Raw genomic sequence first — 52,818 nt, 5'->3', positions numbered from 1 at the left:
AATTTCCCGCTTTGTATCAGGGCATCTTCAACACGCACCACGGTTCGCTGAACCGTGGCCTCATGGACACCCCAGTCCTGGCCGATGTGAAACAACGTGCGGTACTCGCGCCAGAACTCCAGCGTCATCAGGAGTTGCGCTCCCAAAGAGAGTGCAGGTGGCCGTCCAGATTTGACTTTGTTGGCATGGCGTTCTTGCAACACGGTCTCCATCTCTAGAAATGTTTCAGGGTACACACCAGTGCGACGGCGAAAACTCGTGCGATTCAGCTTCAGGGCCTGATGATATTTTAGCGTGCCAACCATCCCCTACCTTAGCGCACGACTTTCGCAAGAGGTCTAATGAAGGTACGGTCTGGCTGGCTGAAGTGGACAAGTTCGCATTGCAACAGTCCCTGCGTGACCTTGAGCGGGCCTATCAGAACTTCTTCCGAACTGCGAAGCAGTCCGGGAAGAAGTTGGTGGGGTTCCCGAAGTTTAAGAAAAAACAATCCAGCGAGACGTACCGCACCCAGTTCACGAACAACAACATCCAGATTGGCGAGGGGCGCATCAAGCTCCCCAAGCTGGGATGGATCAAGACCAGGGGCCAGCCGAACATTCAGGGCAAGATTCTGAATGTGACGGTGCGCCGCGTCCACGAAGGCCATTTTGAGGCGTCCGTTCTGTGCGAGACCGAGATCGCCTACCTGAGCGCTGCCCCAAAGTACGCGGCGGGGGTAGATGTCGGGATCAAAGATTTCGCCATCGTCACCGATGGCGCGAAGTTCAAGCACCATGCCAACCCAAAGTTCTACCGCGCTGCCATGAGACAGCTCCGCAAGGCTCAGAAAACTCTGTCCAGACGTAAAAAGGGCAGCGCTCGTTACGGGAAAGCGAAAACCAAGCTGGCCCGTGTCCACAAGCGTACCGCCAACAAGCGTCAGGACTTCCTCCACAAACTCACCACCTCCCTCGTGCGGAAGTACGAAATCATCTGCACCGAACACCTCAAACCAAGCAATATGGTCAAGAACCACCGTCTCGCGCTGAGCATCAGCGACGCAGGCTGGGGCGAGTTCATCCGGCAACTGGAGTACAAGGCGACGTGGTATGGACGGCTGGTCTCCAAGATCAGCCCCTACTTCCCCTCCAGTCAGATGTGTCATGACTGCGGATTTAAGAATCCCGCAGTGAAGAATCTTGCCGTCCGAGAATGGATTTGCCCAAACTGCGGCGAGACCCATGACCGTGATGAGAACGCCGCACTGAACATCCGGCGTGAGGGACTGGTGGCCGTCGGGATGCCGGACACCCAAAACGCTCATGGAGGCCGTGAAGTCTGCGGTCTGCGAAGTGAGAATCACGCGACTTCAGTCGTGTGAGGTTCAATTTCAGACGATTTGACATTCCCTCTCCTGCCCGCCTTCAGACTCTCATCAACCCGGCCCGCTAAGCTGGGGCGCATGAAGCCCCGCGCCCTGTTGCTGACCGCCCTGCTGACCCTGCCCGTTCTGGCTGCCGCGCAGGACACCGCCCCCGCTACCCTGCCCGAGATTCCCCCGGTGATGACCCCGCTGCCAGTTTCGCCGCCTTCAGTGCCGACACCGCCCGCCCCGGCGATGCTCACCGCGCCGTCTACCCCCGCGCCCGCCGCCGTGGCGCTGCCGGACGTGCAGGCCAACCTGTTCGTGCCGCGCACCGTGACCGGCAAGGTGGCCCTGACCTTCACCGTCCGCAGCAGCCGCGCCACGCCGATCACCTTCAGCGTGCGGCGCGACAACGAGCAGAACTGCTCTACCGCCCCGCAGGTGCGCGTGCTGGAGGTGGGAACGCGCGCCGTGGTATATCCGCTGTCCGGCGTGTCCCCCCGCCTGTGCGCCCAGGATCTGGAGACCAAGACCGCCGCCGCAAAAGGCAACGTGACCTTCACGCGCGAGCTGGAACTGGCCCCCGGCGAGTACATGGTGGAAAGCTGGCTGACGGGTTTTGCGGACGATCTGCTGGTCAAGGTGCCCGCCGCGCCCATGCGAATCACCGTCAAGTAAAGCGAGTGTTTTGCCAGCCGCTGGAGCGCTGATGCTCCGGCGGGTTTCTATGCCGGGCTTCTGAAAAGCTGACGCTGGGGCAAAAGAAACCCCTCTCCTGCGGAGCTGTGCCGGCCAGTCGGCTTCGCCGCCAACTCCCCTCAAAAGGGAGCCAAGAGTTGCAATTGATCTTGCTACGCAGAAAACCCTTGCCTCCCTTTGAGGTGCTCCCGTAGGAGGCAGAGGGGTTAACCGTGGGAGCGTGCCAGCAACCAGACTCCAGCACCCGCATCACAGATAAAGAGATCATCAACGCCACTCGGTTTCAGGAGCGATATTTCCAGATGGCCCTGGCGCGCTAGCCTCCCCGTCATGAGTTTGAGCAATCCAGAAAAAAGCAGCGCCGCAAAGCCCGTCACCCTGATCACCGGGGCGTCCGGCGGCATCGGCAGCGCCCTGGCCCGCGCGCTGGCGGGCACCCACGAACTGATCCTGGGCGGGCGCGGTGGCGCGGCCTTGAACGCCCTGTGTGCCGAAGTCGGTGGGCACCCGCTGGTCCTCGATCTGACGCGCCCGGAAACGTTTGCGGGTGTGCTGGCCGGACTGGGCCGGGTGTCCAACGTCGTCCACAACGCTGGAGTGGTGGAGCTGGGCGCGGTGGCCGAACAGGACTACGCGGTCTGGACCCATACGCTGGCGGTGAACACGGTTGCGCCTGCCGAGCTGACCCGTCTGCTGCTGCCCACGGTGCGCCAGGAGCGCGGAACCTTCGTCTTCGTCAACAGCGGCGCGGGCCTCAGCGCCAATGCGGGCTGGGGCAGCTACGCGGCCAGCAAGTTTGCCCTGAAGGCTCTGGCCGATGCCCTGCGCGGCGAGGAAGAGGCGAACGGCGTGCGCGTCACCTCGCTGTATCCAGGGCGCACCGCCACCGAGATGCAGCGCAAGGTGCGCTCCCAGGAGGGGGCCGAGTACACGCCGGAAGCTTTTATCGATCCGCAGACGCTGGCGGCCACCATCGCCTTCGTCCTGAACGCCCCGCGTGACGCCACCCTCACGGACCTGACCGTCCGGCCCGGCCCCCAGTGACGCGAGATTATGATGTGGTCATCGTCGGCGCTGGCCCCGCTGGACTGACGGCGGCCCTGACCCTGGGCGGCGCGGAACGGCGCGTGCTGCTGCTGGACGGCGGCCCCCCACGCAACGCCCGTGCCACGGCAGCCCACAACGTCTTCACCCGCGACGGCTGCGCGCCCACGGACCTCAAAACCCTGGGTTTACACGATCTGAAGCCGTATGACGTGACCGTGCTGCACACACCTGCCCGTGAGGCCAAACCTTTCGAGGATGGATTTGCCGTCCGTCACGATGGCGGCTGGGCCAGGGCGAGGCGGCTGCTGTTTGCCAGCGGCGTGCGCGACAAACTGCCGCATATTCCCGGTCTGCGCGAACGCTGGGGCCTGAGTGTCCACCACTGCCCGTACTGCGACGGCTGGCCCAACCGCGACGCGAAGCTGGGCGTGCTGGGCAGCCATCAGGAGGGCCATCATCTGGCGCTGAATGTGCGTGCCTGGGTCGAGGAAGTCAGTCTGCTCGCCGACGGCCCCGACGAACTGACTGAAGAGCAGCGCGAGGATTTGCAGCGTATCGATGTGCCCCTCTACACCCAGCCCGTCGTGCGGATCAGCGGGAAAGACGGCGTGACCGTGCATTTCCGCAATGGCAAGTGTCTGGACCTGGAAGGGCTGTTCCTCAATCCCACCCAGGTGCAGAACAGTGGCCTGCCCGCTACGCTGGGCTGTGAGCTGGACGCCAAGAGCCGCGTGACGGTCAGCGAGAATGGCATGACCAGCGTGCGTGGCATCTGGGCCGCCGGGGACATGGCCGGAGCGCCGCAGTACGTCACCAACGCCGCCGCCAGCGGAATGACGGCGGCAGTCAGCCTGAATACCACCCTGATCCACGAGGACGTGCGGGCGCGGGGTGCGGCCTTCCACAAATCGCCGCACGAGGACCCGCAGGTGGGCGTGGCTTGAGGGCCAGATGTTGAAGGCGGTGCTGTTCGATCTGGACGGCACGCTGCATGACCGCAACGCCACCATTTTCCAGTGGCTCAAGGGCCACACCCGGCGGTTTGATCTGCCCGCAGCTTACGCCGCCCGCTTTCTGAAACTGGACGATTTCGGCTACCGCCCCAAGTCCGAGGTGATGCCTCTGCTGGTGCGGGAATTTGGGCTGGCGCATCCGGCACAGGCGTTGCTGGACGATTTTTCCGATCACGCCTTCGGCCAGCCCGTCCCCGTGCCGCACACCCACGCTGTTCTGGCTGAGCTGCGACAGCGCGGCGTCCTGCTGGGCATCGTGACCAACGGCTGGGAGCTTAAGCAGCGGCAGACGCTGCACGGGCTGGACCTGACCCGGCGGGTGGACGATGTGGTGATCAGCAAAGCCGTGGGCCTCAGTAAGCCCGATCCGGCGATCTACCGGCTGGCGCTGGAGCGGCTGGGTGTAGATGCCGCCGACGCCTGGTTCGTGGGCGACTCGCCGCGCAACGACATCACGGGGCCGCAGGCGGTGGGGCTGCGGGCGGCCTTCCTTTGCACCGGACACGCGCTGGCAGGGGAGAGGCCGGACGCCGTTCTGGGCGATCTGCGGGATGTGCTGGCGCTGGCCTGAGTTTTCCCGCTGGTCAGGCGGATTCCGGCAAACCACTGGCGTCGGCCAGCACGTCCAGCAGCGCGGCCACTACCTGCGGATCGAAATGCTGGCCGCTGGCAGCCTGAATATGGGTCAGGGTTTCGGTGACCGTCCAGGCCCGCTTGTAGGGCCGCACGTTGGTCAGGGCGTCGAATACGTCGCAGACGGCAAAAATCCGGGACAGCAGGGGAATCTGCTCGCCGCAGAGCTGTTGCGGGTAGCCTGCGCCGTCCCAGCGTTCGTGGTGTCCGGCGATCACGTCCAGGGTGGCGGCGGGCAGGAAGGGCAGGTGCCGCGCCAGGGTCACGCCGTCGGTGACGTGCATTTCCATACGGGCGCGCATGGGCGGGGTCAGTGGACCACCGTGCAGCAGGATCGAGTCGGGCACCGCCACCTTGCCGATGTCGTGCAGGTACGCGCCCCAGCGCAGCGCCCGCAACGCGCTCGCCTCCAGCCCGAAATGCTGGCCCAGCCGCAAGGCCAGCGCCGTGACCCGGTCCGTGTGGCCCTGCGTCTCGGCGTCGCGGGCCTCCAGCGACAGGCCCATCGCGCGCAGGGCACCCTCGTGGGCGGCGTGTTCGCGTTCCTCAGCGTCCAGGCGGGCAGCCAGCAGGGTCAGCAGGCCGGTCACACTGTCGATCAGATGCCGCTCGGGTCCAGACCAGTCGTGGGGCTGAAAGACGTGGGCCAGCAGCGCGCCGACCAGTCGCCCGGCGCGGTCATGGATCGGCGCGGCAATCAACGCGCACACGCCCAGTTCCGGGAATCCGCTGGCGGCAGGTTCGCCGTCCGTGTCCTGAAAATACAGGATGTCTGGCGAGGCTTCCAGCGCGCCGATCAGCGGCAGATGGCGCGGCAGACCGTGCGCCAGCAGCGCGTCCATCGCCGGTCCCTCGGGCATCACGCCGCTGGCCGCGCGGGCATGGTAGGCCAGCGTCTGATCCGCGAGCTGAAAATACCCCGCCCCCACCGCCGAGGTCTGGGCCACCAGCGCGTCCAGCACCGGGGTCATGGCGCTGCCCAGGTCGGGCGCGTTCAGGCCCAGCCGTGTGAGCTGCAAGGTCAGTTCCAGCACTCCGGGTTCGTGTGGGCCTTGGAACCCTGTCGGCGCTGGGACGGAAGCGAGACTCATGACAGCAAGCCTAGTCCCGCCAAACTGACAGTGTTCTCACAGAACTTGAGAATGAGGCGAGAGTGGCACGGCATTCCGTCTCCAGGCCAGCAAAAACCCCTCCGTGAAGAGGGGAATGGGCCTGAAAAATCCTGCTGGAACTTCAGGGCAGCGGGAAGCCCCCGGCGAAGGCATGGACCTCGTCCTTCACGTTCTCGCCTTTCAGCGCCCGGTCGATCAGGTCGGCAATTTTTGGCATGTCGCTTTCCACCATGCCGCGCGTGGTCACGGCGGGCGTGCCGATGCGGATGCCGCCGCCGTGCAGGATCTTCTCGGTGTCGTAGGGCAGCGTGGACTTGCTGATGGTGATGTGGTTGGCGTCCAGCGCCTTGGTGGCCTTGGTGCCGTTCAGCCCCTGTGGGCGCAGGTCCAGCAGGAACAGGTGGTTGTCGGTGCCGCCGGACACGACGCGGTAGCCCTTGGCCTGAAACGCGGCGGCCAGCGCCTGAGCGTTCTTGATGATCTGAGCGGCATACGCCTTGAATTCCGGTTGTAACGCCTCGCCAAAAGCAATCGCCTTGGCCGCGATGATGTGTTCCAGTGGCCCACCCTGATGACCGGGGAAGACCGAGCGGTCCATCTTGGCCGCAATGTCGGGGTCACTGCTCAGCAGCAGACCGCTGCGGGGGCCGCGCAGGGTCTTGTGCGTGGTGGTGGCGACGATGTGTGCGTGCGGCAGTGGGCTGGGATGCACCCCGGCGGCCACTAGGCCGGCAATGTGCGCGATATCGGCGAACAGGATTGCACCCACTTCATCGGCGATGGTGCGGAATGCCTCAAAGTCGATGATGCGGCTGTAGGCGCTGGCCCCGGCGATGATCATCTGCGGCTTGTGTTCGTGCGCCAGGCGGCGAACCTCATCCATGTTGATCAGTTCAGTTTCGGGGCTGACTTTGTAGCTGACCACCGTGTAATTCTTGCCGCTGAAGTTGACCGGGCTGCCGTGCGTCAGGTGCCCGCCGTGCGACAGGTCCATGCCCAGCACGATGTCGCCGGGCTTGAGGAGTGCGCCGTACACCGCAATATTGGCGCTGCTGCCGCTGTGGGGCTGCACGTTGGCCCAGGTTGCTCCAAACAGTTCCTTGGCCCGCTCGATGGCCAGCAGTTCCACCTGATCCACCACTTCGCAGCCGCCGTACCAGCGCTTGCCGGGGTAGCCCTCGGCGTATTTGTTGGTCAGCACGCTACCCGCCGCCTCGCGCACGGCGGCGCTGGTGAAGTTCTCGGAGGCGATCAGTTCCAGCCCGGTGCGCTGGCGCTCGCCCTCCTGCGCGATCAGGTCAAAGATGGCCGTGTCACGCGGGGCGGACGGGATCTGGGGGCGCTCGGCAGTCGTCATGACCTCACGGTAACACTGCCGCCAGTGCGAATATGGGCGTCTGTCTTGGCAGCACAGACGGGGGGAGGGGCGGATCTGAGGAGCTGAACGTCTGAAGGCTGGGGAAGAGATTTTGGCTGGCGGTTTTGCGGGTGGCTGCTTGCGGTTTAACCCCTCAGTCTGCTTCGCAGCCAGCTCCCCTCAAGGTGAGCCAAGAGTGGTCATTCATCGTGCCACGCAGCAATCTCCTTGCCTCCCTTCTAAGGGGAGGTGGCGCGGAGGGCCGGAGGGGTTAAGCCGTGGCACCCACCGCAGCATCCCAATTCTGCTACCCTAAACCGCATGACGCCCTACGCCGGTACACTTTCGCCGTTTACCCGCGCTGGGGTTTCGCTGACTTAACAGAGTCCAGCGCGTCACCCCGCCTACTGCATGTATGGCGGGGCTTTTTTGTGTCCAAAGGAGAAGAATGACAGACGATCATCATCAGGAAGCCCAGCAAGCAGAAGCACTGGCAGCCATCGCGCAGGCGGATACGTTGGAGGGTTTGCAGGCCGTCAAAACGAAGTACGTGGGCAAGAGTGGACTGGTCACCAAGGAACTGGGCGCGCTGGGCAAGCTGCCGCCCGAGGAACGCAAGGCGCGTGGCGCGCAGATCAACGCCGTGCGGCAGGCCATTGACGGTGCATTGACTGAACGCGAGACCACCCTCAAACGCGCCGCGCTGGATGCCCGCCTCGCCTCCGAGGCCATCGACGTGACCCTCCCCGGCCTGCCGCTGCCCGCTGGCGGTCTGCATCCCATCAACCGCGTGTACGACGACTTGACCCGCATTTACGAGCGGCTGGGCTATGCGGTGATCGAGGGGCCGGAAGTGGAGGACGAACACCACAACTTCGAGGCCCTGAACGTGCCATGGTATCACCCCGCGCGTGACCTCCAGGACACCTTCTGGCTGGAGGATGGCCGCCTGCTGCGGACGCACACCAGCCCCATGCAGATTCGCTACATGGTGGACCACGAACCCGCCCTGAAGATCGTGGTGCGCGGCAAGGTCTACCGCTACGAGGCCACCGACGCCACCCACGAGGCTATGTTTCATCAACTGGAGGGCCTGGTGGTGGGCGACGGCATCAGCATGGCCGACCTGAAAGGCACGATTGCCGAGATGGCGCGTGGGTTGTACGGGCCGTCTGCGAAGGTGCGCTTTCAGCCCAGCTATTACCCCTTCACCGAACCCGGCGCGGATTTTGCGGTGTGGTGGGAGAACCCGCGCGGCGAGAGCAAATGGCTGGAGCTGGGCGGCTGCGGCATGGTTCACCCCAACGTCTTCAAGTCCGTGGACGACTTGCGCGAGGCCGAGGGCAAACCGCGTGTGTACGAGGGCAAAACGGGCTTCGCCTTCGGGCTGGGGCCAGAGCGGATCGCCATGCTCAAGTACGGCATCCCCGATATTCGCTACTTCTACGCCAACGATCCGCGCGTGCTGGGGCAGTTCCGGGGGGAATTGGGGTGAATGAAAGGGTTGAGGAGGCTTGCGAGGCTATTCTGGAGCAAAAAAACAGAGGTTCAGAGATGGACGTCTCTCAGGTCATTCAATACCTTGGCAGCCACGCGTATTCCAAAATGGAATGCATTATTGCGGTCACGAAACTCTTCGCCCTGCGTCTGCCTGAAGCGAAAGAAATTGTTCATTCTAGTCCAACTTTCGCCTATAGGAAGGAAGCCGATGAGGCCACTCAAGCCATCTTCATTGAGGGAATACAGAAAGTGGCAAAACTGCATGAGCCTCTCAGCGTTCAGTTATTGCTAGAGATTTGGGAGGGGGAGCCTGTCCCTGAATTTTCTGGGCGTGTCTCTCTCATTGGAGAGGCTAGTGAACTTAAGCCCAATGAAATCGTCAACGATCAATTTCTAGTTCTAGAGATTCCTACCGCTCTGGTCTCGGCCCCTGTATTTATTGTGATCTTGCCCGACGGAGGAATGATTTCTATTCTTCGACCAGATGGCTCGTTTGTGCATGAATTGAGCGATTTAGAGGACTTTGACTGTGCTGCGGCACGACTCAATCTGTCTGCAAGTGAGATCAGAAGAATGCAAGTTGCTGCCTATGCGAAAGCGATGGCTGGGACAGATCAAGACCTTGATTCAGCATGGGTAGAGGCTGGACTTGAATCACTCCGCAAAATGTATGACGAGGAAGAAAAGGTATGAGCGGGAGATTGTCTGAAACCTTCGCCATTCCCTGCGTCGGGGCCATCATTGCCCGCGAAGTCGGCGGCGTGCGCTGCCTGCTGATTCAGGAGCGTCGCAAGCCGGGCGCGGGTATCGAGAACGGAATGATGGAAGTGGCGGCGGGCAAGGTGCGCGAATACGAAAACGTATTTGACGCCCTGCGCCGCGAGGTGGCCGAGGAAACGGGCCTGCGCCTGACCCGAATTGAGGGCGAGGACACCGCCATCACTCGCACCGTGAACGGCTACACCGTTATGAGCTATACGCCGTTTTGCACCACCCAGAACCTGTCGGGTGGCTATTCGATCATTCTCCACAGCTTTCTCTGCGAGGCCGAGGGTGAGCCGCTGACGCGGACGGACGAAACGAGAAATCTGCGCTGGATGCCACTGGCCGAGTGCTGGAGCTATCTGCAAAATCGTCCCGAAGACTTCTATCCTCTCCACATCAACGCGCTCAGCCTGTATCTGGGCCAGGAGAATCCATGAGACCCCGCGCCGTCGGCATCCTGCTTAACGATCAATCTCAAGTCCTCCTTATGCTGCGGCAGAAGGCGGGCCGCGCCTACGCCACTCTGCCCGGCGGCGGCATTGAATCTGGCGAAACCCCTGCCGAAGCCTGCGCCCGCGAACTGCTGGAGGAAGTCAATCTGGTGGTCACGGTGGGCCAGGAAGTGCTGGTGCTGGACAATCTGGACAACCACGAACACTACTTCCGCGTAGCCCTCGTGTCCGGCGAAATGCGCCTGGGCGACGGTCCCGAAGGCATCCGCAACAGCGCCGAGAACTCGTATACGCCCCAGTGGGTGAATGTGTCGGAACTGGACACCGTGAATCTGGTGCCGGAACAGGTACGCGGGGTGGTTCGAACCCTCGCCCAAAACGCTGGCTGATACTGCTTTTCCCCTCTCCATCCCCATCAAGAGGTTCCACCATGAAACTCCCTTATTCCTGGCTCCAAGAATTGATTCCCAACCTTCCGCCCGTCACCGAGCTGGAACCCATCTTCGCCAATCTGGGCCTCCCGCTGGAAGGCATAGAGGACACGCCCACACCGCCGGGGGGCGTGCTGCTCTCCGTCATCACGCGGGCCGAGGCGATGGAAGGCACGCAACTGGCGAGGCTCACGCTGGACACCGGGCCGCACGGTGAGCGCGTGATCGCTACGGGTGCGCCGGGTGCGGCGAGTCTGCCTGCCGGAACGGTGGTGGCGCTGGTCACGCCCGGAACGGCGCTGGGCGACACCGAATACGGCGTCCGCATGTTGCAGGGCGTCGAATCCTGGGGCATGGCCGCCAGCGCCAAGGAGCTGGGCATCGGCGAGAGCAGCGCCGGAATCCTGACCTTCCCGGCTGGTACGGCGAAACCCGGCACGCCCATGCATGAACTGTGGCCCACCGACCACGTCCTGGATATCGAGGTCACGCCCAACCGCGCCGACGCCCTGAGCGCGCTGGGGGTGGCGCGCGATCTGGCCGCCTTCCTCAAGCTGGGGCTGAAGTTGCCCCCCGCTGGCCCCGCCGCGCACGGCGATGGCGAAATCCGGGTCAGCCTGCCGCCGAAAGGATTGACCATCGAACGCGATCCATCCAAAAAGCTGCGCTTCGGCTGCGATCACTTCGCGGCGCGGACGGTGGGCGGCGTGCAGAACGGCCCCTCGCCGCTGTGGATGCAACGCCGCCTGTCTCTGGCGGGAATGCGCCCGATTGACCTGATCGTGGACACCAGCAATTATGTGATGCTGGAACTGGGCCAGCCCACCGCGCTGTATGACCGCCGCGACGTGACCGGCGATGGGATTCTGGTGGCCTTCGGGCTGCGGCAGGGCGAGGAAGTCGCTGATCTGATGGGCGGCACCCATACCGTTGGCCCCGAGGACCTGCTGATTCTGGACGGACGCGAACGTGGCGTTTCCACGGTGGCCGAGGCCTTCGCCAACGCCGGACAGCCCCAGCCGGGGGCGGGGGTGCTGGGCATCGCCGGGATCATGGGCGGCGATCACGGACGGGTGCGGGCCGACACGACGGACGTGGTGATCGAGTCCGCGCACTTTGACCCGGTATTGCTGCGGCGCACCAGCACAAGATTGGGCCTCAAGACCGACGCCGTTTACCGTTACGAACGCGGCGTCGATCCACTGCTCTCGCCAAAAGCTGCGGACCGCGTGGCTGGACTGCTGGCCGAATACGGCGGCGGCCAGATCGAGCCGGGCGCGACGGTGGTGGGGGAACCGGAAATCCCCGGCGAGATCACCGCCTCTGCCGACGCCATTCGTGCGCTGCTGGGCATGCAGATCGACACGGCGGAGATGCGCGCCATCCTCGTCCGCCTGGGCTGCGAGGTGGCAGGCGAGGGCGACACGCTGCTCGTCACGCCGCCGTCCTGGCACATCGACATGATCATCTGGCAGGACGTGGCCGAGGAAGTCGCCCGCCTGCACGGGTACGCCGAACTGCCCGAAACGCTGCCCACGCTGCGAATCCATGCCAGTAACATCGGCGCATCTGCCGACAACGACAGCCGCCAGAACCTGCGCCGCACGCTGGCCGGGCTGGGCTTTCAGGAGGTGGTGACCTACACCTTCACCAGCGACGATGAAGCGCAGAAAGCGCGGGCGGAAGCTCCCGGCGTGCGTCTGCGGAATCCAATGACGGTAGACCGCACGGCGTTGCGGACGGCGCTGTACCCCAGCCTGCTGCGCGCCGCGTTGGCCCACCCCAAGGGCGAACGCGTGCTGCTGTCCGAACAGGGCCGTATTTTCCCCAAGAGTGGCGAGGCCGAGCGTCTGGGCCTGCTGATGCGCGGGCCACTCGCGCCGAACACCCATCAGGGCGGCGTGGCGGGCGGCTACAGCGCCTTCCGGGGCCTGCTGGAAACGCTGGCCGCCAGTCAGGGTGCGGCGCTGGAGATTCGTCAGTTGCGCGGCGAGGCGGTTCCCAGCGCCCTCCATCCCGGCATCGCGGGCGAGGTGGTCTGGAATGGGCAGGCCATCGGCTGGATCGGCGCGGTGCATCCCGAAATTGCCCAGGAATTCGGGCTGAAGGGCGAGACGTTCCTGCTGGAAGTCGCCCTGCCGCTGCCAGGCCGGGCCTGGGGCTTCCGCGATCCCAGCCGCGCCCCTGTCGCGTGGCGCGATCTGGCTGTCATTGCCCCGCAGGACGTGGCTTACGGCGAGGTGGCCGCGCTGCTCCGGGCGGAGGCGGGCGAGGGGCTGGAAAGCGTGGAGCCGTTCGACGTGTACACCGGGGATCAGATCGGGGAGGGCAACCGCAGTGTGGCCGTGCGGCTGGTCTTCCGGGGCGCAAAGACCCTGACCGACGCGGAAGTCGATCCTGTGATGGACCGTCTGATGGGCGCGGTGCGGGCGCAGGGCTGGAGCATTCGGGAGAAGTAGACGAGAGGGTGGATAGGGGGCCGGGGCTAGATGTCCTGGCCCCTCTTCCATACCTTCAAGTTGTCCTGAATCAACGTTCCGCTCAGTTCCTCATCTTCTGGTAGCTCATCTACCTCAAACCAGCCGACTTCCAGTACCTCGCCGTCCTGTAGGGTCAGTCGGCCTGTCACGCCCTCTGCCCGGTACAGCACCGAAACATTGTCCACCACATCTCCGTGCAGATACATGAAGCGGTATTCCGGTCCGCAGAACATGTCCAGCGGTTCCAGTGTTTCGGCAGTGAGTCCGGTTTCCTCTAACAGCTCCCTCCGCGCGCAGTCCTCAAAGCTCTCGCTGGGTTCCAGGCTGCCCCCTGGGACCGTCCACTTTCCCGTTCCGCCATGCCGCAGCAACAGCAACCTGTTCTGAGCATCTGTCACCAGCACGTTCGCGCCAGGGGCAAACAGGGGACGGGCACCCACCAGCTTCCGCAGTTCCATCAGGTAGTTTCCGACAGGCGGTGGGGGCGGTGTGGGTTCCAACGGCAGCGGTGGCAACCCCACGCGTGCCCGCAACACGCTCAGGCTCTGGCGGTTGGCGTTGTTGCTCAGCGGGGGCAGGTCATCCAGCGCGAACCAGCGCAACTCCAGCGTCTCGCCGCTGTCGTCGGGCTGGGCATCCAGCAGCGCGGAGGCCGGAAGCGTGCCCTGCGCCCGCATTCCCACGATGTAGATTTCGTGGCCGTTGGGGTAGCGGTGAAATAGTTCAGGGCCGCTCTGGAGGCCGTCGGGCAGCGGCATCAAGGCCAGATCGGGGCAGACCAGCCCGGTTTCCTCCAGCAGTTCGCGGCGTGCCCCGGTCAGAAAGTCCTCGCCGGGTTCCAGTGCGCCGCCGGGTTCGCCCCACAGACCGTCGTCGCCCCGGCGCTGAAGCAGCACGCGGCCCGTTTCGTCCTGAATCAGCACGCCGACAGCCGCCGCAATCAACGGCTGATTGCCCCAGAGTTTGCGGAGTTCGAGGATGGACACGCCGGAAAGCCTAGCGTCTCAGCGCGTCTTCCAGCGCTTCGGCAAACCCGTCCTCGTCGTCCAGCCAGGGGTAATGGCCGGTGTCCAGCACGGTCACGTCGGCGTCGGCCAGATCAGCCAGATACTGCACCTGTTCGGGGTAACTGGTGCGGTCCTGCACGCCCGCGATCACGTAGACCGGGCGGCGAACCTCGGCCAGAAAGGGCAGGTATTCAAACTCCCACATGCCCTGGTTGACCAGCGCCTCCTGCACCTCGCCGCCGCCCACCAGTTGGCTTTCCACGTCCACGAATTCCAGTCTCATGCGGCTGGGAGCGTCCACGAATTCCAGGGCGTTCAGCAGATCGCGGGCGTTCAGCAGGGTAAAGGCCGCCTCCACCCGCGCGTCGCCCACCTGTGGGTGCTGGCCTTCAGGGGTGCTGGCGCGGATCGCCCCGGCGGGGTCTTCCAGTTCCACGCCGCGTAGGGCGCTGGCCTCCGTGAGCAGGGTCAGAGCCAGCGCCGGAAAGTGAATCCAGGGGCCGACGACGATCACCCGCTCGGTCTGGGCCGGGTGGCGGCGGGCATATTCCAGCGCCACGAGTGCGCCAAAGCCGTGGCCCAGCGGCACGATTTTGTCCAGTTCCAGATAATCGCGCACCGCTTCCAGGTCGGCCACCAGGGTATCCAGATCCAGCGTGTCATGGCCCTGTTCGGTGTCCTCCAGCGGGCCACTCCGCCCACTGCCGCGCCCGTCCAGATAGATCACCGGGCGCTCCAGCGATTCCCCGAACAGTTCCCGGAACGAGTAACTGTTGTAGCCGGGGCCGCCGTGCAGAAAGACCAGTGGGGTCTCGCCGGATTCCAGATCGCCCGAGACCTCGAAATACAGGTCGGCCCCGTTCAGGCGCTCGGTGTACGCGCCCTCGTCCAGTCCGTCCGTATCCAGTTCATCCAGGGGAAAATCGTCTTGTGGGAGGTCGCCGGTCATGGGGGCAGTGTAAAGCAGCCGCGTTACCCTGACTGGAAATGGACATCCCATCCAACCCCACCCCAAACCCTGGCGACGTGCAGGGCATCGCCTTCACGCTGGACGGCGTGGACGAACTGACCTTTGCGCGCATTCTGCGGGACGTGATGAGTGACGCCGCCTTTGGCAAGCCGCTGCAAATCCAGGCGCAGGAGCCGCGCCCCGGCCTCAGCGCCCGGCTGACCGTGGCCTTTCGGCGGCAGGACCGGACACGGGCGGTGGCGGCCATGCAGCGCCTGAAAACGCTGCTGCTGCGCCACGGCGTGCAGGTGGACTCGGTCAGGGTGCCCGGCCCGGATGAGGCGGTGTGAGGGCTTTGCTTCTTTCCATAGGCACTGTTTCTGTTTCTGAAGATGGCCTGTTCCTGAAGGTGGCTGCTGTTCCTGAAGAAAGTGCAAGGGGCCGTTAAGAACGCGTAAACCGTTTTTGCGCGCCCAGCGCTGCCCTTCCCCCTACCATGTTGCTAAGCAGAGGAAACCTCTAACCCACGGCGCGGAGTCTTGAGGACAGAAAGGGATTTCCCTCTCGCTGAGGACGTGCTTTTCTCGGGGCCAACCAGAGAGGGCTGTACAAGAGGGTGACTATGGAGCAACGCATTTTACTGATCGAAGACAATCCCGACATCACCCGCGTCGTGGAATATGAGCTGGAGCAGGCGGGCTACCGGGTTCTCAGCGCCTCGGACGGTGTGAGCGGCCTGACCTCGGCCCGTGAGAGCAATCCCGATCTGGTAATTTTGGACCTGGGCCTGCCCGATTTCGATGGCGCAGAGATCGCCCGCCGCCTGCGCAAGACCAGCAGCGTGCCGATCATCATCCTGACCGCGATGGACGCCGTGGACCGCAAGGTCAACCTGCTGGAAGCGGGCGCGGACGACTACATGACCAAGCCCTTTCACCCCGAGGAACTGGTGGCCCGCGTCAAGGTGCAACTGCGCCACCAGCAGCACGGCGAGGTCATTACCATCGGGGCGCTGGAGATTCACCCGCAAAAACGCCTGTGCCACTACAACGGTCATGAAGTCCGTCTGTCGCCCAAGGAATTCGATCTGCTGACCTTCCTGTCCCGCCAGCCGGGCCGGGTGTACTCCCGCCAGGAAATCGAGCGCGAGGTCTGGAACGGTGAGCTGCCCAGCAACAGCAACGTGGTGGACGTGCATATGGCCAACATGCGCGCCAAACTGCGCGATCTGGACGGCTACGGCATCATCCGCACCGTGCGCGGTATCGGTTACGCGTTGAAAACGGCATAAGCCCGCGCAACCGTTCTTAAATTCTTATCCTTACAGACTTAAAGGCTCCCACTTTGCCAGAGGGGGCCTTTTCTACTGTCTCCACTGCTGCTGCCCTCCAGGGAAAATGAGACGCGGTCTCTATCGCCTGACCTCTCCAGAGGCTTACGCTGTCGGCATGCAACGGTGGCTGTGTCTGTGGGTTCTGGCGGTGGCCGCTTCGGCGGGGGCGCAGGCGGTGGGAACGCAGGACTCACAAAAATGCGGCGGCGTCCTGAATCCCCCGGAGTGGACGCGTTCCGGGGTGTATTCGGGCTTGCTGGGCACCAGGGCGATCACGCTGGGGCTGGACATCCAGGACACCGATTCCAGCCGTTATTTCTACGTGGGCCGTCCCCTGGACCTGCAACTGACGGCCTTCCACTCCGGCGAGACCCTGATCTTTCAGGAAGAGGTTCGCAGGTCGCTGGGATCGGCCCCCGTCGTCACCGGCTGTTTCACGCTGACCCGCACCGACGGCGGTCTGCGTGGAAGCTGGAAAGCACCGGGCGCGGTGAAAGCGCTCAAGGTCAGTCTGGAGCCGCTCAACGTGGCCAAGCTGCCCCTGAAACTGCCCCCCTCACCCGGACTGCAAAAGCTCCGCATCAGCGATCCGCTGGCCTTCGTCAAGCTGAACCGTGCCTGGGTCGTGGCCGCCGATGGCCAGAGCGTGCGGGAACCGCTGTCTGGCCTGGAGTATCCCCGCCTGCCGGATGCCAGCGCTGCGCTTGGGGCCGCGTTGCAGGACCGCCTGTTGTTCAACGCCGTGAACGCGCTTGAATGCGCCTCAAGCCTGCCCGAGGACAGCCAGGGAGACGGCTACAACCTGCATGCAGACGTGACCCTGCTGACGCCCCGGCTGATCAGCCTGCGCGAGAACACCGACTATTACTGCGGCGGCGCGCACCCCGACAATTCCACGGTGGGCCTGATCCTGGACCGCGTCAAGGGCCGTCCGGTGCCCCTGCTGAATCTGTGGCCCAGCCTGACGTCTGCCCGCCTGAAAGCGCTGTATCTGGCCGCCTCGGCGTCTGATCCGGCCTCCGAGTGCGACGACGTGCTGCGTGACATGGATAACAGTTTCGCCGTGTCGCTGAGCAGCGGCGGGCTGACCCTGACGCCCGATACGCTGCCTCACGTCGTGTCGGCCTGTGCAGAGAGCGTGGTCATTCCCTACGGGCAGCTCAGGCGTGGGGCAAACGTCGGATCACCGTATTTCGCGGACCTGTATTCTAAATAACCGTTTTTTGGTGCAGACTGCTGGATGAACACTTAAAACGCTGCCGGGAAGATCAGTTCCGGGCAGCGCTTCTAGATTGACGGCCCAGGAATTTATCTTCGGGGCTGTCAGAGTTTTTTAAGAACTTGTAAGAACTTACTTGCGCTTGTTCTTGGAGCGGGTCTGTCCCAGAGCCTGACCCTTCTCGTAGCTGGCCTGCATCTTCTTGCGGGTTTCGGCGGCCATCTGCTTGAAATCCACCAGTCCGGCTTCGATGGCCTCGACGGAAGGCTTGATGGTCCCGCCCTTGCGCGCGGCGGCCAGTTCGCGGTTGACTTCATCGAACCACTTATCGAACTTGGGCGTGGTCTCAAAGAGCATTTCCTTGGTGTCGCGCTGATAGGTGCCTTCGCTGCCCCGGCGCGTGAACTGTTTGGGCATGGTGAAGCGTTCGGGCATGTAAGCGGCCTCGAATTTACCGTCACGCACCGCGTCGCGGAACATCTTGACGAAAGTATCGCTGCGCTGGGGATTGCTGAGTTCGTGAACCTGCTCACTGAGTTTCTTATAGGTCATGTTGTTGCCTCCAATTCGGGAGTATGGAGGAAATAGACAAGCTTTGTAAAGCCCCCCATGATTGACCCATCCTATTCCACCACTTCATGAAACGGAATGAATTGCTGTGGTCTGGACCATTCGCATGCCGAGTCTTCTGAGAGAGATGGCGTTTCTGAAGTTGTGAGGAGAGTCTGATAAAATGTGGGCCGACGAATGATGTGAGGTTCTATCGCCAGACCATTCTTCTCGCCCCTAAAACCAGAGTCGGCCCCTGAATTGTCTTATTTCTGCCGATCAGCCATACCAGCAGCCATACAGACCCAGCGGCTATGCTCAGCAGCATGGACGATCTGCGTGGCTGGCTGGGCCTGCTGTGTCTGTTGCTGGCAGGCGCGGGCTGGGGCTTTCAGGTGTCGCGCCACGGGGTGACATGGGCGGCGCTGGCCGTGATCCTGATCGCCAGTGTCACGGGGCTGGCCCTGACCACCGACGCTTTCCTGCGCGGCCACGATCTGCCGCTGGGGCTGGGCCTGACCGGGGCACTGGGCGCGGCCACCCTGGCAGTCTTCAGCAAACGGGATGGGCCGTGAGCTGGGCTGGGTGATGGACCGCCCGCCTCCGAACAAGTTGACCCATACCTCTGTCTTCCTCCCGTCCGTCTGGTAAAACAGACAGCACTATGACCGGGCAAACGACTCCCACCTGGACCCCTGCCGAGGCGCGCGTGTATCCGCTGCGCCTGTACGGCGATCCGATCCTGCGCCGCAAGGCCAAACCCCTGACCCTGACCGACACGTTCAATGTGCCGGGGGTGGGGCCGCAGAATGTGCGGCAGGTGGCCCAGACCATGCTGGAAACCATGTTCGAGGCGCGTGGGGTGGGCCTCGCCGCGCCGCAGGTGGGCTTGCCAGTACGCATGTTCGTGGCCGTGGAGTATGAGGACGACGAGGAGGAGAACGAGGGCCAGGACTCGCCGCTGCGCTCGCGGGTGCTGCGCGACTTCGTGATGATCAACCCGGTGGTCAGCGTGTTGAATAAGAAAAAGGACAGGTCCTATCAGGAGGGCTGCCTGAGCATCCCCGGCATCTACGAGGAAGGTGTGCCTCGTGCCCGCGCCGTATCGGTCAAATACACCGATCTGGAGGGGCATCAGCAGATTCTGGAGGCCGAGGATTATCTGGCCCGCGTTTTTCAGCACGAGCTGGATCACCTGGACGGCGTGCTGTTTCTGGACCGTCTGCCCCCCGAGGTGACCGACGATTACCGCAAGGAACTGCTGGCGTTGCAGCAGAAGTCTAGGACATTGATTGGTGATCTGGCTCAGGCAGACCGCCTGCGCCGCGAGCGTGGCGGTGCGTGATTTGCAGGATATGAAGGTGGCCTTCTTCGGCTCTCCGGCCTTCGCGCTGCCCGTGTTGGAGGCCATTCGCGCACAGTTTGAAGTCGTGCTGGTGGTGGCCCAGCCGGATAAGCCCGTGGGACGCGGCCTGAAGCTGACGCCGCCACCCATTGCCGCGCGGGCCGCTGAGTTGGGGGTGCCGCTGGCCCAGCCCACTAAACTCCGGCGCAACGCCGGGTTTGAGACCGTTCTAGGAGATTCCGGTGCGGATGTGGCCGTCACCTGCGCCTACGGCAAGATTCTGCCCGCCTCTGTTCTGGACATTCCCAGATACGGTTTCCTGAACACCCACACCAGCCTGCTGCCCGCTTACCGGGGGGCCGCGCCGATCCAGTGGGCGCTGATCGGCGGCGAGGGCGTCACGGGGACCACCATCATGCAGACCGATCCTGGCATGGACACGGGGCCGATTCTGCTTCAGGAGGAACTGCCGATTGCCCCGCAGTGGACCAGTCTGGACCTCTCGGACGCGCTGGCGGAGCAGGCGTCGCGGCTGATCGTGACGGCGCTGGAGCGGCTGGGCAGGGGAGACCTCGTGCCCACACCGCAGGACGATGCGGCGGCCACCCACGCGCCCATGCTGGTCAAGGAGGACGGCTTCGTGCGCTGGATGGACCTCGCACAGGCCGTGGTCAACCGTTACCGGGGTGTGGCGGCCTGGCCGCAGACCACCGCGTTTCTGGGCGGCGCACGCCTCAAGCTGGGTGGCCTGAGCGTGGAGGAGGGTGAGGGCCAGCCCGGTGAGATTCTGGGCCTGGACGCCAGCGGACTGTTGATCGCCTGTGGAAACGGTGCGGTACGTGTGCAGACGGTTCAGCCCGAAGCCCGCCGCGCCCAACCTGCTCAGACCTGGGCCACCTCAGCGGGTATCAGGGCGGGGATGGGGTTCGATCTGTGGACCCCAGCCTCAGCCCAGGCCCAATAGAAAGACCCAGATAAAGAAAAACGGTTCTTGTCCCTTACCTTCTGGGACGGCATCATACCGGGATGACTGCATCAAACTGGACTGTGCCGCCCTTCGGACTGGGAACCTTTCGCCTGAAAGATCAGGTGGTCCGGGATTCCGTGCGGAACGCGCTGGAACTGGGCTACCGCGTGATCGACACCGCGCAGGGCTACGACAACGAGGGCGAGATCGGGAAGACCATCGCCGACAGCGGCGTGAAGCGTGACGAGCTGTTTATCACCACCAAGATCAAGCCCGACAACTACAGTGCCGATAAGCTGGTGCCCAGCCTGCGCGAGAGCCTGGACAAGCTGGGGGTGGACGCCGTCGACCTGACCCTGATCCACTGGCCTGCCCCGCGTGGCCCGGTCAGTGCCGAGGAGTACTTGGGTGCGTTGGCCGACGCCCACTCGCAGGGCCTGACCCGCCAGATCGGCGTCTCCAACTTCACCATCGCCCTGTTGAAGCAGGCCCGCGAAGTGCTGGGCGATCTGCCCATCGCCACCAATCAGGTGGAAATTCACCCCTACCTGCAAAACCGCAAGCTGGCCGACTTTGCCCGCCAGGAAGGCATCCACCTGACCTCGTACATGACGCTGTCGGTGGGCAAGGTCATGGAGGACGACGTGATGAAGGACATCGCCGGGGCGCACGACGCCACGCCCGCGCAGGTGGCGCTGGCCTGGGCGATGGGGCTGGGCTACTCGGTCATTCCGTCTTCCACCAAACGCGAACACCTGGAAAGCAACATGAAGGCGCTGGACCTCAAGCTCTCGGAAGAGGACATGCAGAGAATCGCCGCGCTGGACGGCCAGGGCGAACGCCTTGCCAATCCGGCCAGCGTCGCGCCCGACTGGGACTGAGCGTTCTCGGGGTAAGGCGATCGCACGCCGCCCCGGCTTCAGGCGCTCAGTTAAATATTGGAGTTGAGAATGCTGCTTCTACGCTCCTGATCTTTCGGCTCATACCCTGAGAGTCTGGATAGTTCGCTGTACAGAAGTCGCATTCGTGACACCTTGTCATGGCTTGGCCCAACGCCCATAGCCGCTTCTGCTGTCTTGGATGTGGACTTCTGACCAGCCAACGGGGCCAGGGTTGAACGTCAATTTTATAGACATGAAAAAACCTCCCACATGGGGAGGCTTTCTTTTTGCTGTGACTCAGGTGTTGCGCTTGGTGTCGTTGGCCGCGTTCTTCACGTCGTTGGCGGTCTTCTGCGCGCCGTCCTTAACATCCTGGGCGGTATTCTGCATATTGGTCTTGACGCCCTGTGCGGCATTGCGGGCGCTGCTGCTCAGATCGCTGCCCTGGTGGTGGGTGGCGTCATCGGCGGCCTTGGCAGCCTGCTTCTCGGCCTGTGCGCGGGCTTCGGCAATGAAGTCGCGTGTGCCGCCCTGGGCCTCGGCAGCCTTGTTCTGCACGGCAGCACCGGCATTCTGTGCCGTGGCCTTTGCCTGCTCTGCGGCATCCGACACCTTGCTCTTTGCCTGATCGGCAGTGGCCTGGGCCTTATCTTTCGCATCGGCTGCGGCGTCCTGGGCCTTGTCCTGTGCCTGATTACCCAGATCCTTGGCCTTCTCCTGCGCCTGCGCGGCCACATCTTGCGCCTTGTCTTTGGCACCGTCTACGGCGTCCGAAGCTTTGGCTTTTAACTGCTCGGCTTTGTCTTGGGCCTGTGCAGCGGCGTCCTGGCCTTCCTTTTTAGCTTCCTTGCCTACGTCCTGAGCATTGGCCTGGGCCGTCTTCCCCACATCGCTCGCCGCTTCGCCCACCTGTCCGGCGGCCTGACCCACTGCCGATTTCACGTCTCCAGCGACTTCCTTCGCCTTGTCCAGGGCGGCCCCGGCTCCACCCTCGGCAGCGGCGTCCTTGACCTCGCCTGCCTTGTCGGCGATCACGGTTCCAGCCTGGGCGGCGGCGTCCTTGGTCTTCTCCCAGCCCTTGGTCACACTGTTGCCCACATCCTGGGCGGCGTCTTTCAGGCCCAGTTCGGCGAGTTTGGCGTCCAGCGCCTTGCGGTTTTGCTCGCGGCTGAAGTAGTACGCGCCCGCACCGATCAGCGCGCCCACGGCCAGCAGACGTTTGATGGGGAAATGAGGTTTGTTGTTAGACATGAGAGGCAGCTTACGCGTCCCTCATCTGTGCGGGATGAGCCACACTTCAGAACAGGTTTATACGGATTCCGATTGGAAGGTTTGCATAAATCCTGAAATCCGAGCGGACGCGAGAAGGAGCAAATACGGGTCTCGCGTATGGACTAACATTCCGGCACTTTCCCGCAATGTTAAGGAATGAAGCGGAATCCGTCTTACCCCTGTGCCGCTCCGTCCATCAGGCCCAGGCGACGGGCCAGTTCCTCGGTGAAGATCCACTCTTCCGGCTCGTCCAGACCCGTGACGCGCACCAGCACGCCGCCCCGGCCCAGGTAGAAGGCCGTGATCTTTTCCCACGCTTCCTGCTCATCGGTGGCGCTCTCGTCAATGTCTTCCAGCGTGCCCCACACGTCGCCTTCCACCTCGCCGCTTTGCAGGGCCTCGGCGTGGGCGCTCAGGACATAGGGGTCCACGGTCTCGTCGCGCCGCACCACGGTCTCGGGCGTGCGGAGTTCCAGGCGGTCATCCCGCTCGTACAGGCGGTCCTGAAAGGCTTGCCACTCCTCGGGAGTCAGCGTGATGTTCTGTCGGGGTTCGGAGGTCACAGCCGAGTCTACCCGTCCCCGGGCGGCGGGGGTGTGGGAACGCCTGACGCGTCTGGGCCGTAGACTGCGGGTATGAACGTCCCTGGACCCTCTGCCCGCCGTTCTCAATCGCGTGGCCTGTTGATCTGGCTGGCTGCCCTGGTGCTGTCTCTGGGCGCTCTGGGCCTCTCGGGGGCCGTTATGGCGCAGTCTGGCGGCGGCTTCGGCGGCAGCAGTTCGGGTGGCGGTGGGGGCGGCGGCAGTTTCGGGGGCAGTTCGGGGGGCGGCTTTTCCACGGGCGGCGGCAGCTACCGGGGCGGCGGTTACTCCGGCCCGATCATCATCAACGGCGGCGGTGGCTACGGGTACGGTGGTGGGGGCGGCGGCTCCGGCCTGATCGGAATCATTATCGTGGGCGTGCTGGTGTTCATGGTGGTGGGCTACATGCGAAACAGCCTGAGCGCAGGTGGGACAGGCGGCGCGCGGGGTCTGGGCGGCGCGCTGGGATCGCTGAGCGGCACCGCCCAGGCTGTCAGCGTGCAACTGCTGCTGGCCGAGGGCGACGAGGTCAAGAAGGCGCTGCAAAAGGTGGCGCAGAATGGAGACCCCGACACCAACGCCGGGCTGGCCCGCATGCTTCAGGAAGCCGCGCTGGTGGCCCTGCGCCACCCCGAACGCTGGGTCTACGGCAACGTGGAACGCGCCCAGGGTGCGCCCAACTCTGCCGACAGTCAGGTGGGGGCCTGGGCCACCGAGGCCCGCTCGGCCTTCACCGATCAGACCACCAGCAACTACCAGAACAAGGACCCCAAGACGGGCTTTGCCCAGCAGGACGGCTACAAATACAAGGGCGACGCGGGCGACATGTATCTGGCCGTGACCATCGCCGTGGCCGCCCACGCACTGGGGAACCTGCCCCCCGCCGGGGTCACCAACGCCGCCGAGGCCAGGGCCGCCCTGCAAACCATCAGCAGCGTCAACGCCTCGGACCTGATCCGGGCTGAAGTGGTCTGGAGTCCTGACGTGGAGGGCGAATTTCTGAGCGAGGACGAAGCGATCATGAAGTACCCGAAGCTGACCAAGTTGTAGGAGTGGGGCGGGAATAGGCCGGGCGAGGTGACTCCCCGGTCTTTCTTGCTCTGGACCACACTCGCGCCCGCCCCCGCTGGCTATCCTCCAGTCCCGATGGCCCGCCGCCTGCCCCCATCCCACTGGCCGCCGCCCCCGCAGACTGCGCCCGCCTGCGCGCTGTGCGGGCGGGCCGCCCCGCACCTGACCGAGCATCACCTGATTCCGCGTTCGCAGGGGCGCAGGCGTGGAGCAAAAATCTCCGAATTGCCCACGGTGATGTTGTGCGGGCCGTGCCACAAATTTCTGCACCGTACCTTCAACAACGCCGAACTGGCGCAGGAATACAGCGCCGTGGATGCTCTGCTGGAGCATGAGGACGTGCGCCGTTTCGTGGCCTGGATCAAAAAGCAACCCGCCAGCCGAAGCGTGCGGGTGCGGTAACGATCAATCCTGGGTTTATTTCTGCATGCTGCTGATATAGGTGGCGACGGCCTTGAGGTCATCGTCGTTCATGGGGCGCAGGATGATCCGCATGGCGTCGGGGTGGGGAATGCCGTAGCCGGGCGCATTCTTGAACTCGTGCAGGATTTCCTCTCCGTACTTCGGCGACAGGTTGGTGATGCTCGCCACGCCCAGGCGGTCATCGCCCCGGCCATTGTCGCCGTGGCAGATGGCGCAGGCGATGATGTTGCGCTTGCTGTCGCCCATGTGGAACAGCGCCTCACCCTTGGCACGCACCGCCTCGTCGTCCGCTTTCCAGGCGGGTCCGGGTTGCAGGCCCCCCGCGTAGGCGGCGATATCCGCGATGTCCTGATCCGAGAGGTTGGCGGCCTGCTGCCACATCACCTCGCCGGGGCGTAACTTGGCCCGGAAGGCCGCGAGTTGCAGCCGGGTGTAGCTGGAATGCTGTCCGGCCAGCCCAGGAATGTCCGTGTTGGTACTTGCCAGCCCTACCCCGTGGCACCCCTGGCAGCTCTGCGAGATTTCCTTGCCGTGGGCTGGATCGGGGGTCTTGAAGTTCAGGGCCAGGGGATTTCCGGCAGGCGGCGCAGCCCCTCCACCCGACTGCGCCAGCGCCGAGATGGCGGGGATGAAGAGGGCGAGCGGAACGGCGAGCCACAACGACAATCGGATGGTGCGCTGCATACAGCCTCCTTGAGTCGGAACATCTTTTGATCTGCACTCAAGTGTAGTCCCCGTTACGCTGAAACTGCAATGACACCGACTTCACGTTCAGGCAGGCGTCTGTCAGCGGGGCGGCACAGTTTCGGGGCGAGGCTGGACCACGGTGGGGGGCGTCACATGTGGCAGCCAGCGGCGCAGCACAGCGGGGACCACCTCCACGGCCACCACCACCAGCACGGCGTAACGCAGCGCCCGCACCAGCCCGATGTCTTTGACTGCGCTTGGGAGCGCCCCCAGCCCGAAGAACACCACGAACACGATCAGCAGCCCCACCACGCCCACGATCAGCCGCCCGGCCAGATCACGCGGCGGTGCGAAGTTGGGGCGTGCGTACCAGAATCCGGCGAACAGGCCCAGACCAGTGCCGAACTCACGCGGCGTTCCGGCGGGCAGAAACGTGGCGATCAGCAGCGCCACCACGGGCACTGCCCAGCGCCACGTCCCGGCATCGGGGAAGGCCACGCGTCCGGCCAGCGCCGCCGCGACGCCGCCCAGCAGCAGACCCACGATCACATCTAGCGGGGTATGCACGCCCAGCGCCAGCCGCGAACCCGCGATCAGGGCGATCAGGACGACTGCTGCAATCCACAGGCCGGGCCGACGTACCTGCGCGGCAATGCCCGCCCAGAGCGTGGCCGACATCTGTGCGTGGCCGCTGGGAAGACTCGGCCCGCCCGCCGTGGCCCGCGCGGCCTCCGAGACGAGGCTGGGATCGCTGGCGAAGGGACGCGGCAAATCAAGCCCGTACTTTAAGGCGCTGTTGACCAGATAGCTGCCCGCGAAGACCACGCCCAGATTTCGCCCGCCCCCCGGATTCCACAGCCAGGTGTACAGCGCCAGCACGACGATAAAGACCTCGTCGCGCCCCAGATTGGTGACCGCCAGCCAGAAAGATTCCATGACGGCATTTTGGGGCATGGCTGACATTTGGTGAAAGGGGCTGGCTCCCCAAGCGGCTGCGGCATGACGGCTGGGCAGGCGGCAGAGGCGCCGCGCCTGCATCCATCTTTCAACCCGCCCTCTGCTCTACACTTTGCCCATGACCGCCCCCAACCCGAACGCGCCGGCCCCCGACGTGCTGCAACAGGTCCGGCACCAGTCCGAGAATGCGCTGGAACTGCGCGGCATCACCAAACGCTTTCCGCTGGTGCTGGCCAACGACGACATTTCCATGCAGGTCAAGTGGGGCAGCGTCCACGCACTATGCGGCGAGAACGGCGCGGGCAAGAGTACGCTGATGAAAATCGTCTACGGCATCCAGCCGCCCACCTCCGGGCAGATCGTGGTGGACGGCGAAGTGGTCAACTTCAACGATCCCGCCGACGCCATCAAACGCGGCATCGGCATGGTCTTTCAGCACTTCATGCTGGTGGAAACGCTGACCGTGACCGAGAACGTCATCCTAGGCGCGGAACCGACCAAAGGCGGGGCCATCGACTACGCCACCTCGCGCCGGAAGGTGGCCGAGCTGATCAAGCAGTTCAACTTCGCGCTGGACCCCGACGCCATCGTGGGTGAGTTGCCCGTGGGGTTGCAGCAGAAGGTGGAAATCCTTAAAACGCTGTACCGGGGCGCACGCATCCTGATTCTGGACGAGCCGACGGCGGTGCTGACCCCCAGTGAGACCGACGAACTGTTCGAGTTTCTGGTGGGCCAGTACGCTGCCAGCGGTAACGCAGTGGTTTTCATCTCTCACAAGCTGCATGAGGTCTTGCAGATCAGTGACCGCATCAGCGTGATCCGCGACGGGCGCATGATCGGCACCATTCCCGCCGAGGGGGCCACCACCGAGACGCTGGCGCAGATGATGGTGGGCCGCGAGGTCACGCTGAAGGTGGAAAAGGAAGCCGCCACGCCCGGCGAGGTTGCCCTGGATATTCAGAACGTGGTGGTCAAGGGCGAACACCGCAACGCCGTGGACGGCGTGAGTTTCCAGGTGCGTGCCGGGGAAATCGTGGGCATTGCGGGCGTGGAGGGCAACGGCCAGAGTGAACTGGTGGAGGCCATCACCGGCCTGACGCCGTACAGCGGCACTATCACCTATCTGGGCAAGACGGCCAAGGGTGTGCGCGAGGTGGAGGCGTCGGGCCTGTCGCATGTTCCCGAGGACCGCAATGAGCGCGGGCTGGTGCTGGACATGACCACCGCCGAAAATTACATCCTGGGTGAACAGGACCGTCCGCCCTTCGCCGGGCGTTTCGGTTTTCTCAATCTGGACGTGATCCAGAAGAACGCCCGTGACCTCAGTGAGAAGTACGATGTGCGCCCCCGCAGCGCCAGCCTGCGCGCCGGGCAGTACAGCGGCGGCAATGCCCAGAAGCTGATCGTGGCCCGCGAGATGCGCAAAGGCCCCAAGATTCTGGTGGCCAGCCAGCCCACGCGTGGGGTGGACATCGGCGCAATCGAATTCATCCACGCCCGCATCGTGGAGGCCCGCGATCAGGGTCTGGCCGTGCTGCTGATCAGCGCCGATCTGGGCGAGGTCATGAATCTGGCGGACCGCATCCTGGTGATGTACGAGGGCAAGGTGGTGGGCGAGGTCGAGGCGAGCAAGGCCACCGAGACGGGTCTGGGTCTGTTGATGACGGGCAGCTCCGAACACGGCGGCGCATCCGGCGGGCGCAGCGGCGAGGTCAGCACGACGCTGCGAAAAGGGGAGCGGCAGTAGGGGCAGGGAAACCCCTCAGTCAGCTTCGCTGCCAGCTCCCCTCAAGGGGAGCCAAGAGTGACAGTTGATCGTGCCATGCAGGAATCGCCTTGCCTCCCCTTGAGGGGAGGTGCCCCGGAGGGGCGGACTCGCAGAGCTGCGCAGCAGAGGGGTTAAGCCGTAGGAGCGTGCCAGCAACCACTGGCGTCAGATCCTTTCTCCAACCCCGCCACGGCGTATCCTGCCCCCATGACCCAGACGCAAAATCCGCCCGCGTACCCCACCCTCAGCGCCTTGGAGCTGCGTCACCCGGATTCGCTGAAATGGACACTGTACGGCGAGGACGTGATTCCCATGTGGATCGCCGACATGGATTTCCCGGTGGCCCCCGCGATCCTGTCGGCCCTGCGTGAGCGCCTGGAGCGTGGCCTGGGCTACCACCAGATGATGGGTGACCAGGCGCTGCTCAGTCTGCTGTGCGCCAAGCTGGACACGCATGGTCTGAAGGACTTACCCGAGGGCGGTATTGCCATGCTGCCAGGGGTGGTGCCGGGCATCTACGCGACGGTGGCGGCGCTGACGCAGCCCGGCGAGAAGGTGCTGACCATGACCCCCGTCTATCACCCCTTCCACCTGAGCATCACCACGCAGGGGCGCGAGGTTGCGGCAGTGGCGCTGCTGGACAGTCCCGACGGGTATCAGATCGACTGGGAGGGCATGGAGGCTGCCGCGAAGGACTCGAAGCTGATGCTGCTGTGCCACCCGCACAATCCCACCGGGCGCGTCTGGACACATGACGAACTGGAGAAGTTGCGCGATCTGGCCGTCAGGCATGACCTGTACGTGCTGAGCGACGAATTGCACGCCGATCTGCGTTTCACGGACGGCGCGTTCGAGTCCTTCGCCGCCGATCAACGTGTTCAGGGCCGCACCATCACCGTGACTGGGCCGTGTAAGGCGTTCAACACCGCTGGCCTGGGCATTGGCGTGATGATCGGCCACGACGCCGAACTGGTCAAGCGGGTTCGTGCCGCCGCCGGGGGCCTGATGGGCCATGAGGGTGCCCTGAGCGTGACCATGTGGCAGGCGGCCCTGCGTGATGGCGGCCCCTGGCTGGCCGATACGGTGGCCTACCTGCGCGCCAACCGCGACTTCCTGACCGACTACCTGCGCCAGCATCTGCCTGCCGTCAAGTTTCACCCGGTAGAGAGTACTTATCTGGCGTGGCTGGACCTGCGCGACTGCCCGCACGCCGATGACATCCAGAAATTTCTGCTGGAGGAAGCGAGGGTCGCCTTGCACGACGGTCCCACCTTTGCCCCCGAGGAATTTAAGCCGCAGACGCAGGGCTTCATCCGATTAAATTTTGCCACCAGCCGCGAAATCCTGACCGAAGCGCTGGAGCGGATGCGCCGGGCGCTCGGTTAGGTTTCAGCCTCCTTACTGGGCTAATTCAGTTTCATGCCTTTCAGAACCACGGCGGCCAGAACCTTGGCCAGATCGGTCAGTTCCGGCTGGCCGTCCTCTGCGCCGGTCTGGGCGATTCCGGCGATCAGCGCGCCGGTCATCACCGAGGTCTCGTACATGGCCTGAAGGTCGGCCTGTTTGCCCTTCATGACGCCGGAGTCCACCAGAATGTCATTGAGTCCGCGCTGGAGGGCGTTGGTTTCGGCGTCGCTGAGTTCGCTCCCGGTCTGCGCCTGAAGGCTGATGCTGAGCAGGAGCGTCAGGCCAGCGGCCAGATTGTTCTTGCGGAGGTCGGGAATGGTCTGGGCCGCGTTGAACAGATCGAGGCACAGCTTGGCCATCACCTGCTGATCGGCGGGCTTTTGCACCATTGCGGCGCAGTTCTTTTGCTGGGTGGGCTGGCCCTTGAAGGCGAAATCGCTCCGGGCAAGGTCATACTTGTACTTGACGGGCGTGGCCGGGGGCTTCAGCGCCTGCTGAACTGCCAGGGCCGCGAAGTCAGGTTTGACGGTGGCGGCCACATACCCCACCGAACGCTGCGCGAAGGTCTGATAATTCTGAAACGAGGGCGTGAAAAACTGGGCCTGGCCGCTGCCCATCAGGAGTCCTGCCGCCGTCACCGTCCACAACACTGTCCGCCGCAGATCGTTCATATGCCTCCTCCCTGTGGCCCGGTACGCGCCTCCGGGTCAGGGTGGGGGCGAGAGCCTCTGTTCATGCCGGGCGTGTAAAGACAGTGTACAGATGCGCTGAATTTTGCCAAGAGGCTCAGGAGAGGGGCTGATCTCCCACCAGTTCGCGCAGCCGCTCGATCAATGGCCGCAGCCGCGCCCGCCGCAGCTTCAGCGCCGCGCGGTTGACGATCAGGCGGGCGCTGGACTCGAACAGCACATCCTGTTCCTCCAGGTTGTTGGCCTGCAACGTGCTGCCGGTCTGCACCAGATCGATCACGGCCTCGGCCAGTCCGGTCAGGGCGGCCAGTTCGATGTTGCCGCCCAGCTTGACCACCTCGGCGGGAATGCCGCGCGCGTTCAGGTAGGCGCGGGCGATGCGCGGGTACTTGGTGCCCACGCGCACCAGGGGCGCAGTTGCCCCCACCTCGCGGATCAGCGACAGGCGGCAGGCGGCGAAGCGCAGATCGACGGGTTCGTAGACCTCGCGCCCGGACTCGGTCAGCACGTCCTTGCCCACAATCCCGGCGTCGGCCACGCCCAGATCGACGTACACCGGCACGTCCTGATTTCGCAGTTCCAGCACGGTCACGCCAGGAAATTCATGGCGCAGGGCGCGGGACTTCTCTGGCAGCGTCAGGGGAAGACCTGCCCTGGACAGCAGCGCGATGGCTTCCTCCAGAATGCGGCCCTTGGGCAGCGCCAGTGTCAGGTGATCGGGGGCGCGCTGGGGGGCGGGGGTCATGACTGCACCTCCGCATCAAACAGCTCAGAATCTCGTGCCCAGCGGCGAATGCCCCGTTCTGCCGAATAGCGCCGCAACCCGTCCAGATCGTCGGTCCAGGCCAGTTCGGCGCACAGGCCAGCGTCACGTGCGGCCTCGGCCCCAGCCGCGTCCAGCGCCAGGACCACTTCCGGCTGCGGGGGCAACTGCGGCGCGGCGGCACGCAGCAGGCGTTCCAGGCCCACCGCGAACCCCGCGCCCGGTAACCCACCGTCCAGCGTGTAACGGCCCCCGCCCAGCACCGGCTGATTCAGCCCTGCCGCGTAGGCCCGGAAGGTCAGGCCGGTGTAGTAGTCGTAGCGGCGGCTGGCCCCCAGGTCATACAGCAGCGTGCCGTCATACAGCGCCGAGACCTCTTGCAGGTGTGCCACCGCTGCCCGCGCCCGCGTACCCTGCGCCATCTTCGAGGCGGCGTCCAGCACTTCCGGGCCGCCGTACAGATCGGTCAGGGCGTGCAGGGTGCGTGTGACCTCGCCCGACAGGCCGTGCTGGGATGACAGCAGATCGATGTCCGCGCCGCTCTTGCGGTCCACCGCGCCGTGCAGCGCCTCGCGGGCGGGGCCGTGCAGGGCCGCGTCTTCCAGCACGGCGTCCACGAAGCCGGGAAAGCCGACTTCCAGCTCGGCGCTCACGCCCACCGTTTTCAGCGCTGCCGCCGCCAGATGCAGCAACTCGGCGTCGGCCCGCGCGCCCTCGATCCCGATCAGTTCCACCCCCGTCTGCCCGAATTCACGCAGGCGGCCCAGTTCGCTGGTCAGGGCGCGCAGCCACAGCCGCCCGCTGTAATGCAGCCGCAGTGGAAACGGCCCAGCCACAAAGCGCGAGCGCACCATCCGGCCAATCGCGGTGGTGAACTCGCTACGCAGCGCCAGCACCTGCCCGCCCGAATCGATCAGTTTGAAGGCGCGGGCGTCCTGCGGGTGGCGGGCGTCGGCGTATTCCAGCGCCGGAACTTCCACGCCCCGGTAGCCCCAGCTTCCGAACAACCCCGAAAGGCGGACGCGCAGGGCCTCGCGCTGTTCCCATTCGGGGGGCAGCACGTCGCGTGTGCCCTCGGGAATGGAGGCGGACGGTGGGGCAGACGGCAGGCGGGCAGGCGAACTCACGGGAGGCATTGTAGGGGCTGGGCGGCTGGGATGGGCCGACAGGGGAGAGTGGCGAGGCTGTTTGCCAGGGTTCCACTTTCCAGGTTCCAGGGGAACGGACTGGGTCTCTCCCGCGCCTGCTGTCCGGCCTGTTCGCCAGTCCTGCATCATCTCCAGCGCATTTTCTGCCTCACCCACCCGCTATACTCCGGGCCATGCGCCGTCCGTCTTCCCCGCCTGCCGTGGCGTTCCTGCCCGTGCTGGGGCTGCTGCTCCTGAGTGGCTGCGCCCGCACCACCGATACCTTCAAGCCGCGCATCAGCATCAGCAGCGCCGTGGGAGTCGCGCGCGAGAAGTCGTTTCTGGTGGACGGCTACGCGCTCGACGATATGGGCGTGACCCAGATCACGGTGGACGGCAAGGCCATTCCCATTCTGCCGGGCAGCCGCAAACTGGCGCACTTTCAGTTCAAGACCCTGATCGAGGGAACGCAGGGCAAGTACACCATCAAGGCGTTCGACGCCGCCGGAAATGTGGGCGTGCTGGTGCTGCCGATCAGCGTGGACGCGGTCAAACCCACCATTCAGATCACGCGCTTTGAAAAGAGCGGCAACGCCATCCGGGTGTCGGGGGTGGCCGGAGACAACAGCGGGGTGGCGCAGGTGCTGGTGGACGGCAACCGCCTGAACATCACCCCCGGCCCCCGCGTGGAATTCTTTGCCGAGACCACCGGCATCTGGGCGGACATCACGGTGATCGATACCGCCGGAAACCAGGCGACGTTACGCGCCCGCTGAATGGTCCGCGCCCGATGAAGCTCGGGTGACGGCCTCCGCGCCGCTGGCCCGGCTGGTTCGTCCCTCGCGGCTGGCCCGCTTTGTCCTGCTCCTCACGGGCCTGTTTCTGTACGGCCTGAGCCTGCGGATGATGCTCGACGCCAACGTGGGCACCGCCCCCTGGGAAGTGCTGCATGTCGGCGTGACCCGGCACCTGCCGCTGACGGTGGGCGTGGTCAGTATCCTGACCGGAGCGGTGATCGTGACCTTCACGGCCCTGCGCCTGAAGGAGCGCATTGGCCTGGGCACCGTGCTGAACGTGGTGTTGATCGGCGTCTTTCTGGACCTGCTGGCCCCATTGATTCCCAATCCCGTGGCGTTGGGCTGGCGCTGGGCGCAGTTTCTGCTAGGTGTGGGGTTGCTGGGCTTCGCCACCGGGGCCTACGTGGCGGCGGGTCTGGGCGCTGGCCCGCGCGACGGCCTGACGCTGGCGCTGAACCGCCTGAGCGGCTGGCCCGTGCCGCGCATCCGCAGTGCGGTAGAAGTGGCGGTGCTGCTCGTCGGCTGGGCGCTGGGCGGGCCGCTAGGCTGGGGCACGCTGGTCTTCGCCCTGACGGTGGGTCCGGCGATGGGCTGGGGCCTGGGCCTGTTCGGGGTGGGGAAGAAAGCGTAGAGGTCTTTGCCGGAACCGGACTCCTCGCGCGTCTGTTCGGGCGGGAGTGCCAGGCTTAATGAAGTTTCGCCCCGCCGAGCAACTCATCAGGCACAGCCAGGACTTGGTAACGTGGCACACCATGTCCACGACACCTCTGACCTCAGCCCACCTTCGCGGTGCGGCAGCGTCCATTTCGATCAGCGCAGTTTTCGCGCTGGTCTGGGGCCTGAACGGCAGTCTGGCCCTGACGGCTGGCTGGCGATTCCTGGCGCTGGCGGTGGTGGTGCTGATCAGCGGGGTTCTGGCGTTTCTGGCCCTGAAATTCAGCCGCGAGGCGGCCCACGCCCCGGCCCCGTCAGGCACTGGCGCTCCGCCGCCCAATCCATTCATGACCCCCGCCTACCGAATTTCGCTGATCGCCATGCTCGTGGCCTTTCCCGTGGCGGCCAGACTGCTGACTGCCAGTGGCCGGGAAGACGCCATCATGCCCGTCATCGTGATCATCGTGGGCCTGCATTTTCTCGGTCTCGTCTCGGCGTTCCGCAACGGCATCTTCGCCTGGGTCGCCGGGGCCTTCTGCCTGCTGGGCGGCGTGTCCCTGCTGCTGCCCGCCGAGCTGAGGACGCCCGTGCTGGGCCTGGGCTGCGCCGTGATCCTGTGGCTGGGCGTTCTGCCGCTGGCGTTCCGGTCCCTGGCCCAACTTCGGCGGTGATGGCCGCTGCGCCGCGCTATTTGGCTGGAATGGTAAACATCCCGCCCTCGTCTTTGGTCAGCACGCCGCCCACGAACTCGCCCATGCCCGAGGCGGTGATGGCCTGCCCGTTCAGCGTGCCCGTGCCGTTCACCGGCCCTTCCCAGTACGCCACGGAAGTCGTCTTGCTCAGCAGTTCCTGATCGTCGCGCAGGGGGTTCAGGTCCAGTGCCAGATTCTCGCCGCTCACCTGCCAGCTCAGGGTGTAGTCGCGTCCGCTGGGGCTTTTCCACACGCGGCCCGGCGTCATGGTCACGTCTTTCACTTCACGCGCCACGCCCTCGGGACTGACCAGCGAGGCGGCTACCTGCACCACTTCATCTCTGGCGTTCCTGACCCGGTACAGCATCAGGTCGGAGCCGTCCGAGAGATGCAGGCCGAACCAGTCCCATTTGACTGCCGCGCCGGGCTGCTGATCGCCCCACTGGTGGTCCAGCCATGCCTGCCCGCTGGCCTGCCGGGTGTCCTCGCCCACCTGAATTGTGCCGCCCACGTCCAGGCGGGTAATGCTCTGGTAGTACATCCGGCCTGTCTCGGCGTTGCCGGAGTAGCCGGGCGGATGCACCACCGGGTTTTTGGCGGGCGTCAGGGTCAGGTTCAGCGGACCAGCCGTCAGCTTGAAGGGGCCGTTGTTTCCGGCCTCCTGCACCAGTTTCCAGTCGCCCTGCGACAGACTCAGGGGCGGGAAGCCGAAGGTGGCCGATTGATCGCCGTTCTCCACGAAATACAGTTTGTTGTTCCTCAGATCGGTAATGGCGATGTGCGAGGCGTGATACGGCAGCCCTCTGTAATTCACCTTGAACTGTGCCCAGTGAAAGGCCGGCCCGGAGTCGGGCAGCACGCCGGACACGTACCACCACTCGGTTGCGGCATTTCTGGCCCCCAGATCGCCCGCCGCTGGCATGTTCGCCGGATCGAAGGCCATCGGCGCAGGCACGCAGGCGGTGAACAGTAGGCTGCCCGTGATCAGGGCGGCGGCGAGGCGCAGGTTGTGCATGTTGTCAGGGTAACGGTTGGTGTTGGGGGTGACTTGGAGATTTGACGCAAAAGCAAAGGCCGGAGCGTTCGCCCCGGCCTTGTTTCATCAACCATCAACTTTCAACTATCGACCTACTCGTCGCCCAGGTACGCCTTACGCACGCTCTCGTCCTTGGCGATGTCGCTGGCCTTGCCGCTCAGCTTCATCTCGCCGGTTTGCAGCACGTAGGCGCGGTGGGCAATCGCCAGGGCCATGTTGGCGTTCTGTTCCACCAGCAGCACGGTGGTGTTGTGTTCCTTGTTCAGCTTGACGATGATGTCGAAGATCGCCTCCACGAACAGCGGCGACAGGCCCATGCTCGGCTCGTCCAGCAGCAGCAGGCGTGGGTTGACCATCAGGGCGCGGGCAATCGCCAGCATCTGCTGCTCGCCGCCGGACATGGTGCCGCCCAACTGGTTCTCGCGCTCTTTCAGGCGGGGGAAGTAGGCGAAGCCCTCCTGTACGCGCTCCTCGATCAGTTTCTTATCGGTAATGGTGTACGCGCCCACCTCCAGATTCTCGCGGACGGTCAGTTGGGCGAAGATCCGGCGGCCTTCCGGCACATGGCTCATGCCCATCTGCATGGTCTGGTGGGCGGGTTTCCCGGCGACGTCCTCGCCCAGGTAGCTCAGCGTGCCGGTGCGCGGTTTCATCATGCCGCTCACCGTGCGCAGCGTGGTGGTCTTGCCCGCGCCGTTGCCGCCGATCAGCGCCACGATCTCGCCCTCGTAGGCGTTCAGGGTAATCCCCTTGAGGGCGTGGATGTGGTCGTAGTACGAGTGGATGTCGGTCAGGGCCAGCATGGGCGTTCCGGTGGTGTCGGGGGCCGCTGCGGGCGTGGGTGCCGTGGTCAGGTGGGTGCTGAGATGGCTCATTGTGAGGCTTCCTCCTTGCCGTATTCCCCGGCGGCGGCCCCGCGTCCCAGGTACGCTTCCATCACGGCGGGGTCGTTGCGGACCTGATGCGGCAGGCCCTCGCTGATCTTGGTGCCGTAATCCAGCACGGTGATGTATTCGCTGAGGGTCATGACCAGCCGCATGTCGTGTTCGATCAGGCAGATGGTCACGCCCAGCTCGTCACGGATGCGGCGGATCAGGGCTTTCAGGTCCTCGGTCTCGCGGGGGTTCATCCCGGCGGCGGGTTCGTCCAGCAGGATCAGCTTGGGCGTGGTGGCCAGCGCGCGGGCGATTTCCAGCTTGCGCTGATCGCCGTAGGGCAGATTGGTGGCGATCTCGTTGCGCCATTTGCTCAGGCCCACGAAGTCCAGCATGATGCGGGCGGCCTCACGCGCCTCGTGTTCGGACTCGTGAAAGCGGCGGGTCCGCAGCACGGCGTCCACGAAGGTGCTCTTCAGGCGGGAGTTGCGCCCCACCATGATGTTTTCCTCGCTGGTCATGCTGGAGAACAGCCGGATGTTCTGGAAGGTGCGCGCAATTCCGGCTTCCGTCACCTGATCGGGGCGCAGGCCCACCAGCTCACGTCCGGCCAGCTTGATGCTGCCGCGCGTGGGCGCGTAGATGCCGGTGATCATGTTGAAGAAGGTGGTCTTGCCCGCGCCGTTGGGACCGATCACGCTGACGATGCTGCGGTCCGGGACGTGCATGGTCACCGAGTTCACGGCGGTCAGCCCGCCGAATTCCTTGGTCAGCGCGTCCACTTCCAGAATGCTGCCGCCGCTGGCTGGTGCCGTGGGGCCAGGATGAACGGTGGTTTTGATCATCGGTCGCCTCCGGTCTTGTCGTCTTCTTTGGTGGTCGCCAGTCCGGCGCTGTACACGTCGCCGCCTGCCTTCAGCCCACTGGCGTTGCCGTCGGCGCTCTCGTCTTCCTGATCGTCCTCGTGGTGCAGCTCACGCGTGCGGCGTGCGTTGGGCAGCAGCCCCTCGGGGCGCAGCAGCATCATCGCCACCAGAATCGAGCCGAAGATGAAGCGGTTGAAGTTGGCCGGGTTGACCTCCTGCGGAATCCAGGACACGTTGGCGCTGGCCTCGCCCAGACCCGGCAAGATTCGCAGGTTCAGCAGGGTGACCACTGCCGCGCCCAGGATCACGCCGCTGAACGATCCCATGCCGCCCAGCACCACCATGCTCAGTACCGTGATGCTTTGCAGCAGGTTGAAGCTCTCGGGGCTGATAAAGGTCTGCTTGGCCGCGAAGATCATGCCCATCACCCCGGCAAAGCTGGCCCCGGTGGCAAAGGCGATCAGCTTGGTCTGCATCAGGGGCACGCCCATCGCCTGCGCCGCGATCTCGTCGTCACGGATGGCGATCCACGCGCGTCCGATACGGCTGTTGTCCAACCTGACGTTGACCAGCAGGATCACGGCGATCACGATCAGCACCAGCACGTACAGGAACAGCAGGTAGTACTGCTCTGGCCGGAAGCCCAGCGCCCCGGCCAGCGAGTTGAACCACGGCACCGACGCCGAGGCGATGGGGGTGATGCCCTGCGAACCCGCCGTGTACAGGCCGAGGTTGTTGGCCAGCACCCGGATCACTTCGCCCAGGCCCAGGGTGATGATCGCCAGGTAATCGCCCTTGAGCTTCAGCACCGGCAGACCGATCAGCACGCCCACCAGGGCGGCAGTCATGACGCTCAGCGCCAGAAAGAGCCAGAAGAAACCGGGGTTGATGCCGTTCGCCAGTGCCTCCGCCGACCCGGAAGCCAGCACCAGGATCGAGCGGCCCACCAGAATGATGCCCGAGAGCAGCCCAAAGCCCGCCAGCAGAAAGCTCAGGTTGCTCAGGGTGGTGGGGGCCACGCGCCCATGCATCCCCCGGATGTACAGCATGCTGCCCGCCGCCACCGCCGTCAGCACCAGCCCGATGACCAGGGTGCCGCTGCCGGTGCTGCCCGCGTTCGCGCCGTAATACTTCAGGACCTCGCTGAAGCGGGGGCTGCCGAAGATGCTCCAGGTGTACGCGCCCACCGCGAAGAAGGCCACGTAGCCCAGATCGAGCAGACCCGCCAGGCCCACCACGATGTTCAGGCCCAGTGCCAGCGCGGCGAAGATCATGATCTGGATGCTCAGGTCCAGCAGGCTGGTGTCGGCCTGTCCGGCCAGCGGCAACACGAATAGCAGGCTGCCGATGCCCACCAGCAGCTTGGCCCAGTTGGCGGCCTTCCACAGGTAGGCGAACAGCACGTTTGCCAGGAACAGCGAGACGACCAGCGCCTCCACCACCTTGTTGCGCAGAACGTCGCCCAGTGCCCCCAGGTTTTTCATGACGTCGGTTTCGTGTGAGACCAGCAGCAGAATGGAGGTGACGACGAAGAACAGCACCAGCCAGACGGTTCGGTCCGGTTTGACCAGGGGACGGCGGACAGCGGGTTTCGCGGGATTGGCAACCGTCATACCTTCTCCACGTTGCTCTTGCCGAGCAGGCCAGTGGGCTTGAAGATCAGGATCAGCACCAGCACGATAAACGGCCCGATCTTGGAATAACTGGCATCGATGGTGCCCAGGTTGGCGAGGCCCAGCAGGTTGCCGAAGATGTTCGTCACGCCGATCAGGTTCTGGATCACCCCGAGCAGCAGGCCACCCAGCACCGCGCCGGGAATGCTGCCGATGCCGCCCAGCACCGCTGCCGTGAAGGCGATGATGCCCGGATCGAAGCCGCTGTAGGCGTTGATCGTGCCGAACTTCATGCCGAACAGCACGCCGCTGACGCCGCCCAGCGCTCCACCGATCAGGAAGGTGGCGCTGATCATCAGGTTCGAGTCGATGCCCATCAGGCCAGCGGTCACGCGGTCCTGGGACACGGCGCGAATGGCCTTGCCCAGCCGGGTACGGTTGACCACGTAATTCAGCAGGCCCAGGCTGACCAGCGCCACGATCACCAGAATCACGTCTTTAAGCTGCACGTCCACACCGATGGTCCGCAGGAAATTGCCCAGGGGGGCGCAGCTACTCGTGGTGGCGCAGAACTTGTCGGCAAAACCGGTGGGCAGCGTGTAGGTCAGGTCAAATCGGCCCTGCAACCCTTCCAGAAAGCGCAGCGTGTCTTGCAGGATCAGCGAGACACCGATCGCGGTGATCAGCGGCACCAGACGTGGTGCGCCGCGCAACGGGCGGTAGGCCAGCCGCTCGATCAGCACATTGAGCAGCCCCGAGACGATCATGGCGGCCACCAGCGCGATCAGCAACTTCAGGTAGCCGTTCATGGCCGAGTTCTGAAGGATGCGGAAGACCTCGAACCCCACCACCGCTCCGGTGATGAAGACTTCCGAGTGGGCAAAGTTGATCAGTTGCAGCACGCCGTACACCATGGTGTAGCCCAGCGCGATGATGGCGTAGACGAAGCCTAAAACCAGGCCGCCGATGATCACGTTGACAATAAAGGGCAGCAGGACAGAAAGTTCCAATGAAATCAGCTCCTCTTGGTGAATGAAGGGGATGTGATGGGACGCAAAAACCGGAATGATGGTGAAATCGGCTGCATTCTACTCTTGGGTGGGGCGCGGGTTGAATGTGGAATCACTTCCAGAACCTCCCTCTCGGTCCCCGATATCTCAAAAAGCTGGTACTGACAAGCAGTGTCTACAAAAAGAAGGGGGCCAGGCACGTAGCCCGGCCCCACGGTCAACAAGGAATGGGGTTCAGTTCTTGGGGGGCTTGACGGCCAGGCTGGTTTCCAGCGCGGCCTTACCGTCCGTGAGCTTGATCACGTACAGCGTGGCGGCCTTGCGGTCCCCGACGCTGTTGAAGCTGACTTCGCCCGAGAGCAGGCCCTTGTAGGTGCCCTTGCGGATGGTGTCCAGCACCTGCTTGCGGCTGGGGGCCTTGCCGCCGTTGGCGCGGGCGGCGTCCAGGATGCCCTGCAAGGTGACCTTGGCGGCGTCGTAACCGAAAGCGCCGAAGCCCTGGGCAGGGGTGTTGAAGGTCTTCTGGAAGTTGGCCGCAAAGGTCTTGGCGGCGGGCAGCGCTTCCAGCGGCGCGGCCACGGTGGTGTAGTAGACGTTGTTGGCTCCAGCCTTGCCGATGATCACGGGCAGTTCGCTGCTGTCCAGGCCGTCGCCGCCGACGACGGGGGTATCGATGCCCGCGCCGCGCAACTGCTTGATGAACACGCCGATCTGGTTGTAGATGCCGCCGAAGTAGATGGCGTCAGGCTTGGTCAGCTTGATCTTGGCGACGATGCTGGAAAAGTCGCTCTTTTCCTCGGTGCCTTCGTTGCCGGAGATGGTCACGCCCTTGGCTTTCAGGGCCTTCTCGACTTCGCCCGCCAGACCTTCGCCGTAGGCGGTCTTGTCGTTCAGGACGTAGACTTTCTTGGCTTTCAGGGTGTCGGTGATGAAGTTTGCGCCTGCCGGACCCTGCGAATCGTCGCGGGCCACGATGCGGTTCATGTTGGCCAGACCACGGTCGGTGACCTGGTTGGCGGTGTTGGCCGGGCTGACCATCACCAGGTTGCTGGGGGCCAGGGCGGCGCTGGCAGGAATCGCCACGCCGCTGTTCAGGGTGCCCACCACGGCCAGGATCTGGTTGTCGGCGGCAATCTTGCGGGCGGCAGCGGTGCCAGTCGCGGGATCGGCCTGATCGTCGTAGGGAACGAGTTGCAGGTTAAAGCCCGCCTTCTTGAACTGCGCGGCGTACTCGTTGACGGCCAGTTGCACGCCGTTGCGGATCTGGGTGCCCAGGTTGCTCTGGCCGCCGGACAGCGGGCTGATGCTGGCGATCTTGATGGTGGTCTGCGCGCTGGCGGTGCCAAGCGCCAATGCGGCAAGTACAGAAAGGCTCAATGCAGTCTTCTTCATAATTCCTCCGGGTATTGATGCGCCGCCGGACCCTGGGGCCTGGATGCGCTGTGGTTGCGATAGCAGGATTCTAGGGACGAATTAAGATGAAGTCAATGCGTCCCTCATCTCACCTTTGGAACGTCGGACTGGAACTGGCGTGCAAACCGGAGAATAATTGCGCCTTATGGCTCGATCTGAGCAATAAACGTGTATTTGGATCTGCCTGTGCGGTTCTTCACCCCACCGTCTTAATCAAGTTGGGGGTCCAATGGGGTGGGGATTGGGCTGGCCGATAGGGGGGAATGCCTGCCAGATGGCCTTAATGGCGGTGGGGCGCCTATTGCGCTCCAGTTCAGATGCGGACTGCCTAAGTGCAATCCTTCTACTGAGAAGCATCTACCGCTGTGCAGTGGCTGGCCCGATTAAAAACTCCGGCAGTGCGGAAAATGCCCCTGCTGTGGCAGGGGAGGGCACCCACCGCGCCTTACACCAGATCCAGATAGCGTTCCAGTTCCCAGGCATGCACGGCAGTGCTGTATTCGCGCCACTCGGCCCTTTTGGCGGCCACGAAATGATCCAGGACATGTTCCCCCAGTGCCTGTTTCAGCACCTCGTCCTTGCCCAGCTCATCGACGGCCTCACGCAGGTCGGTGGGCAGCTCCTTGACGCGGTGGTGGCGTTTCTCGCGCACGGTCATCCTGAAGATGTTGCGGGCAATCGCGGGCGGCGGCTCCAGCTCGCGCTCGATGCCGTCCAGGCCGGCGGCCAGCATCAGCGCCAGCGCCAGATACGGGTTGCAACTGGGGTCCGGCATCCGCAGCTCGGCGCGGGTGGAATTGCCGCGCTTGGCCGGAATGCGGACCAGAGCGCTGCGATTGCTGGTGCTCCAGGCGATGTTCACCGGGGCCTCGAAGCCCGGCACCAGCCGCTTGTAGCTGTTGACCAGCGGGTTGGTGATGGCGGTCATGCCCTCGGCGTGGTCCAGCAGCCCGGCGATAAAACCCTCGGCAATTTTCGAGAGGCCGTACTCGCCTTTTTCGTCGGCAAAGGCATTCTGGCCGCCCTTGAACAGGCTCAGGTGGCAGTGCATCCCGCTGCCGCTGACGCCTGCCAGTGGCTTGGGCAGAAAGCTGGCCAGCAGGCCGTATTCCAGCGCCACCCGCTTGACCACGAATTTAAAGGTGGCGATGCGGTCCGCCGTTTCCAGCGCCGGGGCGTAGCGGAAGTCGATCTCGTGCTGGCCGGGCGCGACTTCATGGTGCGCGGCCTCGATCTCGAAGCCCATCTCGACCAGTTTGTTGGCAATCTCGCGCCGGATGCGCTCGCCCTTGTCGATAGGAGCGAGGTCAAAATATCCGGCCCGGTCGTGCGTGACGGTGCTGCCCAGGCCAGCGGGCGTGCGCTCGAACAGGAAAAATTCCGGCTCGGTGCCGACGAACATCTCGTAGCCTTTCTCCTGTGCCCGCTCGATCTGGCGCTTGAGAACCAGCCGGGGATCGCCCTCGAATGGCGTGCCGTCCGGGAGGGTCACGTCGCAGATCAGCCGAGCCACCGCGCCGCGCTCGCCTTCTTCACGCGAAAACGGCGGGTAGATCAGGAACGTGCCCAGGTCCGGGCGCAGCAGCATGTCGGATTCCTCGACGCGCGTGAAGCCCTCCACGGCGCTGCCGTCGAAGGTCACGTCGCCGCTCAGGGCCTTTTCAAACTGCGAGGGCGGCACCTCCACGTTCTTGGTGGTGCCCAGAATATCGGTGAATTGCAGGCGCAGAAATTTGATCTGCCCGTCTCGCAGCCGCGAAAGAATCTCGGCCCGGTCAGGGGTGGGTGTGGGCGCTGGGGTCATGGGGTTCCCTCCAAAAGAACGGTGTCTCAGGGTAACGGCCCGGCAGCTCAAGGGGAAGGAGGGGCAACCTTCTGCGGCAATCTGGCGGCTGAACATGCTTGTGAAAATTAAGATTGGATGAACTTGTTGTGGAACCGTTTACACATAAATCTCAGACAGGCTGGAGGCATTCAGGAGGCCCACCCATGAGCCAGAACAGCACCCAGCGGCAGTACATCGAGGTCCACGGCGCACGCGAGAACAATCTTCAGGACGTTTCGATCAAGATTCCCAAAGGGCAGATCACTGTCTTTACTGGCGTCTCCGGCTCCGGCAAATCCTCGCTGGTGTTCGACACCATTGCTGCCGAGGCGCAGCGGCAGCTCAACGAAACGTTTACTGCCTTTGTGCAGGGCTTTCTGCCGCATTACGGGCAGCCGGACGTGGACCGTATCGAACACCTGAACGCGCCGATCATCATCGATCAGAAGCGGGTGGGCGGCGGCGCACGCTCCACGGCGGGAACGTACACCGACATCGCCGCGCCGCTGCGCCTGCTGTTCTCGCGCTTCGGCCAACCCTCCGCCGGGCCGGGCTTTCACTATTCCTTCAACACGCCGCAGGGGATGTGTTCCGAGTGCGAGGGCATCGGCAGGACCACGCAACTGGATCTGGACCGCCTGCTGGACCGCCGCCTGTCGCTGAACGGCGGGGCCATGCTGCATCCCGAATTCAAAGTGGGCAAGTGGGTCTGGAAGATCTACGCGCTTTCGGGGCTGTTCGACAACGACAAACCCGTGCAGGATTACACCGACGAGGAACTGCACCAACTGCTGTATGGCCGCGATCTGAAGGTGTCGCTGGGCGAGATCAACATGACCTACGAGGGCCTGATCGAGCGCTTCACTCGCATGTATCTCAGCAAGGACGCGGCGGCCATGTCCGAGCGCAACCGCAAGGTCTTCGAGGAGTTCACCACGTCCCAGATTTGCCCGCTGTGCCACGGCGCGCGGCTGAACGCGGCGGCGCTGGATAGCCGCATCGACGGCCTGAACATTGCCGAGGCGTCGAATCTGGAGATCGGCGCATTGATCGCCTTTCTGGGCCGAATGACCGATCCGCTGGCCGTGCGGGTGGCCGCCAGACTGACCGAACGCCTGCAACATTTGGTGGACATCGGCCTGGGCTACCTGAGCCTGGGGCGCGAGACGGCCACGCTGTCGGGGGGCGAATCGCAGCGCCTCAAGATGATCCGGCATCTGGGCAACAGCCTGACCGAGATGCTGTACATCCTCGACGAACCCAGCGTGGGCCTGCACGCCCGCGACGTGGCCCGCCTGACGGGGCTGCTCTTCAAACTGCGCGACAAGGGCAACACCGTGCTGGTGGTGGAGCATGACCCGGACGTGATCGCGGTGGCTGACCATGTCGTGGACATCGGGCCAGGAGCCGGGACACACGGCGGGCGGGTGATCTTTGAGGGCAGTTACGCTGATCTTCAGCACGCCGACACGTTGACCGGGAAATTCCTGAGTCAGCACCTGCCGATCAAGGAGAAGGTGCGGAAGGCAACCGGCCATCTGACTGTCAAGAACGCCAGCCTGCATAACCTCAAGAACGTGACCGTGGACATTCCAACCGGAGTGCTGACGGTGGTGACGGGCGTGGCGGGTTCGGGCAAGAGTTCGCTGATCAACGACGTGTTTCTGGCGCAGCACCCCGGCTCAATCGTGATCGATCAGTCCCGCGTGACCGCCAACAGTCGCTCGGCCCCAGCCACCTACACGGGCATCATGGACGACATCCGCAAGGCGTTTGCCAAAGCCAACGGCGTGAGCGCCTCGCTGTTCAGCTTTAACAGTGAGGGCAGTTGCCCCGAGTGCAACGGTCTGGGCGTCATTTACACCGATCTGGCCTTCATGGAGGGCATGACCTCCGTGTGCGAGGTCTGCGGGGGCAAACGCTTCAAGGAGGAAGTGCTGGCGTACCACCTGCGCGAAAAGTCCATTGCGGATGTGCTGGACATGACCGCAGAGGGCGCACTGGCCTTCTTCACCGAGAAGAAAGTGCGTGCGGTGTTGCAGGCCATGAACGATGTGGGGCTGGGCTACCTGAAACTGGGGCAGCCGCTCAGCACCGTGTCGGGCGGCGAGGGCCAGCGCCTCAAACTCGCCACCGAACTGCACAAGAAGGGCAGCGTCTACGTGATGGACGAACCCACCACCGGGCTGCATCTCTCGGACATCGGGATGCTGATGCGCCTGATTGACCGGCTGGTGGAGGGAGGCAACACCGTCCTGTTGATCGAACACCATCTGGACGTGATCCGGCAGGCCGACTGGATCATCGATCTGGGGCCGGAAGGGGGCAGTGCTGGCGGTGAGGTGCTGTACGAGGGGCCGCCGCAGAGCCTGAAAGACTGTGTGCGGAGTCTGACGGCGCAGTTCCTCTGATCCAAAATGAAACACGCACCGCCCACAAATTGCGAGATGTGACCTCTATTCTGAACAAACTGTCACTCCTACTGGGACAGATTGCAGAAGCCGTCCACTTCCAGATGCGTCTGTCCAGCTTTCCGTCCCACTTGTTCAGAGAAGTGCGTTGACCGACTTTCCGGCTTCCCTCTATACTCACCCCCGATGACAGGTCGGCGGTGGACGATTGCGGAGTCGGGGTGCGACCAGACTCCGTGCGCCGCCCCGTGCCTGCACCAGGGAGAGCGACTATGACTCAGACCGGCAACAACCAGGATTTCGATGTCAACTCGGCGGCCCGCAACTGGCGTGTGGAGGCCACCGCGCAGCCCACGCCCAGCGAACTGGTGACCGAGAAGTTCGCCAGCGACGTGCTGACCGTGGACCAGCTCAAGACCCGCATGAGCAAGAGCGCGTACAAGAGTTTGCAGGCCACCGCCGAGCGCGGCGAGACGCTGGACCCCAGCATCGCCGACACCGTGGCGCTGGCGATGAAGACCTGGGCGATGGAAATGGGCGCGACGCACTACACCCACTGGTTTCAGCCCCTGACCGGCGGCACCGCCGAAAAGCACGACTCGTTCCTGAACCCTGCCGGGGACGGCGTGGCGATCATGTCCTTCTCGGGCAAGGAGCTGATCCAGGCCGAGCCGGACGCCTCCAGCTTCCCGTCCGGGGGCCTGCGGGCCACCTTCGAGGCGCGCGGCTACACCGCCTGGGACCCCTCGTCACCGGCCTTTGTGGTCCGGCACGCCAACGGGGCGACGCTGTGCATCCCCAGCGTGTTCGCGTCCTGGAAGGGTGAGGCGCTGGACCTCAAGATTCCGCTGCTGCGCTCCATCGAGGCGCTGAACAAGGCGGTCACCCCGGCCCTCAAGCTGTTCGGCGCGTCGGAGGGCACCCGCGTGACCAGCAGCCTGGGCGCGGAGCAGGAATACTTCCTGATTGCCGAGGAGTACTACTACCGCCGCCCCGATCTGGTCATGAGCGGACGCACGCTGTTTGGCGCGAAGCCCCCGCGCGGGCAGGAACTGGAGGACCACTACTTCGGCGCGATCCCGGACCGCATCCTGAGCTTCATGACCGACGCCGAGATGCAACTGTACGCGCTGGGCATTCCGGTCAAGACCCGCCACAACGAGGTGGCTCCCGGTCAGTTCGAGGTGGCCCCGATCTTCGAGAACAGCAACATCGCCGCCGATCACCAGCAACTGATGATGCAGGTGCTGCGGACCACGGCGCGCAAGTACGGTCTGGTCTGCCTGATGCACGAGAAACCCTTTGCCGGAATCAACGGCAGCGGCAAGCACTGCAACTGGAGCATGGCCACCGACGCGGGCGAGAACCTGCTGGACCCCGGCGACACCCCCGACGAGAACATGCAGTTCCTGTTCTTCACCTCTGCCGTGTTAAAAGCCGTGGACGAGCATCAGGACCTGCTGCGTGCCTGCGTGGCAAGCGCCAGCAACGATCACCGTCTGGGCGCTGCCGAGGCTCCGCCCGCGATCATCAGCATCTTTTTGGGCAGCGAGCTGAGCGACATCTTTGAGCGCCTCGCCAGCGGGCAGGGCGGACGCGGCAAGGCGGCGGGCCTGATGGGCCTGGGCAGCCGCGTGCTGCCGGAAATCCCGATTCATGCCGGGGACCGCAACCGCACCAGCCCGTTTGCCTTCACGGGCAACAAGTTCGAGTTCCGCGCGGTGGGCAGCTCCCAGAGCATCTCCTTTCCCATTACCGTGATGAACGCCATCGTGGCCGACTCGGTGGGTGATCTGGTGGTGGACCTTCAGGCCAAACTGGACGGCGGCAAGAAGATGGACGCCGCCGTGGCCGAGATCGTGCGCGAAACCTACGCGGCCCACAAGCGCATCGTGTTCGACGGCGACGGCTACAGCGACGAGTGGCACCATGAAGCCGAACACGAGCGCGGCCTGCTGAATCTGCGAACGGCTCTGGACGCCGTGGAGCAGTTGCACAGCCCCAAGAACATCGAGCTGTTCGGCAAGCTGGAAATCCTGAATGACCGCGAGCTGGCGGCTCGTCAGGAAATCATGTACGACATCTACTTCAAGACCGTTAACATCGAGGGCGAGACCACCGAGTACATGGCCCAGCGTCAGATTCTCCCTGCTGCCCTGAGCTATCTGGCCGCCCTGAAGGACGTGCCGGACGGCAGCCGCGCCGCCGATGGCGTGAGCAGGGAAGTCAGCGAGGTCACGGATAAGCTCTACGACGCCCTGCAAGTCCTGCGCGAGCAGAACGCGGCGCAGGGCGGCGAGGAAGTCCACGAAAAGGCCCATCACATGCGCGATCAGGTCTTGCCTGCCATGAACGAGGTTCGCGCCGCTGCCGACAAGCTGGAGAACCTGATCGACTTCAAGCTGTGGCCGCTGCCCACCTACCGCCAGATGCTGTTCGTGAAGTAATACGGATTCCGTTTGTTTCGTGCAGGAATCGGAACAGCGCCGATCCCTCCACTCCACGCCCGGAACCCGTTTTTCTCCCTCTCGCTCCGCTCAGATTTTCAGGTGTTTTCAACACCTTTCAATCGGAGTCCGTATAAAGCTTCCCAAATTCAATCCCCCGTCCTGATGTGGGCGGGGGATTTTTCATGGTTGATAGGGGGCAGAGTGGGCTGTTCGGTCAGTCCGCTGCCACTGCTACACCCTCGCGCATGGCTTCCATGACCAGCGCGTAGGAACGCCGCCGCGCTGCCGGATCGTGGGTCATGGTGGTCAGGATCAGTTCGTCGGCCCCAACGTCGTCGGCCAGACGGTGCAGGCGGGCGGCCACCTCTGCCGGATCGCCCACGATGGCGCGGGCGCGGGACGCTTCGGCCACCGCGCGTTCCTGTGGGGTGTAAGGATAATCACGGGCTTCCTGCACGCTGGGGAAGGAGGCCACCTCGCCGCGTGTCAGGCGCAGGAACATCAGGCCCAGGGGCAGGCTCAGTTCCTCGGCCTCGGCATGGGTGGGGGCGCAGATCACGTTGGCAGCCACGATCACCTGGGGTTTTGGGAAGGTGGCCGACGGCTGGAACGCCGCACGGTATGCCTGGACTGCTGCTGCCGCCCCCGCCGTATCGGGATTGATGTGCCACGCGAAGGCCAGCCCCGCGCCGATCTGCGCCGCCACATGCGCGCCGTAGCCGCTGCTGGACAGGAGCCACAGTGGCGGGAACAGGCCATCCCCCGCAGGGGCCGCCACCGTTCCCGCGAAGGGATGGCCTGCCGGGAAGTTGCCTGTGCCAAACGCCATCAGCTCCGAGAGTTGCCTTTCAAAGGATTCCTCCATCAACCCAGATGCGCCCCGGAGCGCTCTGGCGGTGCGGCCATCCGTTCCTGGCGCACGGCCCAATCCCAGGTCCACCCGGTCCGGGGCCAGCGCCGAAAGCAGGCGGTAGCCCTCGGCCACGGCCAGTGGCGCGTGGTTGGGCAGCATCACGCCGCCGGACCCCAGCCGAATGCGCCGGGTCACCTGCGAGGCTGCCGCTAAGACCGCCAGTGGCACGGACGAGGCCACCGCGCCCATGTTGTGGTGTTCGGCCACCCAGTAGCGTTCGTAACCCAGGTCCTCGGCGTGTTGTGCCAGCCGCAGGGATTCGCGCAATGCCGTGGTGGCGTCCGAACCAGAGGGAATCGGCACCAGATCAAGGACAGAGAGGGGCAGGGGAGAGGAGTTCATACCTCCCAGTCTGCGCCTTCCTGATGCTTTATATCTTGAAGTGATTCACAAACCGTCTTAAGCTGGCTTGAATGCTGGGGGCGGCACAATGGCGGTATGTCTTCTTCCGAACAGCCATCGGCGCACTTTGATTTCTCTGGCCGCCGCGCGCTGGTCACGGGCGCAGGCAAGGGCATTGGCCGCGAAATCGTGGCGTTGCTGTCGGCGTGCGGCGCGCAGGTGGTGGCCATCAGCCGGGATGCGGGCGATCTGGACAGTCTGCGCGGGGAAACCGGCTGCGAGGTCATTGCCGCCGATCTGGCGGACGCGAATGCCGCCCGGCAGGCTGCCGAACAGGCCGGGCCAGTTGATCTGCTGGTGAACAACGCGGGTATCTCTATCCTGCAATCTTTTCTGGACACCACGCCGGAAGCTTTTGACCAGACGCAGGCGGTCAACGTTCGCGCGGCCATGATCGTGGGGCAGGTGGTGGCGCGCGGATTGATCGGGCGTGGGGCGGCAGGGGCAATCGTCAATGTGTCCAGCCAGTCGTCTTCCGTGGGCCTGCCCAACCACGCTGCCTACTGCGCTTCCAAGGGGGCACTGGACCAACTGACCCGCGTGATGGCGGTGGAACTGGGGCCACAGGGCATCCGCGTGAACGCCGTGAATCCCACCGTGACCCTGACGCCGATGGGCGCGATGGCCTGGGGTGACCCGGCGAAAAGTGCCCCGATGCTGGCCCGTATTCCGCTGGGCCGTTTTGCCCAGCCGCGCGACGTGGCGCAGGCGGTGGCCTACCTCCTGAGCGACGCGGCGGGCATGGTCAACGGGGTGATGCTGCCGGTGGACGGGGGATTTCTGAGCAATTGAGGGGCATCGTTCGGCCTCCCCTCTAGCCCTTTCGCGTTCTGTATGACCTTCGCCCCCAGCCCATGCCTCTATGCTGTGCCCGTGAGGCAATTCCGGTGAACAACGAGATTCCCGTGCAGGCGCTGGGGCCGCAGGGCGAGGTGATGGCGCACGCCGTGGACGCCTGCGTGCATTGCGGCTTCTGTCTGCCCGCCTGCCCCACCTACGCGCTGCTGGGCGACGAGATGGACAGCCCACGCGGGCGCATCGTGCTGATGAAGGAGGTGCTGGAGGGCGGTCTGGACCTGCTGGACGCCGCGCCGCATCTGGACCGCTGCCTGGGCTGTCAGGCGTGCGTGACCGCCTGCCCCAGCGGCGTGCCCTACGGCGAACTGATCACCAGTTTTCGCGGCTGGAGCGAGCCGCAGCGCCAGCGCTCGCCGCTGGACAGGGCCAAGCGTTACGCCATTCTCAAGGCGCTGCCCGCCCCAAAGCTGTTCAGTGTGGCTGCTCGCGTCGGTCAGTACGCCAAGCCGCTTGCGCCCGTGCTGCCCGCCGCGTTGCGTGGACCGCTGGACCTGCTGCCCGAACACGTTCCCGCCATGCAGCCTAGCCCCAGGGTCACGCCCGCGCAGGGCCAGCGCCGGGGCCGGGTGGCCTTTCTGACCGGCTGCGCCCAGCAGGCCCTCGCGCCCAACTTCAACGCCGCCACCCTGCGCGTGCTGGCCCGCAACGGGATTGAAGTCGTGATTCCAGATGGCCAGGGTTGTTGTGGGGCCGCCGCGCTCCACACCGGGGCGCGGGATGAGGCGTTGCGGCTGGTCCGCGCCAATCTGGATGCCTTCAACCCCGACGATTACGACGCCATCCTCTCCAACGCGGCGGGCTGCGGTGCGGGCCTCAAGGAATATCCGATCATCCTGCACGGCCTGCACGACGAGGGGCGGGCGAAAGCCTTCTCCGCCAAAGTGCAGGACATCAGCGAGTATCTGGGAGCGCTGGCGCGGGAGGAGGGGCTGGAACCGTTCATGCCCGCCTCGCGCCCCCTCAAAATCGCGTACCACGACGCCTGCCATCTGGCCCACGCGCAGAAGGTCCGCTCTGCGCCGCGCGAACTGCTGCGAATGATTCCTGGCGTGAGCATCGTGGAAATTCCCGAGGGTGACCTGTGCTGCGGCTCGGCAGGGACGTACAATCTGGAACAACCTGAACTAGCTGGGCAACTGGGCGCACGCAAGGCCGGACACATCCTGTCCACCACGCCGGACCTGATCGCCAGCGGCAACATCGGCTGCCACACCCAGATTCAGAGCCATGTGCGCCGTCAGGGCAGCCCGGTTCCGGTGATGCACACGGTGGAAGTGCTGGATCTGGCGTACCGGGGGGAATTGTGAAAGGTCTAAGGGTCAAAGAGTCTAGGGGTCCAAGGAGGGCGGTTCTTAGACCTTTAGGCCCTCAGACTCTTAGACGCGCCGGAGGCGCAGCATGACGGTAGAGAAACTGGCCCTGACCACCACCTCCCCCGCACGTAAACCCAGATCGGAAGGCGGGGCCGACAACGCCCTGGTCGCCGAACTCACCCGCCTGCTGGGGCCAAAGAAAGTGCTGTTCAGTTTTGCCGAGCGACTGAGTTACCGTTTTGACGCGATTCAGTTCGGGGTTACGCCTTTGGCAGTGGTGTTGCCCGAAGGCACCGAAGATGTCATCGCCACGGTTAAGGCGGCGAGGCGGGCGGGCGTGAGCATCGTCGGACGCGGGGCGGCCAGTGGCCTGAGCGGCGGCGCAGCCCCCATGCAGCCTAGTGTGGTGATCTCGTTCACCCGTATGACCGATCTTCAGATTTTCCCCGAACGCCGTGAGGCCATTGCCCAGCCCGGCGTAATTACTCTGGCTGTGACCGATGCGGCCAGACCCCACGGCCTGATCTACCCGCCGGACCCGGCATCTTTCCGCACCAGCACGATTGGCGGCAACCTGGGCGAGAACGCGGGTGGCCCGCTGTGCTTCAAATACGGTGTGACCGGCGATTACGTGACCGCGCTGGACTTTGTGGATGCAGAGGGCGAACTCCATACCCTCAAGCGGGATGCCTACGATCTGGCGGGTCTGCTGATCGGCTCGGAGGGCACGCTGGGCCTGATCACCTCCGCCACCCTGCGCCTGACGCCCCCGCCGAAGTTTACCCGCACGCTGATGGCCCACTTTGCCGAAGTCGGGCAGGCTGCCGAGGCCGTGAGTGCCGCGATTGCCGCCGGGGCCGTGCCAGGGAAGCTGGAATTCATGGATCAGGCGTGTACGAATGCCGTGGAGGACTACCTGAATCTGGGCCTCCCGCGCGACGCTGGGGCGGTGCTGTTGGTGGACACCGACGGCGACGATCTGGACACCGTGGAAGAGGAACGTGCATTGGTGGAAGCGGCCTGTCTGGAAGCTGGCGGCCAAGTGCGTCGCGCCGAGGGCGAGGCCGAGGCCGCCGCGCTGTGGCAGGCCCGCCGCAGCGTTTCGCCCGCGCTGGGCCGCATTCGCCCGCAGCGCATGAACGAGGACATCGTGGTGCCGCGCAGCGTGCTGCCCGAGGTGGTGCGCCAGATTCGCGCGCTGGGCGATGCCAGCGGCTTCAAGCTGGTGCAGTTTGGTCATATCGGGGATGGCAACCTGCACCCGAATATCCTGTTCGATCCCCGCAAGGAATCGGAAGAAGCCGTCCATGCGCTGGCCCACGAGATCGCCCTCGTCGCCCTGCGACACGGCGGCGTCCTCAGCGGCGAACACGGCATCGGCACCATGAAACGCGCCTTTATGCGGGATGCGGTGGACGCTGAAACCATGACCGCCCTGCGAAATGTCAAACGTGCGCTGGACCCGTCGGGCGCTTTGAACCCAGGCAAGATTCTGCCGGAGGAAGCGTGAGGGTTGATAGTAGATGGTTGATGGCTGATGGACAAAAGCAGTTCTCCATCAACTTTCAACCTTCACCCATCGACGCTCCAGAGGAGCAGCATGCTTGAGATCTCTCCCGGCGATCAGACCCTGATCGTTTCCAGCGAAGTCGGGCTGCTGGAGGTTTACGCGGCGCTGCCCGCTGGCCTCTACCCGCCATTTCCCCCGGTGGAATTGCCCGGCGGCGTCGGCGGTCTGGTCTCGCGTGGTGGCTTCGGCCAGACTTTCTTCTTCGGGGCAGAGGTGCTGGGCGTGAATTTTCGTGCGCCGTCCGGGCGGGTGGTGCGGGCAGGCGGGCGAACCGTCAAGAACGTGCAG

51 protein-coding genes (1 of these 51 cut by a window edge) are annotated in these 52,818 nt (G+C 64.4%); 30 read left to right on the top strand and 21 right to left on the bottom strand.

Features of this window, described 5'->3' with window-relative positions; genetic code table 11:
- The coding region (locus BOO71_RS26210; RefSeq protein ID WP_175607336.1) for a helix-turn-helix domain-containing protein at positions 1-212 on the bottom strand (212 nt) is incomplete at its 3' end.
- Positions 213-220: 8 nt separating this feature from the next.
- On the opposite strand from BOO71_RS26210, the gene BOO71_RS02615 reads away from it, so the two are divergent.
- From BOO71_RS02615 to BOO71_RS02595, 5 genes are all read left to right on the top strand, one after another.
- Positions 221-1,363 carry a transposase gene (locus BOO71_RS02615; RefSeq protein ID WP_254842995.1) on the top strand — a complete coding sequence of 381 codons (1,143 nt, stop codon included), beginning with the start codon at positions 221-223 and terminating at the stop codon, positions 1,361-1,363.
- An 81-nt stretch (positions 1,364-1,444) separates the two neighbouring features.
- A complete protein-coding gene (locus BOO71_RS02610; protein ID WP_075830421.1) occupies positions 1,445-2,026 on the top strand; it encodes a hypothetical protein in 582 nt (193 codons plus the stop codon).
- 351 nt (positions 2,027-2,377) lie between these two features.
- The gene (locus BOO71_RS02605) at positions 2,378-3,091 is read left to right on the top strand and encodes an SDR family oxidoreductase (RefSeq protein WP_075830420.1); all 714 of its coding nucleotides are present in this window, start codon (positions 2,378-2,380) and stop codon (positions 3,089-3,091) included.
- Positions 3,088-4,038, top strand: coding sequence for an NAD(P)/FAD-dependent oxidoreductase (locus BOO71_RS02600; protein WP_075830419.1), 951 nt, complete (start codon positions 3,088-3,090; stop codon positions 4,036-4,038). The genes BOO71_RS02605 and BOO71_RS02600 overlap by 4 nt, the downstream gene beginning before the upstream one ends.
- Positions 4,039-4,045: 7 nt before the next feature.
- Positions 4,046-4,678, top strand: coding sequence for an HAD family hydrolase (locus tag BOO71_RS02595; RefSeq protein ID WP_075830418.1), 633 nt, complete (start codon positions 4,046-4,048; stop codon positions 4,676-4,678).
- Between the two features lie 13 nt (positions 4,679-4,691).
- On the opposite strand, the gene BOO71_RS02590 is transcribed toward BOO71_RS02595, so the two are convergent.
- Both BOO71_RS02590 and glyA read right to left on the bottom strand, forming a co-directional pair.
- Positions 4,692-5,831, bottom strand: a complete 1,140-nt coding sequence (locus tag BOO71_RS02590; protein WP_075830417.1) for an HD domain-containing phosphohydrolase — start codon at positions 5,829-5,831, stop codon at positions 4,692-4,694.
- A gap of 142 nt (positions 5,832-5,973) precedes the next feature.
- On the bottom strand, positions 5,974-7,209 hold the full coding sequence (glyA, locus tag BOO71_RS02585; RefSeq protein ID WP_075830416.1) for a serine hydroxymethyltransferase: 1,236 nt from the start codon (positions 7,207-7,209) through the stop codon (positions 5,974-5,976).
- A gap of 448 nt (positions 7,210-7,657) precedes the next feature.
- Here glyA and pheS point away from each other — a divergent pair, with 448 nt between their 5' ends.
- The 5 genes from pheS to BOO71_RS02560 are packed head-to-tail and all read left to right on the top strand — an operon-like array spanning position 7,658 to position 12,816.
- A complete protein-coding gene (gene pheS, locus BOO71_RS02580; protein WP_075830415.1) occupies positions 7,658-8,704 on the top strand; it encodes a phenylalanine--tRNA ligase subunit alpha in 1,047 nt (348 codons plus the stop codon).
- Positions 8,701-9,402 carry a hypothetical protein gene (locus BOO71_RS02575; RefSeq protein WP_075830414.1) on the top strand — a complete coding sequence of 234 codons (702 nt, stop codon included), beginning with the start codon at positions 8,701-8,703 and terminating at the stop codon, positions 9,400-9,402. Before pheS ends, BOO71_RS02575 begins: the two co-directional genes overlap by 4 nt.
- The gene (locus tag BOO71_RS02570) at positions 9,399-9,911 is read left to right on the top strand and encodes an NUDIX hydrolase (RefSeq protein ID WP_075830413.1); all 513 of its coding nucleotides are present in this window, start codon (positions 9,399-9,401) and stop codon (positions 9,909-9,911) included. The genes BOO71_RS02575 and BOO71_RS02570 overlap by 4 nt, the downstream gene beginning before the upstream one ends.
- Positions 9,908-10,315 (top strand): NUDIX hydrolase, encoded by a 408-nt coding sequence (locus BOO71_RS02565; protein ID WP_075830412.1) that lies wholly within the window; start codon positions 9,908-9,910, stop codon positions 10,313-10,315. The genes BOO71_RS02570 and BOO71_RS02565 overlap by 4 nt, the downstream gene beginning before the upstream one ends.
- A 41-nt stretch (positions 10,316-10,356) precedes the next feature.
- Complete coding sequence (locus BOO71_RS02560) at positions 10,357-12,816, top strand: phenylalanine--tRNA ligase subunit beta (protein ID WP_075830411.1); 2,460 nt, start codon at positions 10,357-10,359, stop codon at positions 12,814-12,816.
- A gap of 26 nt (positions 12,817-12,842) precedes the next feature.
- Here BOO71_RS02560 and BOO71_RS02555 read toward each other — a convergent pair whose 3' ends face one another.
- Entirely contained in the window at positions 12,843-13,823 is a 981-nt protein-coding gene (locus BOO71_RS02555; protein WP_075830410.1) for an NUDIX domain-containing protein, read from the bottom strand.
- Positions 13,824-13,833: 10 nt separating this feature from the next.
- On the bottom strand, positions 13,834-14,793 hold the full coding sequence (locus BOO71_RS02550) for an alpha/beta fold hydrolase (protein ID WP_075830409.1): 960 nt from the start codon (positions 14,791-14,793) through the stop codon (positions 13,834-13,836).
- Positions 14,794-14,831: 38 nt separating this feature from the next.
- Here BOO71_RS02550 and BOO71_RS02545 point away from each other — a divergent pair, with 38 nt between their 5' ends.
- The 3 genes from BOO71_RS02545 (at position 14,832) to BOO71_RS02535 (ending at position 17,342) form a co-directional block, all read left to right on the top strand.
- The gene (locus BOO71_RS02545) at positions 14,832-15,143 is read left to right on the top strand and encodes a hypothetical protein (protein ID WP_075830408.1); all 312 of its coding nucleotides are present in this window, start codon (positions 14,832-14,834) and stop codon (positions 15,141-15,143) included.
- 272 nt (positions 15,144-15,415) lie between these two features.
- The gene (locus BOO71_RS02540; protein WP_075830407.1) at positions 15,416-16,084 is read left to right on the top strand and encodes a response regulator transcription factor; all 669 of its coding nucleotides are present in this window, start codon (positions 15,416-15,418) and stop codon (positions 16,082-16,084) included.
- 157 nt (positions 16,085-16,241) lie between these two features.
- The gene (locus tag BOO71_RS02535) at positions 16,242-17,342 is read left to right on the top strand and encodes a hypothetical protein (RefSeq protein ID WP_254842994.1); all 1,101 of its coding nucleotides are present in this window, start codon (positions 16,242-16,244) and stop codon (positions 17,340-17,342) included.
- Between the two features lie 135 nt (positions 17,343-17,477).
- Here the strand turns inward: BOO71_RS02535 and BOO71_RS02530 are convergent, their stop codons facing one another.
- Positions 17,478-17,897 (bottom strand): hypothetical protein, encoded by a 420-nt coding sequence (locus tag BOO71_RS02530; protein WP_075830406.1) that lies wholly within the window; start codon positions 17,895-17,897, stop codon positions 17,478-17,480.
- 323 nt (positions 17,898-18,220) lie between these two features.
- Between BOO71_RS02530 and BOO71_RS02525 the strand changes: the two genes are divergently transcribed.
- The 4 genes from BOO71_RS02525 to dkgB all read left to right on the top strand — a co-directional run bounded on the left by BOO71_RS02525 (position 18,221) and on the right by dkgB (position 21,087).
- Entirely contained in the window at positions 18,221-18,469 is a 249-nt protein-coding gene (locus tag BOO71_RS02525; protein ID WP_139322694.1) for a hypothetical protein, read from the top strand.
- Between the two features lie 89 nt (positions 18,470-18,558).
- Positions 18,559-19,239: a peptide deformylase gene (def, locus tag BOO71_RS02520; protein ID WP_075830404.1), complete on the top strand. Its 681-nt coding sequence runs from the start codon at positions 18,559-18,561 to the stop codon at positions 19,237-19,239.
- Positions 19,240-19,249: 10 nt separating this feature from the next.
- Entirely contained in the window at positions 19,250-20,203 is a 954-nt protein-coding gene (fmt, locus tag BOO71_RS02515) for a methionyl-tRNA formyltransferase (RefSeq protein ID WP_075830433.1), read from the top strand.
- Positions 20,204-20,265: 62 nt separating this feature from the next.
- On the top strand, positions 20,266-21,087 hold the full coding sequence (gene dkgB / locus BOO71_RS02510; RefSeq protein WP_075830403.1) for a 2,5-didehydrogluconate reductase DkgB: 822 nt from the start codon (positions 20,266-20,268) through the stop codon (positions 21,085-21,087).
- A 297-nt stretch (positions 21,088-21,384) separates the two neighbouring features.
- On the opposite strand, the gene BOO71_RS02505 is transcribed toward dkgB, so the two are convergent.
- Positions 21,385-22,338: a hypothetical protein gene (locus BOO71_RS02505; RefSeq protein WP_075830402.1), complete on the bottom strand. Its 954-nt coding sequence runs from the start codon at positions 22,336-22,338 to the stop codon at positions 21,385-21,387.
- Between the two features lie 194 nt (positions 22,339-22,532).
- Positions 22,533-22,922 carry a hypothetical protein gene (locus tag BOO71_RS02500; RefSeq protein WP_075830401.1) on the bottom strand — a complete coding sequence of 130 codons (390 nt, stop codon included), beginning with the start codon at positions 22,920-22,922 and terminating at the stop codon, positions 22,533-22,535.
- Between the two features lie 72 nt (positions 22,923-22,994).
- Here BOO71_RS02500 and BOO71_RS02495 point away from each other — a divergent pair, with 72 nt between their 5' ends.
- Positions 22,995-23,990, top strand: a complete 996-nt coding sequence (locus BOO71_RS02495) for a DUF1517 domain-containing protein (RefSeq protein ID WP_075830400.1) — start codon at positions 22,995-22,997, stop codon at positions 23,988-23,990.
- A gap of 96 nt (positions 23,991-24,086) precedes the next feature.
- Positions 24,087-24,413: an HNH endonuclease gene (locus tag BOO71_RS02490; protein WP_075830399.1), complete on the top strand. Its 327-nt coding sequence runs from the start codon at positions 24,087-24,089 to the stop codon at positions 24,411-24,413.
- A gap of 15 nt (positions 24,414-24,428) precedes the next feature.
- On the opposite strand, the gene BOO71_RS02485 is transcribed toward BOO71_RS02490, so the two are convergent.
- Both BOO71_RS02485 and BOO71_RS02480 read right to left on the bottom strand, forming a co-directional pair.
- On the bottom strand, positions 24,429-25,118 hold the full coding sequence (locus tag BOO71_RS02485) for a c-type cytochrome (protein WP_075830398.1): 690 nt from the start codon (positions 25,116-25,118) through the stop codon (positions 24,429-24,431).
- A gap of 102 nt (positions 25,119-25,220) precedes the next feature.
- The gene (locus tag BOO71_RS02480) at positions 25,221-26,057 is read right to left on the bottom strand and encodes a phosphatase PAP2 family protein (RefSeq protein ID WP_075830432.1); all 837 of its coding nucleotides are present in this window, start codon (positions 26,055-26,057) and stop codon (positions 25,221-25,223) included.
- Between the two features lie 139 nt (positions 26,058-26,196).
- Between BOO71_RS02480 and BOO71_RS02475 the strand changes: the two genes are divergently transcribed.
- Positions 26,197-27,825 (top strand): ABC transporter ATP-binding protein, encoded by a 1,629-nt coding sequence (locus tag BOO71_RS02475; protein ID WP_075830397.1) that lies wholly within the window; start codon positions 26,197-26,199, stop codon positions 27,823-27,825.
- Between the two features lie 228 nt (positions 27,826-28,053).
- Positions 28,054-29,232 carry a MalY/PatB family protein gene (locus BOO71_RS02470; RefSeq protein WP_075830396.1) on the top strand — a complete coding sequence of 393 codons (1,179 nt, stop codon included), beginning with the start codon at positions 28,054-28,056 and terminating at the stop codon, positions 29,230-29,232.
- A gap of 20 nt (positions 29,233-29,252) precedes the next feature.
- On the opposite strand, the gene BOO71_RS02465 is transcribed toward BOO71_RS02470, so the two are convergent.
- From BOO71_RS02465 to BOO71_RS02455, 3 genes are all read right to left on the bottom strand, one after another.
- Positions 29,253-29,924, bottom strand: a complete 672-nt coding sequence (locus tag BOO71_RS02465) for a DUF6683 family protein (RefSeq protein ID WP_075830395.1) — start codon at positions 29,922-29,924, stop codon at positions 29,253-29,255.
- 115 nt (positions 29,925-30,039) lie between these two features.
- Entirely contained in the window at positions 30,040-30,687 is a 648-nt protein-coding gene (hisG, locus tag BOO71_RS02460; RefSeq protein WP_075830394.1) for an ATP phosphoribosyltransferase, read from the bottom strand.
- Entirely contained in the window at positions 30,684-31,841 is a 1,158-nt protein-coding gene (locus BOO71_RS02455) for an ATP phosphoribosyltransferase regulatory subunit (protein WP_075830393.1), read from the bottom strand. Before BOO71_RS02455 ends, hisG begins: the two co-directional genes overlap by 4 nt.
- 185 nt (positions 31,842-32,026) lie before the next feature.
- On the opposite strand from BOO71_RS02455, the gene BOO71_RS02450 reads away from it, so the two are divergent.
- The 3 genes from BOO71_RS02450 to BOO71_RS02440 all read left to right on the top strand — a co-directional run bounded on the left by BOO71_RS02450 (position 32,027) and on the right by BOO71_RS02440 (position 33,954).
- Complete coding sequence (locus tag BOO71_RS02450; RefSeq protein ID WP_075830392.1) at positions 32,027-32,608, top strand: hypothetical protein; 582 nt, start codon at positions 32,027-32,029, stop codon at positions 32,606-32,608.
- Positions 32,609-32,633: 25 nt separating this feature from the next.
- Positions 32,634-33,260 carry a YczE/YyaS/YitT family protein gene (locus tag BOO71_RS02445; RefSeq protein ID WP_083652876.1) on the top strand — a complete coding sequence of 209 codons (627 nt, stop codon included), beginning with the start codon at positions 32,634-32,636 and terminating at the stop codon, positions 33,258-33,260.
- A 121-nt stretch (positions 33,261-33,381) separates the two neighbouring features.
- Entirely contained in the window at positions 33,382-33,954 is a 573-nt protein-coding gene (locus BOO71_RS02440; protein WP_139322693.1) for a hypothetical protein, read from the top strand.
- A gap of 16 nt (positions 33,955-33,970) precedes the next feature.
- On the opposite strand, the gene BOO71_RS02435 is transcribed toward BOO71_RS02440, so the two are convergent.
- The 7 genes from BOO71_RS02435 to BOO71_RS02405 form a co-directional block, all read right to left on the bottom strand.
- Positions 33,971-34,990 carry a lipocalin family protein gene (locus BOO71_RS02435; protein ID WP_075830390.1) on the bottom strand — a complete coding sequence of 340 codons (1,020 nt, stop codon included), beginning with the start codon at positions 34,988-34,990 and terminating at the stop codon, positions 33,971-33,973.
- A 113-nt stretch (positions 34,991-35,103) separates the two neighbouring features.
- Entirely contained in the window at positions 35,104-35,814 is a 711-nt protein-coding gene (locus BOO71_RS02430) for an ABC transporter ATP-binding protein (protein WP_075830430.1), read from the bottom strand.
- Positions 35,815-35,882: 68 nt separating this feature from the next.
- Positions 35,883-36,731, bottom strand: a complete 849-nt coding sequence (locus BOO71_RS02425; RefSeq protein ID WP_075830389.1) for an ABC transporter ATP-binding protein — start codon at positions 36,729-36,731, stop codon at positions 35,883-35,885.
- Positions 36,728-38,365: a branched-chain amino acid ABC transporter permease gene (locus BOO71_RS02420; RefSeq protein WP_075830388.1), complete on the bottom strand. Its 1,638-nt coding sequence runs from the start codon at positions 38,363-38,365 to the stop codon at positions 36,728-36,730. The genes BOO71_RS02425 and BOO71_RS02420 overlap by 4 nt, the downstream gene beginning before the upstream one ends.
- Positions 38,362-39,375 (bottom strand): branched-chain amino acid ABC transporter permease, encoded by a 1,014-nt coding sequence (locus BOO71_RS02415; RefSeq protein ID WP_075830387.1) that lies wholly within the window; start codon positions 39,373-39,375, stop codon positions 38,362-38,364. Before BOO71_RS02415 ends, BOO71_RS02420 begins: the two co-directional genes overlap by 4 nt.
- Positions 39,376-39,609: 234 nt before the next feature.
- The gene (locus tag BOO71_RS02410) at positions 39,610-40,767 is read right to left on the bottom strand and encodes a branched-chain amino acid ABC transporter substrate-binding protein (RefSeq protein WP_075830386.1); all 1,158 of its coding nucleotides are present in this window, start codon (positions 40,765-40,767) and stop codon (positions 39,610-39,612) included.
- 466 nt (positions 40,768-41,233) lie between these two features.
- Entirely contained in the window at positions 41,234-42,592 is a 1,359-nt protein-coding gene (locus tag BOO71_RS02405) for a glutamine synthetase family protein (RefSeq protein ID WP_075830385.1), read from the bottom strand.
- 185 nt (positions 42,593-42,777) lie between these two features.
- Here BOO71_RS02405 and BOO71_RS02400 point away from each other — a divergent pair, with 185 nt between their 5' ends.
- Both BOO71_RS02400 and BOO71_RS02395 read left to right on the top strand, forming a co-directional pair.
- Positions 42,778-45,024, top strand: coding sequence for an ATP-binding cassette domain-containing protein (locus tag BOO71_RS02400; RefSeq protein WP_075830384.1), 2,247 nt, complete (start codon positions 42,778-42,780; stop codon positions 45,022-45,024).
- A 272-nt stretch (positions 45,025-45,296) separates the two neighbouring features.
- The gene (locus BOO71_RS02395; RefSeq protein ID WP_075830383.1) at positions 45,297-47,471 is read left to right on the top strand and encodes a glutamine synthetase III family protein; all 2,175 of its coding nucleotides are present in this window, start codon (positions 45,297-45,299) and stop codon (positions 47,469-47,471) included.
- Between the two features lie 217 nt (positions 47,472-47,688).
- Here the strand turns inward: BOO71_RS02395 and BOO71_RS02390 are convergent, their stop codons facing one another.
- Complete coding sequence (locus BOO71_RS02390) at positions 47,689-48,729, bottom strand: LLM class flavin-dependent oxidoreductase (RefSeq protein WP_075830382.1); 1,041 nt, start codon at positions 48,727-48,729, stop codon at positions 47,689-47,691.
- 96 nt (positions 48,730-48,825) lie between these two features.
- On the opposite strand from BOO71_RS02390, the gene BOO71_RS02385 reads away from it, so the two are divergent.
- The 4 genes from BOO71_RS02385 to BOO71_RS02370 all read left to right on the top strand — a co-directional run.
- Positions 48,826-49,581, top strand: a complete 756-nt coding sequence (locus tag BOO71_RS02385) for an SDR family oxidoreductase (protein WP_075830381.1) — start codon at positions 48,826-48,828, stop codon at positions 49,579-49,581.
- Positions 49,582-49,676: 95 nt separating this feature from the next.
- Positions 49,677-50,954, top strand: coding sequence for a glycolate oxidase subunit GlcF (gene glcF / locus BOO71_RS02380; RefSeq protein ID WP_075830380.1), 1,278 nt, complete (start codon positions 49,677-49,679; stop codon positions 50,952-50,954).
- A gap of 91 nt (positions 50,955-51,045) precedes the next feature.
- Positions 51,046-52,470, top strand: a complete 1,425-nt coding sequence (locus tag BOO71_RS02375; protein ID WP_075830379.1) for an FAD-binding oxidoreductase — start codon at positions 51,046-51,048, stop codon at positions 52,468-52,470.
- Positions 52,471-52,560: 90 nt separating this feature from the next.
- Positions 52,561-52,818, top strand: partial view of an FAD-binding oxidoreductase gene (locus tag BOO71_RS02370; RefSeq protein ID WP_075830378.1) — the start only. Its footprint extends 396 nt past the window's final position; the window shows 258 of its 654 coding nt (coding positions 1-258); it begins with the start codon at positions 52,561-52,563; its stop codon lies beyond the right edge, outside the window.

This window comes from Deinococcus marmoris, from assembly GCF_001949125.1.
GTDB lineage: Bacteria > Deinococcota > Deinococci > Deinococcales > Deinococcaceae > Deinococcus > Deinococcus marmoris_A.
Note: the sequence above shows the minus strand (reverse complement) of the source record. Positions and strands in the feature narration are given on the sequence as shown.

Bases quoted from the DNA above. Each gene is read 5' to 3' on its own strand.
- BOO71_RS02615 (WP_254842995.1), top strand. From the start codon at position 221: ATGTTTCAGGGTACACACCAGTGCGACGGCGAAAACTCGTGCGATTCA.
- BOO71_RS02610 (WP_075830421.1), top strand. From the start codon at position 1,445: ATGAAGCCCCGCGCCCTGTTGCTGACCGCCCTGCTGACCCTGCCCGTT.
- BOO71_RS02605 (WP_075830420.1), top strand. From the start codon at position 2,378: ATGAGTTTGAGCAATCCAGAAAAAAGCAGCGCCGCAAAGCCCGTCACC.
- BOO71_RS02595 (WP_075830418.1), top strand. From the start codon at position 4,046: ATGTTGAAGGCGGTGCTGTTCGATCTGGACGGCACGCTGCATGACCGC.
- BOO71_RS02590 (WP_075830417.1), bottom strand. From the start codon at position 5,831: ATGAGTCTCGCTTCCGTCCCAGCGCCGACAGGGTTCCAAGGCCCACAC.
- glyA (WP_075830416.1), bottom strand. From the start codon at position 7,209: ATGACGACTGCCGAGCGCCCCCAGATCCCGTCCGCCCCGCGTGACACG.
- pheS (WP_075830415.1), top strand. From the start codon at position 7,658: ATGACAGACGATCATCATCAGGAAGCCCAGCAAGCAGAAGCACTGGCA.
- BOO71_RS02570 (WP_075830413.1), top strand. From the start codon at position 9,399: ATGAGCGGGAGATTGTCTGAAACCTTCGCCATTCCCTGCGTCGGGGCC.
- BOO71_RS02565 (WP_075830412.1), top strand. From the start codon at position 9,908: ATGAGACCCCGCGCCGTCGGCATCCTGCTTAACGATCAATCTCAAGTC.
- BOO71_RS02560 (WP_075830411.1), top strand. From the start codon at position 10,357: ATGAAACTCCCTTATTCCTGGCTCCAAGAATTGATTCCCAACCTTCCG.
- BOO71_RS02550 (WP_075830409.1), bottom strand. From the start codon at position 14,793: ATGACCGGCGACCTCCCACAAGACGATTTTCCCCTGGATGAACTGGAT.
- BOO71_RS02545 (WP_075830408.1), top strand. From the start codon at position 14,832: ATGGACATCCCATCCAACCCCACCCCAAACCCTGGCGACGTGCAGGGC.
- BOO71_RS02540 (WP_075830407.1), top strand. From the start codon at position 15,416: ATGGAGCAACGCATTTTACTGATCGAAGACAATCCCGACATCACCCGC.
- BOO71_RS02535 (WP_254842994.1), top strand. From the start codon at position 16,242: ATGCAACGGTGGCTGTGTCTGTGGGTTCTGGCGGTGGCCGCTTCGGCG.
- BOO71_RS02530 (WP_075830406.1), bottom strand. From the start codon at position 17,897: ATGACCTATAAGAAACTCAGTGAGCAGGTTCACGAACTCAGCAATCCC.
- BOO71_RS02525 (WP_139322694.1), top strand. From the start codon at position 18,221: ATGGACGATCTGCGTGGCTGGCTGGGCCTGCTGTGTCTGTTGCTGGCA.
- def (WP_075830404.1), top strand. From the start codon at position 18,559: ATGACCGGGCAAACGACTCCCACCTGGACCCCTGCCGAGGCGCGCGTG.
- fmt (WP_075830433.1), top strand. From the start codon at position 19,250: ATGAAGGTGGCCTTCTTCGGCTCTCCGGCCTTCGCGCTGCCCGTGTTG.
- dkgB (WP_075830403.1), top strand. From the start codon at position 20,266: ATGACTGCATCAAACTGGACTGTGCCGCCCTTCGGACTGGGAACCTTT.
- BOO71_RS02505 (WP_075830402.1), bottom strand. From the start codon at position 22,338: ATGTCTAACAACAAACCTCATTTCCCCATCAAACGTCTGCTGGCCGTG.
- BOO71_RS02495 (WP_075830400.1), top strand. From the start codon at position 22,995: ATGAACGTCCCTGGACCCTCTGCCCGCCGTTCTCAATCGCGTGGCCTG.
- BOO71_RS02490 (WP_075830399.1), top strand. From the start codon at position 24,087: ATGGCCCGCCGCCTGCCCCCATCCCACTGGCCGCCGCCCCCGCAGACT.
- BOO71_RS02485 (WP_075830398.1), bottom strand. From the start codon at position 25,118: ATGCAGCGCACCATCCGATTGTCGTTGTGGCTCGCCGTTCCGCTCGCC.
- BOO71_RS02480 (WP_075830432.1), bottom strand. From the start codon at position 26,057: ATGGAATCTTTCTGGCTGGCGGTCACCAATCTGGGGCGCGACGAGGTC.
- BOO71_RS02475 (WP_075830397.1), top strand. From the start codon at position 26,197: ATGACCGCCCCCAACCCGAACGCGCCGGCCCCCGACGTGCTGCAACAG.
- BOO71_RS02470 (WP_075830396.1), top strand. From the start codon at position 28,054: ATGACCCAGACGCAAAATCCGCCCGCGTACCCCACCCTCAGCGCCTTG.
- BOO71_RS02465 (WP_075830395.1), bottom strand. From the start codon at position 29,924: ATGAACGATCTGCGGCGGACAGTGTTGTGGACGGTGACGGCGGCAGGA.
- hisG (WP_075830394.1), bottom strand. From the start codon at position 30,687: ATGACCCCCGCCCCCCAGCGCGCCCCCGATCACCTGACACTGGCGCTG.
- BOO71_RS02455 (WP_075830393.1), bottom strand. From the start codon at position 31,841: ATGCCTCCCGTGAGTTCGCCTGCCCGCCTGCCGTCTGCCCCACCGTCC.
- BOO71_RS02450 (WP_075830392.1), top strand. From the start codon at position 32,027: ATGCGCCGTCCGTCTTCCCCGCCTGCCGTGGCGTTCCTGCCCGTGCTG.
- BOO71_RS02440 (WP_139322693.1), top strand. From the start codon at position 33,382: ATGTCCACGACACCTCTGACCTCAGCCCACCTTCGCGGTGCGGCAGCG.
- BOO71_RS02435 (WP_075830390.1), bottom strand. From the start codon at position 34,990: ATGCACAACCTGCGCCTCGCCGCCGCCCTGATCACGGGCAGCCTACTG.
- BOO71_RS02430 (WP_075830430.1), bottom strand. From the start codon at position 35,814: ATGCTGGCCCTGACCGACATCCACTCGTACTACGACCACATCCACGCC.
- BOO71_RS02425 (WP_075830389.1), bottom strand. From the start codon at position 36,731: ATGATCAAAACCACCGTTCATCCTGGCCCCACGGCACCAGCCAGCGGC.
- BOO71_RS02420 (WP_075830388.1), bottom strand. From the start codon at position 38,365: ATGACGGTTGCCAATCCCGCGAAACCCGCTGTCCGCCGTCCCCTGGTC.
- BOO71_RS02410 (WP_075830386.1), bottom strand. From the start codon at position 40,767: ATGAAGAAGACTGCATTGAGCCTTTCTGTACTTGCCGCATTGGCGCTT.
- BOO71_RS02405 (WP_075830385.1), bottom strand. From the start codon at position 42,592: ATGACCCCAGCGCCCACACCCACCCCTGACCGGGCCGAGATTCTTTCG.
- BOO71_RS02400 (WP_075830384.1), top strand. From the start codon at position 42,778: ATGAGCCAGAACAGCACCCAGCGGCAGTACATCGAGGTCCACGGCGCA.
- BOO71_RS02395 (WP_075830383.1), top strand. From the start codon at position 45,297: ATGACTCAGACCGGCAACAACCAGGATTTCGATGTCAACTCGGCGGCC.
- BOO71_RS02390 (WP_075830382.1), bottom strand. From the start codon at position 48,729: ATGAACTCCTCTCCCCTGCCCCTCTCTGTCCTTGATCTGGTGCCGATT.
- BOO71_RS02385 (WP_075830381.1), top strand. From the start codon at position 48,826: ATGTCTTCTTCCGAACAGCCATCGGCGCACTTTGATTTCTCTGGCCGC.
- BOO71_RS02375 (WP_075830379.1), top strand. From the start codon at position 51,046: ATGACGGTAGAGAAACTGGCCCTGACCACCACCTCCCCCGCACGTAAA.